The sequence below is a fragment of the Candidatus Neptunochlamydia vexilliferae genome, from assembly GCF_015356785.1.
Taxonomy (GTDB): domain Bacteria; phylum Chlamydiota; class Chlamydiia; order Chlamydiales; family Simkaniaceae; genus Neptunichlamydia; species Neptunichlamydia vexilliferae.
Window position 1 is genome coordinate 1 of sequence record NZ_JAAEJV010000006.1, and the last position, 57,671, is coordinate 57,671.

Genomic DNA, 57,671 nt, shown 5'->3' on the forward strand with positions numbered 1-57,671 from the left:
CTACGTCCTTTGCTTCATTGTCGGGTTCGCTACTTTATTCAGAACCCTAGATTCATCTCACTGTAGAGATGGTCTCTTCTCTTTGAGAGACAACTTGTTGTGACAGCTTCTTGTCACAATGCGAAAAGGTGAACAAGGCCTATCTTGACTATGCAGAAAGCCAAGCAAAGCGACGTAAGACAATGACGATGGGGGAGTGGGAAGAAAAGCTCGATGCTTTTCTTGCCTTCAACGAGAGAGATCTTCTCGATCATGCGGGGCAAATTTCAGCGCAAGTTGCAGAGAAACTTGCGCTTGAACACTACGAAGAGTTTGATCTGAAGCGCCGAGAGGAAGAAAAGAAAATCGCTGATGCCGAAGATACTACTTTGCTTGAAATGCTCGAGGCTCAGGCAAAACTGTCTGAAAAATCTAAATAGTTCATTTCAATGGAAGAGCCCATCTTTTTCCCCAGAAAGAGGCCGTTGGCATGACTGCTTTGGCCAGATGACATTGGGATTTTTTAGATAAAAATTTTTCCGGTTGGTGAGGCCAGCTCTAAAAGAGCTGGTTGAATCAGAGGAGAAATTTTTAGCAAAAAAGATCAATTCAGCTGGTTCAAATGAGTTATGCCAACGGCCTCTAAAGAACTTCTTCAACCTCCACAAGCTCAAAGAGCTTGCTCCGGTCTCCAGAAGCCTTTCTGAGAAAAAATCTTGGGCTCTTAACTGAAAGCAAGGGGCCTCGCCCCTCCGCAAACGCCGGCTTTTGCTAAGGAGCCTCGAGAGTGAGAATCTCACCCATTCAATAAAAAAGGTCGCACCTAGTGCGACCTTTTTGATGGAGGTGGAGAGATTTGAACTCTCGTCCTTAGCAAACGCCATATCAATGCCTACATGCTTAGTGCCTTAAATATAGTGCAAGTTTTGCTGTAAGGCACCCCACTGGGAACTTGCACACTTCCTTTAATCTCGAAACCCTGCCGCTGGAAATCAAGCAGCAAAGCTCACACCAAGATCTTTGACGATAGTTCTACGATCCCTGGTCCAATCCCAGACTATCGGCTGCACAGACGGGTTAGGTCTTAAGCAGCGGCTGCAGCAGCTTCAAATGACTCTGCTGTGTAACCAGCATGGTCAGCAATGTTGAAGTGCTGTGCTTTTTTTGTTTTGACAGTTATGTCGTCTCGGCTTTTTTAAGAGGCCAACCGAACCCTCTGCATGCCACTGGTACTTTGCTTCCAAGTCGAAGCCAATGCACCCCCAACTATTATTATAGCATCAATGGGAATTTTTCTGCAATGTGCTATAAGTGAGCGGGTTGTGTGTTAGTGATTTCAATATTAACAGGTTAGGGATTTTAAGGCAAGCTATTGCATAATAAGGGGAAGAGGGGTAGACTTGTGGGCAGTATGTTTGAGAATCGTAAGGAAAGTTTCCCTGAGCGGGAAGAGCGGATCCAGGCCCTCTGGGAGAAGGAAAAGGTCTTCCAGGCCTCGGTAGAGGGGCGGAAAGGCTCCCCCCTATTCGCTCAGTATGATGGCCCGCCGTTTGCGACGGGGCTGCCCCACTACGGCCATCTCTTGGCAGGGACCATTAAAGATGTCATCCCCCGTTATAAGACGATGAAGGGCTATTTTGTCCCTCGAAGGTTTGGCTGGGACTGTCATGGTCTCCCGGTTGAAAATGAGATCGAAAAGACCCGCGAACTATCGGGCGCGGCCGACATCGAGCAGTTTGGAATCGCAGAGTTTAATGAAGAGTGCCGTAGCATCGTGCAGCGCTACACCGAAGAATGGAAAAAGACCGTTAATCGGATGGGGCGTTGGGTCGACTTTGACAATACCTATTTGACGATGCAGCCGAGCTTTATGGAGTCGGTGTGGTGGGTCTTTGGGGAGCTCTGGGAGCAGGGACTCGTCTATGAAGGCTTTAAGGTGATGCCGTTTTCGGCGCAGCTGGGAACCCCTTTATCAAACTTTGAAGCGAACCTGAATTACCGCGATGTCGATGACCCCTCGATTGTGGTGGCCTTTCCCTTAGTGGATGAGCCAGAAGTTTCCCTTTTGGTCTGGACGACAACTCCTTGGACCCTCCCTTCGAACTTGGCTGTCATGGTGGGAGAAGATCTCGACTATGTGAAGGTGCGCCATGAAAGAAAGTGTTACATCCTTGGCAAAGGAAGGATGGAAACTTACTTTAAAGAGGGATGCGAAGTTTTAGAGACTTTTAAGGGGAAAACGCTTCTTGGAAAAAGGTATGTGCCCCTCTTTGACTATTTTATCGAAGGGGCAAGCCCGAATAGCTTTACCATTTTGGGCGAAGAATCGGTAGGAGAGGAAGAGGGAACGGGGATCGTTCACTCGGCTCCCGCCTTTGGTGAGGTGGACTTTTTTGCCTGCAAAAATGGGGACATTGAGCTGGTCTGCCCTGTCGATCAAAATGGACGGTTTACGGCTGAGGTTCCCGACTTTGAAGGGACCTATGTCAAAGATGCCGACAAGGATCTGATCCGTCGCATTAAAGAGAGAGGACGTCTCTTTCATCAGGGAACGATCCGCCACCGCTATCCCTTCTGCTGGCGCTCGGATACGCCGCTCATTTATAAGGCGGTGCGGACCTGGTTTGTAGCGGTTGAAAAGATCAAAGAGAAGCTCATTGCGAATAACAAAGAGATCCATTGGGTTCCGGGCCATTTAAAAGAGGGACGGTTTGGAAAGTGGCTGGAAAATGCCCGCGACTGGGCGATTAGCCGGAACCGGTACTGGGGAACGCCGATCCCCCTTTGGCGGAGTCAGGATGGAGACATTATTGTCATTAACAGTGTCGAAGAGCTTGAAAAGCGAACGGGAAAAAAGGTGACCGACCTCCACCGCCACTACATCGATACGTTGACCTTTGAGGAAAAAGGGAAGGTTTACACCCGGATTCCAGAGGTTTTTGACTGCTGGTTTGAATCGGGATCGATGCCTTATGCTCAAAATCATTACCCCTTCGAAAATGAAGCGGAGACACTGGACGCTTTCCCGGCTGACTTTATTGCGGAAGGGCTCGACCAGACGAGGGGATGGTTTTATACCCTGAACATTTTATCGACCGCTCTTTTCGACAAGCCTGCCTTTAAAAACGTCATTGTGAATGGGATTATTTTGGCCGAGGATGGGACCAAAATGTCGAAGAAGCTGAAAAACTATCCCGATCCAGAAATTGTGATCAATCAATATGGAGCCGATGCGATCCGCCTCTACCTCTTGCATAGTCCGGTGGTGCAGGCGGATGATTTGCGCTTTTCGGAAAAAGGGGTGGAGCTAGTCTTGCGCCAGTTTTTGATCCCTCTTTGGAACTCTTATGTCTTTTTAGCGACCTACGCGAATATCTACAGTTGGAAACCGGATGGAACGAAGCCAAAAGCCGATATTGATCGGTGGATTTTGTCTTGCTTGCAGAAGCTGATTCAAGATGTTGAGAAGGGGATGGATGGGTATGAGCTGAGCCGCGCGGTTGACCCTTTTGTCAGCTTTATCGATCAGCTCACTAACTGGTATATCCGTCGGTGCCGCTGCCGCTTTTGGGCTGATGAGGACAGTGAAGATCGACGTGCCGCCTTTCAAACGCTTTATACGGTGCTCCTTGAACTTTCGAAGGTGGCAGCGCCCTTTGTCCCTTTTATTAGCGAGGCGATTTACCAAGACTTAAGAGGGGAAAAAGATCCCATTTCGGTCCACCTGTGTGACTATCCAGAGGGGGGAGAGCGGGAGGAAACCCTCGAAGCGGAGATGGCGTCGGTGCAAACGGCGGTGAGCATGGGGCATGCCCTCCGGAAAGAGCACAAAGTCAAGGTGCGGCAACCCCTTGGGACGGCCCACCTTATTTCGGGAGATGAAGAGGTCTTAAAGCTTCTTAAGGGACAAGAAAACCTTATCTTAGAAGAGCTCAACGTCAAAGAGATCACCTACCATAGCGATGAAGGGGAGTTTGTCGAGGTGTCGATCAAGCCCAACTTCCGCACGCTCGGAAGACGGGCGGGGCCGCTTATGAAAAAGGTGCAGGCGGCGATCTTAGCCCTTCCTGTGAACGCTCTTGATAGTGGCTCTTATGATCTTCAAATCGATGGAGAGAGTTTCCCGATTACTGCGGAAGATGTCTTGGTTGAGCGGAAGGTTAAAGAGGGAACGGTTGCGGCAACCGAAGGGACGATCACCATTGCTCTTGATACGACCCTCAATGATGCTCTAAGAGAAGAGGGGCTCGCGCGGGAGATTGTCAATAAGGTGAACACCCAAAGGAGAAACCTCAAGTTCGAGGTGACCGACCGGGTGGTGATGACGATCGATACAACCCCTAAGGTGCGGGAGTGTTTCGAAGCTTACCGCGACTACATTATGGGGGAGGTTCTTGCTTCTGAGGTCAAGTTTGAGAAGACCGAAGGGGAGACCTGGGACCTAAATGGAGAGCGGGCGGTGATCGGTTTGGAGAGGAAGCCGGCGTAGCATTAGGTTCTATTGAGAAATTTATCGCCAGGTCTTCAGGGACCTTTTCAGAATTTTGAAATTTTTTGCCTCAAAAATAGCGCCTGACTATTTACATTCGGCAAAAAGATTTCAAACTTCAAGAAAACCTCCTCTGAATCCCTTGGCCCTAAATTTCTCAATAGAACCTAGTCCAGCACCTAAGAAACAGATTACCATCCCCACGATAAGAATCGTGAAAGGGGAGAAAAGGGAGCAGGCTAAGCCGCCTAGTAAGGGGGCAACCACTCCTCGCAAGCCTACCATTAAGATATTCACTCCAGAAAACTTTGAACTATCTTCACTTTGCGCAAAGAGGGTCCCTGAAAGGTTCCAGAGGAGGTGGCTTCCGGCTTGGGCGATGCCGTAGAAGAAGAAGGCGGCATTGACAAAGAGAAGGCTTAAAGGGGCAAAGAGGAGAGTGAGGGGAAAGAGGCTAAAGCCCAAGATCACGCGGGAAGTGAGCTGATGGATCGGAGTACTGTTTAGGGCCCGCCTCCAGAGAAAGGTGGAGCTGGTGACACCGATTCCCATCCAGATGTAGCGGGCGATAGCGAGGTTGTGGTGGGTCATTTGAAGGGAGTCGACGTAGTAGAGGTGGAGAGCGGGAGTGATGAACATGAGGGCAAAGCCGCCGATCATAAAGCCCCACTGAAAATGGGCGAAGTCGGGGCGGGAACGCATCAGGTGGATCGAGTCTTTTATCGGTTGGAGGATCCGTCCTTTGGTGATCGGAAGGACATTGGGGTCTTCCTTTAGGTTTTCAGGGAGGGGAATTCGCATTTGAATCAGGACACTTGAGAGGGAAAGGATGGCGGCGAGAGGAAAAAGGACTTGCCAGGCGCCGATGTGGGTGTCGAGAAGTTTTCCGACAAAAAGGCCGAGGCCGATACTTTCGATAAAGCCGAGGACATAGAGGCGGGAAAAGAGCTTTTCTCGCTTTTCTTTTTCTAGGTTGAGCTTGAGGATTTCCATTTTAGAGGGGATGGTGGCGCGGGCAAAGAGCTGGTAGATGGCGGCGCAAAACATGACAAAGTAGATGTTATGGATGAAAGGGAGACAGAGGAAGGGGAGGAAGCTGAGAACCCAAGCGCCCATAAAGTTAGAGATGAGTTTGCTCCGGTTGCGCAAGAGGTTCGAGCTCCAGTAGAAGGAAAAGACGGCCATCAAGGGGCGGATAGCGGCAAAAATGGAGATCTGAAGGGGGGTGGCGCCGAGGTCTTTGCGGAGGATGAAGAGGAGGAGGGTGTAAAAGGCGATGAAGGGTTCACTGACCACTTGCATCCAGATGAGAGCAAAGCGTGTGGCCCCAGCGCGCGTTTTTGAAAAAATAGCGGGAGTACTCATCGGATCTCTTGAGTGAGCTTGTACCGCCTGCGATGAATGAGATAGTAGCTTCCAAATCCAATCGCTGCAAGGATCCAAACGAAGGTGCGGGGAAGGTTAAAGAAGGGGTAATGGGCCTGCAAAGGAGGGCCGAGTCGGGGTCCTGGGGGCCAGAAAATAAAGTCAGGAGCCCCTCGGATATTGCTTTCGGGAACAAAGCCAAAGTCACGACTGTCGCCACTCATTGCATAGTTATCGCCAAGGGCCATATATTTTTTGGCTGGAAGGGTGATCCCTCTTTGTTTCATAAAGGGGACGTTGATTTTTCCCTCTTTGGTTAGCGGGGGGCCTGGATCTTCAAAAGGGAAATGGGGGCGATAGGTTGGGGCATTTTGTTGCCTAAGATACTCATCGTGGATGAAGCTCAAAAGGGTGGGATCCTCTTTTTTCATGAGGGGGGCGCCCATCGCATAAAGATCTCCATAGCGGTAGTAAACATACCGAGAGGGGAGGAGCGACTGTCCTTTCATCCGTGGGGCAAAAAAGTTGTGAAACTCAATCCCTAAATTATAGAAAAGCTGGGTCCTTTCTGGGGTGAATTGGTAGAGAGGGTGGTCTTTGGAAAGGGCTTTCCGAACCCCTCCAAAGTGAATTTGGTAGGCGGTTCCATAGTAAAATTCGTAGGTGCCATCGGGCACTCCTGTGAGCTTGGGCTCTTCCCCTTTGTAAGGAGAGCCGTAGCGAGAAGCTTTGCTATCTTTGACGATAAAGCGGGCGGTGTAGAGGTTGTCCATCAATGTTTTTAAGTGGGCTTTTGTCAAGGGAAGGAGCGAAGAGGTTGTTCCGACTCTCGGAGAGAGGTATCCTCGGCCTGTGCGCTGAATCTGCGGATATTTAACCGATGGATGATGAACAATTTCCATATAAAGGGGAGCATCTTCTAACTGTTTTATCGGAGTGTCGGTAAATCGAAGGACTTCTTGTTTGGTTAGGAGGCGGGCTATTCCATAGTCTTCAAAGCCCCAAAGCTGATAGTAATCTTCAAAGTCTCCTTTATAAGGGGGAAGGAGCTCGCCAGCTACTTTATTGGTTGGTGAAACAGAAAGCTTCGCGACCGCTTGGTTCATTTGTTTGAGGGTCACCTCTTTTGTACCCATGACCATCTTTCCATTGAGATGAATGTAGGGAACATGGTCGATTTGACTTAAAAATTCAGGGTTTAAATCTTTTGTGATGTCATTTCCATTGGCATCGATCCCATAGATCTGTCCTCCATAAAAGTAGAGGGTGTCGCCTGGTTTTCCCATGAGCCGCTTCACAAACTGTTTTTTCCCAGGGAAAAGATAGAAATAGAGGGTGTCGACATCGGCTATATCCACCCCAGCGCCGGTAAAGACCATTGTCCCACACCGAAGGGCTAAGTTTGGGTCAAACTCAAAGTGGCCACGCCGCAAGGGGACGTTAATCCCAAAGTTTGTTTTCGAAACGATGAGCCGATCTCCCTCTTGAAAGGTAGGGCGCATCGATCCTGTGGGGATCTCATAAAGTTCAAACCACATTGTTCGAATCGCAACCGCCACCAAAAGAGCAAAGACAAGTCCCACAATGAAGTCCCGCACCTTTTCAAAGGGGCTTTTCTTTAAATAAAGGGTGCAAAGCTCTTCAACTTTTTTGGCGTAAGAGGTAGCTCCCTCCCGATCTTTTTCAAGGAGTTTGTCCTGCAACCCATTTAAAACGGGGACGATTTCTTGTCGCGTTTCTTCTGGGAGTTTCTTCCGCTTGCGTCGATAGAGCTTTAAAGCGTGAAGGAAGAGATGTAATGATTTTTTGAGGCGGTATGGTTTCATGGAGGCAAGCATACCATTTTCAACAAAAGGTTTCAACCCATGTGGAAAACCTGTTCATAACTTTTGTGGCAGGAGAATCTCAGTTTCTTTTTAGAAGTAAAGCAAAATTTTTATAAAGATCTTTTGGGCGCTCAATAAATTCCTTGAAACAAAAGGTTTATGCGCTTCTTTACAGAAAGGAAAAGGTTTTGTTATCTGAGGTTGATGTTCCTTTGTTTTAGAAAAGGAGGGGTGTTCATAAAAAAAGATGAAAGGCTAGTAATATTAATCAAGAATGTTATATTTAAAACCTTATGGAACCAGAAGACGAAGCAGCCAAAACAAAGTTGCAAGTATTATTTTTTCAACTTGGGGAACTTTTAAAAGATCCTCCTGATATTATGAACCTCTCTGATTGGAGGGATAATGTAGAGTATGCGCTGACTGAAATTCATGAAATTTCAGATAGTGCTTATGAACGTCTTCACATGCTTGCCCATGAAGCGATCAATCGGGCGATCATTCATGTGAATCACATCGATAAAGATATGCCTCCTGATCAATTGGAAAGAAGCTCTGCGGAGTACTTCGAGCAGGTGGGCTTCATCACTTCTGAGATTAATGCTCTGAAGTCAATGTAATCCAGAGAGATCAATGGCTGTCAATAGTGACCACGCCATCTCCTGTGGTATTGACGACATCAGAAGAGGAGAGGCTCACCCCTGTATTACCAATGCCAGTTCCTTTAGCGGTTCCTTCGACATCGATATCTCCATCAATAGCGGTCACTTCAGCGAGGTGGCCGGAGATGGAGATTCCATTGTTGTAGTTTGTTCCCGTTCCTCCAAAGCCAATGAGATTAAGGGTGGCAGCTTCCGAGCCCGTTCCTTTGGAAACGATCTGGCTATTTTCAATCCGGACCCCTTGGTTAAAGGCGTCGGTTCCATTTCCGGTTCCGGTGAGGGTGACCGATCCATCAACAGCTTGGATGGTGGAGCTTAAGCCCGATACCGAGATACCGCAGTTTCCTTCTCTACCACCAGGGGAGCAGGCTCCTTCAATCGTAATAGGAGCATTGACAAGGGAATTAACTTTACCACCACTTTCGAAGCGGACTCCGTAGTTATAGTCGCCTTTTCCTTGGCCATTTCCGGTGATGGTGATAGCTCCTTCATTGGATTGCACGGTTCCTCCTGCGAGGATGACGCCATGGTTATTGGTGTCGCCATCGCCTGCTGTTCCGCTAATAGATAGGGTTCCCTGCCCAGTGGAGGTGACGAGAGCGCTAGACCCTAGGCGGACTCCAAAGTTGAGATCGCCCGTTCCTCCTCCTGTTCCAATGACTTGGACAGAGCCATCTTCGGTTTCGATATTGGGGGCAATACCACTGGTGATTTCAACACCAACGTTATTGGAGATTCCGAGCCCCCCAACGCCACTGATCAGGACGGAGCCAGTTGTTGTTTTGACCGTTCCCTGAAGGGAGAGCCCTTTGTTGTTTTTTCCACTGCTTGTTCCTCCTCCCTGTCCATCGAGGTTGATCATTCCAGCGTCGGTGATGATCTGCGCGCCACTTCCAGAGATTTGGATTCCGTTATTGAGATTATCTCCATTTCCTCCTGTTCCGGCAAGAGTGATCTCTCCTGATCCAGAGGTTTGGATGAGGCTTCCGCCAGTGATGACAGTGCCATAGGCCATGTCACTTCCATCGAGGGGACCATAACCTGTTAAAGAGATGTTACCATTTCCTGCATCGATTGTTGCACCATTGCAGTAAAAGGTTCCTTCGTTTTGTCCGCCAAAATCACCGACATCGACGGTGACCTCTCCACCATTGGTAAGGATTTGGGATCCAAAAGCGAGTTCAAAAATAGCGCTTCCAGGATCTCGGTTCACTGCTTGAGCTCCATTGTCATTAATGGTTGCTGAAAAGTCACCTGCAGTGAGGGTAATTACCGATTGGGGGTCTACAATGATAGAGCGTCCTGCCTGAAGTGTTAAGCAATTGCCTGAAGTCGTTCCAGTCACATTATCATCTATAATGATATCGTTATTCGCTTGAATCAAAACATTGGCGTTGTCTAAGGCCACTGAAAGATCGGGGCCTGAGATCATTGCTGTTCCTGTTGGATCACTTCCAAAAGTATTTCCAGTCGCGCTGTCGGGTCCTCCTGCACGGATATAAACGTTTTTTGGGTCGATGTGGAGAAGTCCTGCCTTTCCATGGGGGGCGGTAAGATCGATCGAGCCATCTTTATACTTAAAGTCTTTTGAGCTGCACAGCTTCAGTTTACCTCCATCGCCCGATAACTCTCCACCAGAGGAGCGTGCGGTTCCTAAAAAGATCATCGCCTCTTGTCCCAAGATGCTAATCGTTCCTCCGTCGCCTTTATCATTTGCAGAGGCATCCAAAACACCTTCTGGGTAGACATAGACCGTCTTCCCGGAAAGGGTCATGTGATTTCCTGGAACGGTCACTTTTCCTTGGTGAGAAATCGTCTCCGCATCGATCTCTACTAGAGAGGCTACGATCTCCCCTTCGATACCGATCGTGACTCCTCCTTCATGTTTCAGGTAAAGAGGGCCATTCGACTGTACTTTTCCTAGAATCTTTGCAAGATGGTTCCCTTTTATCGAAAGGTGGAGTCCTTGACTTTCATTAGATTGGAAAATGGTCACAACTTCATCTTCTCCAAGATCGAAGGTATCCCATTCAATATGGGCATTGTTTTCCACTTCGATCATGAGTTCTTGATCGTAAGAGGTAATAAAGGCTTCTCCTTCTACCACCTTGGGCGCCGTTGGCAAGGCAAAAAGAAAAATAGGTAAGAAACAGGCTATAAAAAAGCTTAAGATTGAACGCATCATGACCACCATGGTTTTAAATGAAATCTTAATAATTGTTTTCCATCTCTTGGAATTTTTTCAAGAAAAAAATTGCTGTTTCCCGAATTTTTTTGTATAGGCAAAGGGATGAAGTGGTTTTATGTGCTTACTTTAGTTCCTCTCTGCCTGCTTGGGCAGCCTAAAGGGCTCGACATCCGCTCAGGGCAGCTCACTTTTAAGGATGGGACGGTCACCCAAACCTCTGCTAAAGCGATCGCCCATTGGGATGATTTTTCGGTCGGTAAGGGAGAGACTCTTCGTTTTGTCCAACCCAGTAAAGATGCGGCCATTTTAAACCGCGTTGTTGGCAAAAGCATAAGCCAAATTCTCGGAAGTTTAAAAGCTAACGGGAACGTCATTCTTATCAACCCCAATGGCGTCTACATCTCAGGCGACATCCAAACAGCCGGCTTTATCGCATCGACCGCAGATATCTCTAATGAAAATTTCCTTAACGGCAAAGAGCTACAATTTGGTCCCACCGATGGAGAGATCACCAATGCCGGTCACATCTCTTGCCCAGGCGGCGATGTCTACCTCATTGCAAAAAAGGTTGATAACTCGGGAGAGATCGAAGGGCATCAGGTCGTTATCCGCCCCCATAACAACCCCAAAGTCCTCATCCGCGCCGACGATACCGACATTTCCTCTACTTACGAAAAGGCGATTTCCCATACCGGTACCATCCGCGCGTTTGCCACCAAAGAAGAGGGGGGCAAAATTTACCTCGTAGCTTTCGAAGGGACGACTGAGGTAGATGGCACCCTTATCGGTGATGAGGTCCATGTCCTAGGTCAAGAGGTCACACTCAAAGAAAACACCCACATCGATGCGTCAGGTCCCTCAGGAGGAACGGTCCTCATCGGTGGTGATTATCAAGGGGCAAACCCCGATATTTTCAACGCGCAAAATGTCTATGTTGCTAAGGGAGCAGAGGTCAAAGCCAACAGTACTGGCAGCGGTGATGGAGGAAAGGTCATTTACTGGTCTGATGGGATCACAACCGTTTGTAGCCACACAAGTGTTCGTGGTGGACCTGAAGGTGGAAATGGTGGTTTTGTGGAGGTTTCAAGCCGAGGAGAGCTTTACTATGGAGGAACCAATGACTCAAAAGCTCCTTGTGGAAAATGGGGAGAAATCCTATTTGATCCTTCCAATGTGAATGTTGCTGCAGGAGCAGATACCAACATAGGAGGAAGTCCTAATTGGACCCCTACTGGAGTATCTCCAGCCAATTTGACTCCCACAACGCTTCAGTCGTCGCTCAATAGCAATGGAGCTGTAACGTTGACCACAGCCAGCGGAGATACTGAAGCAGGAACCCTTACCTTTACAGATCCTGTGACCTGGGGAACGGGAGGGGCGGTTGAAAATGCCTCTTTCACTTGCACAGCAAATAGTACGATTACCTTCAATGCAGCTGTAACCAACAATGGAACAGGGACATTTACTTGTTCTGGAAGTCAGGTAGTTTTTAATGCAGATGTGACAAACAGCGGAGGCAATTTCAATGTTAATGCTGGGTCGAATATCACGGTAAATAGTGGGGTAACGATCCAAAACAGCGGAGCGGGAGGAATCACTTTTAAAGGGAGTCGAGGAAGCTCAGCAACAGAGATTCAGATTGATCGTGCAACGATTTCAACGGTTTTAGGAGCAATCAACCTTAATGGAACGGGGGTGACGACCGCTGATGGGGATGATGTGCGGATTACTGGGGCAACGGCTTCTGTGTCTTCTACTTCAGGAGCGATCAACATTAAGGGTCAAGGGGATAATGTAAGCAATACCGTTGGGCTAGAGGTTTCGGAGGGGGCTCGAATTACCTCAGAATCAGGAGACATTAGTTTTAATGGAAGAGGAGGATTCTCCTTAACATCAACGAATCAAGATGGGATCCTTTTAACAGGAACAGATACGATGGTTTCAACAACGGGAGGAGGAAGTATTACCCTTGTTGGAAATGGTCGTGGAGCTGCTTTTTCGCAAAATAACATGGGTGTTGTCATCGCAAGTGGCGCTCAAGTCACTGCAGCGACAACAGGGAAAATTAGTATCACGGGAACGGGAGGATCTGGAATCCGCGATGAAAAAGGGGTCTATCTTACAGGAGCAGATGTCCTTGTTCAAACAGATACCGGTGATATTAAGATTGTAGGGACAGGAAGGGCCAATGACACGAACTTTGGAGAAAGCAATAATGAAGGAATTATGCTCAATGGAGGAGTGATTATCCGGTCAGCGGGAGGAGCGATCAACTTAACAGGACGGGGTCCTAGTGCAAACTCAATTCGGTCTCCAGGAATTCGGATTAATAACAGCTCGGTTGCCAATAGTGGCGATGGAACGATTACAATGTATGGACAGGTTTCTCGCCAGCCTACATCGGATCAAGTCTCTATTATTTTGAGCTCAGCAACAATTACAGGTGTCAATGGAGCGATCAGCATTACTGGAGATATTCCTGTAGGAGGAGGCTTAAGAGCTGGTGGGGGGATTAGTTGTGCAGGTGGAACGATCAGCACGACAGGAACTGGAACAATTACTCTCATAGGGAGGACGGTGCCAGGGGCAAGAACTACTACTAGCGCTAGGGGAGGTCCTGGAATCGCAATAACAGGTAATGCTTTGATATCAAATACTTTATCAGGTGTAAATGCTCCTAAGATATTGCTAAATGGGCGGGGTTCTGTTGGGCGGTTAGCTATCGGTAACGGGATCTACATGGATTCGGGGACAATTTCTACAACCAGTGGAGAGATAGAACTGATTGGCTCTTGCCGGAATTTTAGTGGTTTTGTGACTGGAGTTTTTATTGCGAATGGAATTGGGCTTGAAGGGACAGCGGCAGTGTCTTCAACCACTGGGGCCATTTTATTTACAGGGACTGGATTAGATCCAGGAAGGTTGAATACCGCAACAACCAATGCAGGAATTACTATTGCTGGAGGGGCCTCCATCTCTTCAAATGGAGGGGTCACTTTTATGGGGACAGGGAGCACAGTTGACACAGCAAGTCGTGGCATTGCACTCACTGGAGGAACAATTTCAACAACCAGCGCCCCTATTAGCTTAACTGGAGTTGGGGGGACCCGTGGGAGTTCTCTAGGAATTTTCACAAGTGGATCTCCTACAGTTACCTCTGCTACTGGCGCTATTTCCATCACAGGGAGCCCCAATGCCACCGCTCCCCCTGGAACCGGTGCAAGAGGAATCTCGATGACTGGAGGGACAGTGAGCTTAACAGGGGCAGGATCGGTCACTATGACAGGAACAGGTTCTTCTGAAGGAGGAACAGGGTCTCACGGGATTTCAATGTCAGGGTCTTCAACAGAGGTCACAGCTTCGGATGGATCGATTTTAATAGATGGGGTAGGGGGAGGCTCTGTAGCAAGTAACTGTGATGGCATTGTGATTCAATCAGGGGCAAAGATACGGGGCACCTCTACAGCATCTGTGACTTTAGTCGGAATTGGAGGAGTCAATGGAAACACCTTTAATAACGATGGAATTGCAATTAGTGGGGCAAGTTCTGAAATCTCCATAGCCAGTGGCGCCCTTTCTTTAGCAGGAACAGGGGGAGGAACCACCACCGGCAATAAGGGGATCCGCATTGACAGTAATGGAAGTCTTATTGGGAAAAGTGGCGCTGTCAATGCTGTGGGAATAGGGGGCTCAGGGACAAGTGAAAACGATGGAATCTTTATCATCAACCCAATAAGCTCTATTACTGCAGTCGACTCCTCGTCCTTTAATGTCACAGGAAGAGGGATGGGTTCAGCAAGTCCAGGCCGGGGAATTTTTATTGGAGCAGGGGGGCTTGTAGAAACAACAGGCTCAGGCACCCTAACCCTTGATGGAATAGGGAACGGGATTGGTTCTGACAGCTATGGAGTTGAAATCGTTGGAGTAGGAACCCAAATCGAAAACTCAGGAACAGGAATCCTTACCCTCATCGGTCGAGAAAATGGAGCCACTAAAACAGGACTGCACTTTGGAGACTTTGCCAATGTGAACACCAACTCGACAGGAAGTGTGACCCTTCAAGCCTTAAGCGATCTTGTGGTCGGCTCGAGTGGGTCAACAACGGCTACCGGCACTGGAACCATCACCTTCGATGCTGCTGACAACCTCTTCATTTTAGGAGGAGCTTCCTTCGGTGTTGACGCGGGGCTCGGTCGCTTCATCGCAGGTGCCGACATCGACATCTCAGAAGGAGCAACCTTTATAGCAACCAGTGGAAACTTTACCTTCGTTGTTGATAATGACTTTCCCACTTCGCCCCTCTTTGGTCCAGGGACCTTTAACTTTACCAGCAGTACCATTACCACTCCTGGAGAAGTAAGGATTTACACTTCCGAACAGTCTCTAAATTCAGCTGCTGGAGAGACCATTAATGGGGAGGTCTTTAATCCCGGAGCAATAGGCGTTGATAGCGCTACCGAAAAGTTTGGTTTTTACTTCCCCGGAGGAACTTATGGTGGAGGAGCCTTCAACTTTTACTATAAAGTCCCATCCCCCGTAGACATCATTGCAGGAACAGTCGCTATTCAGCGAGAGATCATTGTCAATCTCAAACAACTGCCCGATCTTCTCCCCGTTTTAAAAGCGTCCCGTCTTCCCTACCAGTTCCCAAATTTCCACTTCTCCATCTGCACCGAAAATGGAGTGTGCAGCCCCAGCCTTTCTCCTTACGGGTCGTTTATCTTTGAAGACGACGTTTACTGGATCGGCATTTCGCAATAAACTTGTTTTTTTAGCCCAAAATTTGTAAGGTAAAATTTTTAATAACTATAAGATCATAGATACCAATGCGTCGATACCTTTTTTTAACCCTTTTACTCTTGTCTTTTTCCGCTTATGGAGAAGAAGAGGAAGAAGTTGCAGTGATTGAAGAAGCCCTTCCAAGGCTTCCTTCAGCTCCCGAACAAAAGCGTTCAGCTACCTTTATCCGTGAGCTTAAAGGGATTGTTCTTGTTGGGGATCCAGAGCATATTCTAGAGGGCGATCAGCTCAAAGAGGCACAAGGAATCGAGTTTTCTAATATCAAGGTTCCAGGAAATGCTAAAACTCTCCGAAGACGTTTATCAGCCTTCTTGGGTCATAAAGTCGATCAAGATACCTTGGGTGAGATCAAAGAGGTCATTACAAGCTACTATCAACAGGCCTCACATCCCCTTGTTTTAGTCGAGATTCCTCAGCAAGATATTTCGGAAAGTGTGATTCAAGTCCTTGTTTTAGGAAGCCGTTTAGGCGCTGTTAAAGTTGAAGGAAACACCTGGAGCTCTAGTCTCAGACTCAGAGAATATGTCGACCTCATTCCTAATCAGCAGATCAATGAATCCCGTCTGATGAAAGATGTCTACTTTATCAATCGGAATCCCTTTAGACGGGTTGATATTGTCTATGCTCCTGGGGAAGAGCCCCAGACAACCGATGTGATCCTATCGGTTCGCGAAAGACGGGCCTGGCGTTTTTATGCCGGCGCAGAAAACACAGGGGTTGAACCCACAGAGCGAGGACGGTGGTATGCCGGCTTTAACTGGGGAAATGCCTTCTGTCTTGGCCACATCCTATCCTACCAATTTACAAGCGCTTTCGATGTGAATCGTTTTCACGCCCATACTGGAGAGTATACCGCCCCCTTACCATGGAAACATGTCTTCACCGTCTATGGAGGTTACTCGAGGGTCAAGCCGAAAGATCTCAAACCACCGATTAAAAGCAACGAAGGGTGGAGCATGCAGGTGAGTGCACGCTATAACGTTCCCCTAAACATAACGCAGTATCTGGAACATGAGTTTACCGTTGGCGCCGACTTTAAACGGACCAACAACACCTTTGAATTTGAAGAAGACTTCCCCCTCCTCGGAAGACCCGTTAACTTGACCCAGCTTGTTGTCGGTTACGCCGGAAACTACAATAGAAGTAGCTACCGTCTCGACTTTGATGGTGATCTTTATTGGTCACCCGGTAACCTTTTTGCCGATCAGTCAGACGCTGCCTATGACTCACTTCGTCCCGATGCCAAAAACCATTGGGTTTACTTTCGCGGATCGTTTGTTTACTTGCAACGCCTTCCCAAGTCTTTCTCCTTATCCCTCCTTGCTAGAGGGCAAATCGCAAGCCAAAACCTCCTTCCTAGCGAGCAGTTTGGCCTTGGGGGATACAGCACCGTTCGCGGCTATGACCAGCGAGAGGTGAACAAGGATGGAGCTATCCTCCTGAGTGGAGAAGCAAGAAGTCCCGCCTTCCGCGTCCTTAAAAACATCAAGTCGCAGTGGAAAGTGGATGATGCAATGCAGTTCCTTATTTTCCTTGATTATGGATGGGGAAGTGATCACAACGCCCTTCCCGGTGAGCGGAAAACCGACTACCTCTTTGGGACAGGACCTGGTGTTCGCTACACCATTGAGCCCTACCTAACTGCCCGCCTTGACTGGGGAATTAAGCTCCACAAGAAGGCCGAATTTGGTGGAGGGAACACGATGGTCCACTTCAACGTCACCGCCAGCTACTAGAAATAGCAAGCGCTTTAAAATAAGTTGTATGCAGGTTTATTTTCTGTATGCTTGACGTAATCCGTAATGCGCGCTATAATAAAAGCATGATTTGGTCATTTAAGGACAAACATACCAAAGCTTTATATGAAGGCAAAACTGTAAAAAAGTAGAAGTCCTTTTCAAGGCAGGCCGAAAAAAGGCTACAAATTTTAGATATGGCAGTTTCTTTAGAAGATTTGAAAAATTTGCCGAGTAATCGGTTTGAGTCTTTAAAAGGAAAAAGAAAAGGGCAATATAGTGTTAGAGTGAATAGCCAGTGGAGAGTTTGCTTCAACTGGATAAATAAAGAGCCCTGTAATGTCGAGATTGTAGACTATCATTAGTTGAGGAGTTAAGTAATGGCTAATAAAATGAGACCTATACATCCTGGGGAAGTTTTAAAGGATGAGCTAGAAGTGCTTGATTTATCAGCAAGCGCTCTTGCCAGGGCTCTTGCAGTTCCTGCTAATCGAATTTCTTTTATATTAAATGGGAAAAGAGCTGTTACCGCTGATACTGCCCCAGGACACCTGCAAAGTCTAAGTCATATCCCTGCCAACCTGGTAAGTGTACGGAGAGGATTAACTAAGTAACCTATTGCCTGCATAGGCAAGCTTTTCTGATATTTTCTCTTCTTTCGATCAGCCTCAGGAGGAAACATGACCCTCATTGCATTCAGACTGAGGTTTCTCAGTGCACCAAGAATTCCACCCTTTTGGCGACTGTTACTGTACTGGTGGTCTTCAAGCCAACTCCGATCCTTGACGTGGTGCAGACCATTCTCCACCTCCCAGTGCTTTCTGGTCTTATCCAGAAATTTTTCTGGTGGCAATTCTGACTTGGGGCAGGAGGTAATTCCATAGTGATGCTCATGATTTATAAGAGCATCATTTAGATAAGTGCTTTTTCTTAAACAGCCTACCTGAAAAGCTGCGGGAAAACTGAGGTCTTTTCGAATGTAGTTGGCGGTGAAGTCATTGCAGATCCACAGCTCACGAATAATGGTTTTCCCTGATTTTTTTTTCGACTGTTTTTGCATCTGGAGCTCGCTTAGATTTTTCATCGTCAAAATGAAGCCGAAGAACTTCGTAAACATGCTCTTGATTCCCTTTGATCTGCACCAAATAGTGCTTGCCCATTCGAGCAATCTCTTTACAAAGATCTCTACCATTAAAAGCCGCATCGCCGGTAAGAAGACGTAGACCTGGGTATTTGTCAAAAAGACCTTCAAGCATGGTTTTCAGGGTGGTGGACTCACCCTTCTTCTTTGGAATTTCTGATTGCGCAAGAACCATTTGCACATCATGAGCAAACACGTTTACCATATAAATTGGATTGCCATTCTCATCACAAACATTTCTAAGAGCTTTTCCATCAACGCTTGCATCGATTTCTCTTTCAGACAATTTAGTACTTACCCACTCTTGGAAAATCTCTTCAAGCTCTGTTCTATCCAGTTTTTTTAGAACGCGACCTATTGTCGTTGCATCAGGTGGAGCATCTCTATTAAAGCCAAGCGGCTCCTTAATTACACTCCAGCACTGACTGGCAAATTCTACAATGTGTTCCAAGCAGACAAGTCGACAGCAGAAGCCCAAAATCACAAGTTTAAGAATTGAATGAAAGTCGTGACGAACACCACGCTTTTTTCTAGGATCCGAAATCCCATGGAGGGCTTTGAAGAGTGGTAGGGTAGTGGGATTAAATGTTTTGTTAGATGTTTGGGTGCTCATGCTGGCTCGCCTTGGTTATATTGGATACGAAACCAACCATTTATGCATATTTAAAAATTTAAGTCACGACTTTGCAGGGATCCTGATAATGAAGGTGGTAGTTTTATAGGTTTTTTAGAACCGTAATTATTTTATGGATAATTTTAATATAACAATAGCTAGTGTTCCTGATAGAGATGAACTCGTTTGTGAAATTTTATATAAAGGTTTTCAGTGGGCAGAGATTTCTCATGAAACAGAAGAAATGACGATACAGTTTTTTCCCTATCCAAAGCGGGATTACTGGGAGTTTAATTTAGATGAAGCTTTAGCTACTCTAGAGAAAGCTAAAAAACGAATGATTGGTCTAGGACCTAAGCATCCTACCCCAATAGACGCTAGGTGTGTAGACATTAGAAAGTATTTAGAGTTTTTTGAGAGAGGAGAAATTTTAGGAGTAATCTATAAAGGAGATAAAGTCTTCTTAACTCTAGAAAGCTCCTACATTAATCCAAAAGCTGTCGATAATAGGACTATTCTCTCAAAAAATTGCACTTTGCGAGGAAAGCTAGTACTTCAACGTGTAGAATCTTATTGTTTGGATAACAAGAAAACGCAACCTCCTAAAAAACAATTATTTGCAGGTGGAAAAATAGTTAAGCTGGAGCTGAAGCAAACTGTTGCTGAGATTGTATTTGAGTACAAAGAGCAGAGTATAAAAAAGCGGGTAGCAGTTAAAATTGAAGCGCAGAAAATTTATTGGGAAAACCTTCCCACACTAAGTTTAATCGAGGCTTTTAACTTTAAGGAGTAGCTGTTGTAGGAAGTGCATTGACACAACCAGTCTCCGTAGGGAAACCAGGAGAATATTGGCAAAAGGGGCGACTTCAATGAGAAAACCGAGGGAGCCTTGAAACGGGTATGCTTCTTGGGTTAGAAGTCTTATTCGAGTCTTAGGGTGTTGTTTGTATCCATATGGCCTTTTGTACAGTTACAGATATTATTCCAAATGCTGTCTATGTTGTTAGATTGCTGATTAAGTGTAGTTTCTTCACCTTTTAATTCAATAAAATCAAGATCCTTGCCATGTTTGGTAAGATTTTCTTGATAAATCTTAGCACTAATCTCAGGAGTTTCTTTTGTGAATGTTACTTCAAAATTCAATAAAATGATCCTCAGAGCTGTTTCTATTTTATTTTCCGGTAATGGGGCATTGTTTTCTTTTTGTATTAGAGTTAAAGGCGTTTTAGCTTTTGGGTTAAGATCAATCGATACGGTACTATTATGAATTTTTTTCCAGATACCTTCTAATTCGTCAGTTTGTAAAGAGCTTGTATCCATCTCTTTTCCATGTAGGTTGATTTTGGTGATGGGATCTCGATCTTTCCAAAACTTTTTGATAGAGATAGTAGCGTTAATTTTGTTATCAGCTTTATTAAATTTTACTGAATAATGGGTGCTAAGTGGCACTTGAAAAGTAATACTATTATCGGTTTTTTCAACCTTTGTAAGGTTATTGGTTACAGAATGAAGATTGCTTGCTGCTGTGGGCTTGAAGACATTTTTAACTCCTTATATTTTAAAGAAAAACACCTTTATTTTAACCATGATTTTTTTTGTCAACTATTTTTGCTGCTGTTACGTTATACCCACAACAAGTTCAAGAATTGAATTTTCGACAGCTTTCGCGTTGCCCAAAACCAATTCTTGAATTTGTTGTGGGTATAGTTACCCTGAAAGTATTGAGGCTTGGCAGGCTACCACATAGAATATAGAGGAAATTATTGGCCTTGTTCACCTTTAAAGGTAAAAAGTTCGCACATTTATCGGTGGTATCTTTCATCCAACTAAGAAGGGATTTGTTGTTCAGGAAAAAGTGTGTGAAAAGGTGAACAAGGCCAAATTATTCCTCTGCCTTGAGCACTTTCATGAAGGCTTCCTGGGGGATGGTTACCTTCCCAATTTCTTTCATCTTTTTCTTTCCCTTCTTTTGCTTTTCCCAGAGTTTTCTCTTTCGGGTAATATCGCCCCCATAACACTTGGCGGTCACATTTTTTGAGAGGGCGGAGAGGGTTTCGCGGGCAACGATTTTGCCTCCGATCGCTGCTTGGATGGGTACCTTAAATTGTTGGCGGGGGATCACCTCTTTAAGCTTTTTACAAATCGCCCGTCCCTTTGCTTCCGCCTTGGTCGTGTGGACAAGGCAAGAGAAGGCGTCGACTACTTCATCATTGACGCGGATCTCGAGCTTGATAATAGAGCCGATCTCATACTTATCAAACTCGTAGTCGAAGGAGGCATAGCCACGGGTGACCGACTTGAGCTTATCATTAAAGTCGGTGATGATTTCATTCATCGGGAAGCGAAAGGTCAGTAGGAGGCGACTGCCTCCCATCGACTCGGTTTTATCGAGGGTGCCCCGTTTTTCAGTTCCAAGAGCCATGATCGGACCGAGAAAATCGGAAGGGGTCATGATGTGAGCGACGACCCACGGCTCTTCCACATGTTCGATCGTTGCGGGGTCAGGGTAATGAGCCGGGTTATCGATATGTTTTTCCTCTCCCTTCGAAAGGGTCACCTTGTAGACAACGCTCGGCGCTGTTGTGATGATGTCGAGGTCAAACTCCCGCTGCAGTCGCTCAAAGGTAATCTCCAAATGGAGGAGGCCAAGGAAGCCACACCGGAAGCCAAAACCTAGAGCTAGGCTACTTTCTTGCTCGACATGAAGGGCTGAATCATTGAGCTGCAGTTTGACCAAGGCATCGCGGACATTTTCAAACTCAGAAGAGTCGATGGGGTAGATCCCTGCATAGACCACAGGCTTGATCACCTTAAAGCCGGGAAGGGGATCGGTCGCTCCCCCTCTAAACGAGGTAATCGTATCGCCGATTTTGATGTCGGAGGTTTTTTTGATATTGGCAACGACGTAGCCTACTTCTCCTGGGCGGAGAATATCGACCTTTTTCTCATCGGGAGAGAAGATCCCTACTTCCAGGACTTCAAAAGCCTTGTCGGTTGCCATCATTTTGATCTGTGTGCCCCGCTTTATTTCGCCACTGACCACGCGCGCGTAGATCATCACCCCGCGGTAAGGGTCATAGTGGGAGTCAAAGACAAGGGCCTTGAGCGTTTCATCTTCGGCCTCCTTTGGAGGGGGGACATCGACAAGGATCCGCTCTAAGATTTCTTCGATTCCTTGCCCCGTCTTTGCTGAGCAGAGGATGGCGTCTTCTGCTTCAAGACCGATCACCTCTTCGATCTGCTTTTTGGCCTCTTCGGGGTCGGCTGCCGGCAGGTCAATCTTATTTAAGATGGGGACAATTTCGAGGTCGCGCTCGACTGCTAGGTGGACGTTAGCGAGGGTTTGCGCTTGGACCCCTTGGGCGGCATCGACAATAAGAAGAGCTCCCTCGCAAGCTGAAAGCGATCTTGAAACCTCATAGGAAAAGTCAACGTGGCCGGGGGTGTCGATAAAGTTAAACTGGTAGGTGTTGCCATCTTTGGCTTGGTAATACATCGTGACCGGGTGGGCTTTGATCGTGATGCCCCGCTCCCGTTCGAGCTCCATATCGTCGAGGAGCTGCTCCTGCATCTCTCGGTCGGGGACGGTGCCGGTAACCTGGAGGAGGCGATCGGAAATGGTCGACTTTCCATGGTCGATGTGGGCAATGATTGAAAAATTGCGAATATACTTCGGATTATAATTAAAACCCAAATGATGTTCCATTACCATTTATCTGAATTCTCCCTTTTTACTGATAAACCGATCTTGATTCTCCCCTATAGCGCCTTTGGCTATGGGGTCGTCGCAAGCCTCGACTTCTCGAAAAAACTGAAAATACATCTAAATGCTCCTAGGTTCTGTTGAGAAATTTATTGCTAGATCATCACTTGGGTTTTGAATGCCATACCGTGAGTGTACCCTATTCGGGCTTAGAATCCAAGGGCTTTCCATTCAGAGATATTGCGCGATTTAGAGCTAAAGTTTACCCCGACATGTATGAGTTTTTTCCCACTCTGGGTATATTTTTCACCGTACTTTGTGTTTTTGATCTGCTCAAGGGCAGCGTCTGCTGACTGGTCCTTCTTGAACTCAAAAATATAGATGATCAAGGGCATCTCAACAACGAGGTCGATCCGGCCAATATTGGTCTTTTGTTCGGAGTAGGTTTTGATCCCCATCCCCTCTAGCAAGCTAAGAAAAACAGCATGGTAAAAACCCTCTCGAGCATTTTCAAATAGGGTGTAGGGGACACTTGCAAAGTAGTGATTGATGCGTTCAAAGAAGGCATCTAAGTCGATATTTTCGAGTTCTTGCTTGCACTCTGCAGCTGCTGTGATAACCTTTGAAGGCTTAATCTCTGCAAAGTCTGAGAGAAGAGAGTCAAAAAAGGCCTCCCTTACCTCTTGGTTGGGAAAATCGAGTTCGTAAAGAGAGGTTTGTGGGTCGTAGTTTCGAAGAGTCAAATAGCCTGTTTGCCACATTAGAGCTTGCAAGTCGATTTTCTGAATGTCATTGATATTTAAAAGTTCTGTCTCTTTGGCCTCTGATTGACTAAGGTCTAATGAAGAGAGCGGTCTTTCTTTGATTTGCTCGATTAAAAATGAGGGAGTGACTGTGCTGTACCAGTAGCTTTGGGTGTGGCCTGTCTTTAGGAACTTTAGCGTTGAGTGAGGGTTGTAGACAGGGGCTCCCTCTCTTGAAAAGCGGTATCCATTGTACCAGCGGCGCATTTCATTGATCAGTGATTCCTGACTTGATCCCTTTGCAAGGTGGTCAAGGTGGTCGGCAAAAGACTTCCTGATCTCCTCTTCGGTGTAACCCATGATTGTGCTAGATATTGGGTCGACCGTAATATCTTCGAGGTTGTTAAATCCAGAAAATAGTGAAACCTGGGAGAACTTGCTCACTCCTGTAACAAAGACAAATTTTAGGTGCTCATCGAGCCCTTTCAAAGTGCCAAAGAAGCTTTTTAGAATTTCGCGGTTCGCTTTAGCGATTTCTGGAGATGAAAGGCGGTCAATCAGAGGCTTGTCATACTCATCGATAAGAACGATAACCTTATTGTCTTTAGTGAGCTCTTCAACAAGGTTATCCAAACCTTCTTCCACAGAAGGAATATCAACATTTTTATTGTAAAGCTTGCTGGCTTTTTTGAGGGTTCTCTTGAGGCTTGCTTCCAACTGCTCTGGGGTGTGCGAAGGGATTTTTGTAAAATCAAAGTAGATGACAGGATGCTTTTCCCAGCTATAATCGCTTGAATAAATTGCGCAATCCTTAAAAAGCTCTTTATTTCCCAGGAAAATTTCCTTAAGGGTGTTTAGAAAAAGAGACTTTCCAAAGCGTCGTGGTCTTGCTAGGAAATAGTACGCCCCCCCACGAATCAGTTTGAGAGCGTGCTCTGTCTTATCGACGTAGACATACCCATTCGTAATGATCTTATCAATTGTCTGGATTCCAATAGGGAGCTTCTTCATAGCCTTAATTTTACACGATTCAGATATAAAAAAAAAGCCCTCCCAGATGGGGAGGGCTTTCGAAAAGATATAGAGTCTTCTCTAACCTTTGTTTTAGGTAGTAGCAGCGGGCTCTTCTGCCGTTTTGGCAGTAGGCTCGGCTTCTTCCACCTCTTTCGCCTCTTCGGGTGCTTTCTCTTCTTCTTTCTTTGAAGTGAGACTGAGGAACTGCTTGTTCAACGAGCGAGCAGCTGTAATCCACGCAAAGATGACTCCAAGAAGAATAACGGCAACATAGGGAGCCGCACCTGCAACAGTCGCTGCACCAACGAGAGGCAGAAGAATGTTGTAAATAAGGGCTCCACCTGACTTACCGAGACGTGCGCCAACGACGTCAATCGCTGCTTTACCTTTAACTTTCTCTTCCTGTCCGAGAGGGATATAAGCCATTTCCTTTGTTGGATCAAAGAAGGAGTACTTTGCTGATTTACTAGAGATATTCTGGATTGTTCCAAAAATCACTGCAAGCATAAGAGGGGTTGTTCCGATTGCTGCAACCATACCGCTCATTTTGCTGCCAAAAATGATGAACGTGAAGAATGCCACACCGGTTACAAGAATCATGATCGGAGTGATAAGGGCGGTTTTTCCCCATCCAAAACGTCGTACAACTGTTCCTCCTAGGAAGAAGGTGACGAGGATGGTAACGATACCGGTTTTCTCTGAGAATCCTCCCATGAAGGCTTGGTAAGCGTTATTGCTCGGGTATTGGTGATGGAGTTGGTCTTTCCAGGTCACTTCAACAAGGTTGATCGCGATACCATAGCCAATAACGAGAAGGGCTATACACCCCATGTATTTCGACCGAACAAGATACATAAAGCTCTCTTTGATAGAGAGTTTCGGCTTCTTCTTTTTTGCTGTCTTCTGTTCGCTAGGATCATAGAACCGTTTATCGGTAAGGACATATTTGTTAATCCACCAGTAGAGCCCGAGAACAAGGAGGCCTGCAATGACAACCATTGCCATGGTGTAGTTAAGAGTAACCTGCCACGGATCTGCAGCGGTAAGTCCTTCACGGATCTTTGCTGCCCACTGAATGAAGCGCCCTGAAAGGATCAGGGAGACATTGGCGAACATCGCAAAGATGGTGTAGAAACGTTTTGACTCAGAAACCTTACTGATATCGTTGGCAAATCCCCAGAAAAGCAGGGAGATTGCCATACTTCCCCACAGCTCCGACATCACGTAGAAGAGGGAGAAGGTCCAGTTACGAATTACATCAACCAATCCTTTCATTCCTGCAGGAAGGGTGGTTTGCAACATGTCACAAAAAGCGTGAGGGTGCAAAGCTTCTCTAAAAGGATAGAGAACGGTTCCAAAGAGGCCAAAGAAGACGATAAAGGGAATCACTGTTGAGTAAAACAGCTTGGTTTTGCTCAGTTTGTTACTCATCTTTGCGTAGATGAGCATGAACAAGATCGCACAAGGCATCACCGCCCATAGTTTGAGGAAGGGGATGACCTGTGAACCTTTCGCCGCTGTTACAACGAGGGTATCTTTGGTATCTCGTAGGATCGTGTAATTAAAAAGAATAAAAAAGAATAGAAGAACCATCGGAATGAGTTTTTTAAGCTCAAAGCGATGAACAGGCCAAAGGCGTGAGCGCCACTTGCCAAATTCTTGTGTAGTTGATGCCATATTGCGTTTCCTTTAAACATTTTTTTTGTAGTGTTCTCAATCAATCGTTGAGAACTCTTCGATTTTCAGGAAACCCATTATAGAGGATCTCCGTTATAAATCAAGAAAAAAAAACCACCATAGGGGGAGAGTGAAATGATTTTTGTGTTTTGACGGTTTGTGTTAGGTAAAAAATTTAATGTGAGCTGTCCGCGGCTTCGAGATGGATGTGCAAAATTGGTCCGAGCGAGTGGGTGGATCAGTGCTTCGCACGGCCCCCCGAGGAGGATCGATTTGGCTTGCCAGATTGAAGATCAAGGGGCAGCGGGGGCGCCAGCCCCGACGCATCTATAATATGGTTCCCTATAATAATTATATAAAAAGAAGCGCCCTAGAATAGGGCGCTTCTTAGTAAGTAGGACGTAAATAGAAGGAAATTAGTTTCCAACCATCCCTTCGGCTCCAGCGGCAATGAGAGCCTGCTGAGCATTGACAGCCTCCACATAACCATTCCAAAGCTCATGATCCACCGTTCCATGACGGACTGCTTGGATAAGCTCCCGCTTACACTGCGCTAAAGATTTCTTGGGGCTGAGAAGAGAGATCATCTCTTTGTCCCCTGACATCCGCGCCATGTTAAGAAGTCTTTCCATCTGAAGCTTAGAAAAAGCTAGACCCTCTTTCTTCTTGCGAGATCCCCGCGCAGCTCTTTGCTTCGGAGGAACAACAAGAGGTCGGTCCGCTTTAATAATAAACTTTTCAATCATCGACGTGAGTTCGCTGGGCTCTTTATACTTCATCTTTCTGAGAGTGAAATGATGGATGTACCCACCAGTATTTACTGGAATGTACTTACATAAATCATTCTCTTTCTTGCCTCTGACCTTTTTAATGGCTTTGGCTATTACACCTTCAAGCTCTTCAAGCTTTTTTGTGTTTGTTTTGGCAGGTTCTTCTTCAGTAAAACTCATGGTGGCTACCTTTTCTTTGGTTTTTTTAAATAAATTTAATTTAAATAATGGGAAAATTTGTTTTCACTATTTGCCTTTTAATCTCGATACATTTTTATAATATTGCTAATTTTTAATGCAATACTTATTTTCATTTTTTTCACAAATAGTTCTAACTCATAAGTGAAATAGTTTCGTATTTTATGCGAGTTTAGTAAAACAAGAACTTTAGCGCAACAATTAATTCTTGCATAGGAATTCCTTGAGCGCCTATTTTGAGATATTCGAGCACCTTGAAATAAGCGGGTTATGGGTCAAGAAACAGGCGATAAAAAAAATTTGAACAACGTAAAAAATTTTCTTGCTGTTTTAGCGGGAAAGGGGGGCGTCGGAAAATCAACGGTTGCGCACGGTCTTGCTCAAGCCTTTCACAGAAAGGGGTTTAGGGTTGGAGTTCTCGATGCCGATATTTATGGCCCTTCAAGCTCCTATCTCCTTCCACCCGATACGTTCCCCAAGGTAAAAGGGGAAAAGGTCCTCCCGGCGATTTCAGGGGGAATTAAGACCCTATCTGCAGCCCATTTCCCAAGGGGAAAGAGGGCCTCTGTGGTTCGCGCCCCGATTGCTACACAGATCGTTTCCCAGTTTATTGAAGAGGTGAAGTGGGGAGATCTTGACTTTCTCCTTGTCGACTTTCCGCCAGGAACAGGAGATATCCAAATTTCGCTTATGCAAAAAATTTTCTTTACAGGGGCGCTGGTTGTTACGACTCCTCAGGAGCTTGCCCTTCTCGATGTGAGGAAGTCGATGGAGATGTGCCTTCAAATGGGGGTGCAGATGGCGGGGATCGTTGAAAATATGAGTTACTTTTCTCCCCCTGGAAGTGAAGAAAAATACCCTCTATTTGGAGAGGGAGGAGGACAAAAACTTGCCGATGAGTTTGCGGTTCCCCTTTTAGCAGAGATTCCGATCCACCCCAATCCAGATATTTTTGATACTTTAGTAGGAAAGCTTTCTTTAGGTAAAAATGAGTGTGAAATAAAACAAGAAGACCGGTATCATTTCTCTATTAGGTGGGTCGATGGCAAGAAAAGTCTTTACCGGTTTAGTGATCTCCAAAGCCATTGCCCCTGTGTAAAGTGTAAGGAAAAAGCTCCGCTTACTCATGTAGAAGGGGAGAAGATCATTCCAGTTGGGAGCTATGGAGTTCAGGTGATTTTTTCGAAAGGGTGCTCCAAAGGGATTTATCCCTTTTCACTGTTAAGGAAATTAGGATGAGACAGCTTCTCTTAGTTTTAAGTTTGTGTTTTCTAGCCGCTTGTGGAAAGCCGGTGAATCAATCCTATATGGAAGAAAGTGGGAAGGTTAAAGTTTTATCGACCACCGCGATGATCGACGACTTAGTTGCGGCAGTCGGAGGGGAAGAGATCGACCACCTCAGTCTCATTGTGGGTGATCTCGATCCCCATAGTTACGAACTGGTGAAGGGGGATGATGAAAAACTCGCCCGCGCCGATCTTATTTTCTATAATGGGCTAGGGCTCGAACATGGGGCAAGCTTAAGTAAACACTTAGATTTCCACCCAGAAGCGCTTCCCCTTGGAGACATCCTTTATCGGCAAAACCCCGACTCTTTCATCGTGATTGAAGGACAGCTCGACCCCCATTTTTGGATGGATGTCGCCCTTTTTGCTCAAACGATCGATCCGATCGTGGCGGCTCTTTCTAAAAAAGCGCCTCAATATGCCTCCCTTTTTAAAGAGCGGGGAGAGGTTCTTAAAAAAGAGATGATGGAAAGGGACCAAAGCCTTTTAAGCAAGATGCAAGCGATTCCCGCTGAGAAGCGCTACCTGGTCACAAGCCATGATGCATTTTACTATTTTGCCAAAAGATACCTTGCAGCTCCTGAAGAAAAAGAGTGGAAGAACCGGTTTATTGCTCCCGAAGGACTTGCCCCCGACGGGCAGATGAGCATCCTTGATATTCAAGCGGTTAGTGAGTTTCTTTGTGCCCACCATATCGAAACCGTTTTTCCCGAATCGAATATCAACCAAGATGCCCTGAAAAAGATTGCCGCGATCTGCAAAGAAAAAGGGCTCGATGTGAAAATTGCACCTGCTCCTCTTTATGGAGATACGATGGGAGAAAAAGAAAGCTACCTAGAAATGATGAAGCATAACGGAGAAACCTTAAACCACTATTTGCCATGAATGTAATCGATATTCACCAACTCACTGTTAACTATGAGAAAACCTCCGCTCTTTGGGAGATTAACCTTTCCATCCCTGAGGGGAATCTCATCGGGGTCATCGGCCCTAATGGCGCCGGAAAAAGTACCTTGTTAAAAGCCCTTTTGGGCATTGTGCGCCCCCTTGCTGGAAGTGTCCACTTTTGGGGACAGCCTTTTAAAAAGATCAAAGAGCGGATCGCTTACGTTCCTCAAAAAGGGAGTGTCGACTGGGAATTTCCCATCACCGTTCTCGATGTTGTTTTGATGGGGCGGTATGGAAAACTTAAAGGGCTCAAGTGGTACCGAAAAGCCGATAAAGAGGCAGCTCTTACTATCTTACGCCGCCTCGACATGGCCTCTCTTGCTGATCGACAGATCAACGCCCTTTCAGGAGGACAGCAACAACGGCTGTTTATCGCACGCGCCCTTCTTCAAGGAGCCGATCTCCTCCTTCTCGATGAGCCCTTTGCTGGGGTTGATAAAGTGACCGAGCAGGTAATCATCAACCTGTTGCAAACGCTCCGCGATGAAGGAAAGACGATCCTTGTGGTCCACCACGATTTAAAAACCGCTTCCGCCTACTTCGACAAGGCCCTTCTTCTCAACACCTCGGTAGTGGCTTTCGGCGAGGTAGAGGAGGTCTTAACCGCTGAAAACTTAGCCCGCGTCTATGGTGATAAAGAAGAGCTCTTTAGTGAAGCAATCCGCCTGTCTAAGGAGAAAAAAGCAGGGCTATTAGCTTGATGAACCTGTTCGACCCCTTATACCGCGCCCCCTTTCTTGGTTCGATGCTCATGTGTTTAGCTGCCGCGCTGATGGGAGCGCTCATGTTTGTCAAGCGGCGGAGTTTACTTGGGGAAACCCTCTCCCACGCCGCCTATCCCGGGGTTGTTTTAAGTGTTGTTGTGGCTTCCCTTTTCCTAAAACCTTCCGATCCCCTTGCTATTTTTGTCGTTTTGGGAGGGGCGTTTCTCTTTGCCACTTTGGGTTTACAGGTCGTTGAAAAGCTTAAAGGGCGTTTTAAGATCGATCCCGACGCCGCCCTTTGTCTTGTTCTTTCGCTCTTTTTAGGTTTAGGGGTCCTCATTGCTAGTCGAGTCCAGTTTACTCACCCCGTTTGGTACCAACAGTCGCAGGTTTTTATCTATGGACAAGCAGCAACGATGACCGATGCTCATATCGCCATTTATGGGACCCTTTCTTTGATCACCCTTGCCTTTATCATTTACCGTTTCCGAGAGATCGAGCGCCTCCTTTTCGACCCTTCTTTTGTTTCGGGGCGCACCTCCAAAGCGATCTTTTTCCTCCTTATCCTATCGATTGTTGTTGGGATCCGAAGTGTCGGGGTCATTTTAATCGCTGGGATGCTTGTCGCTCCAGCTGCTGCGGCCCGCTCCTTTACAAACCGCCTTTCCCGCCTCCTCCTTTTATCGGGAGCGTTTGGTCTTTTGAGTGGGTTTGGGGGGAACTATCTTGCCTTAAAACTCAGTAGCCAAGGACTCCACTATCCAACCGGGCCGATGATCCTCCTCTTTGCCGCTTCGATCACCCTTTTATCGCTCCTTTTTGCTCCCCAAAAAGGGGCCCTTTCCCGACTCCTGCGGATCGCCCGCTTTCGGCGGCGGTGTCACTCGGAAAATGTGCTAAAAACCTTGTGGAAAGGAGGAGTGAGCACCCCTTTAAGTGCCAAAGAGGTTCTTAAGTGGAATGGAATCGGGAGGCTCCACCTGAAAAAGACTCTCTTTTCCCTTCAAAGGGAGGGGTGGGTCACCCAAGAAGGAAAAGGAAAGTTTCTCCTCACCTCCGATGGGGTGAAGCGGGCAGAGCGACTCGTTCGCCTCCACCGCCTTTGGGAGCTTTACCTCGTCTCTTGTTTAAAAGTGGATGAAGAGCGGGTCCATCATAGCGCCGAAGAAATGGAACACATTTTGACCCCAGAACTTGAAAATCGGCTAAGCGCCCTTTTGAACAACCCGAAAAAAGACCCCCACCAAAAACCGATTCCCCAGGGGGAAACCTTATGAACCCCTATTCAGGCACCTCTTTTTTTGGGTTTTTTGCTGTTTTAGGGCAGCGGATGAAGGAGGCTCTTTTAGGAAATTTAAGCGCTTTGGCCTCTGATGAAGTGCAGCTCCTCGTCTTAGTCTTTATCGCGCTGTCTTCCGCCCTTGTGGGAACCTTTTTAGTCCTTAAGAAAAAGACGATGGTTGCCAACTCTTTATCCCACACTATTTTGCTCGGGATTGTCGCTGCCTTTCTCATTGGAAAAAGTCAGGGGATCTACTCTTTCAACCTCACCACATTGATCATTGGCGCGTTGGTGACCGCCTTTTGCACCACCTTTAGCACCGAATTTTTACATAAAAAACTCCGTCTCCAAGAGGATGCGAGTATTGGCCTCATCTTCACCACTTTTTTTGCGTTGGGGGTGGTTTTAGTGACAACTCTTTCCCGCAATAATCACCTCGGTATCGAAGCGGTGATGGGAAATGTAGACGCTTTACATCCCGATGATGTCAAACAGGTCTTTTCCCTCTTCCTTTTTAATGGAGCCCTTGCCCTTCTTTTCTTTAGACGGCTAGAGGTGGCTATTTTTGATCGTCAGTTTGCTCGCAACCTCGGCATTTCCCTCCTCTTTTTAAACTACCTCCTCATGTTTCAAACAGCGCTAACCGCCATTGGCTCTTTCCGCGCTGTCGGGGCCTTTCTCTTCTTAGCCTTTTTGGTCGCCCCTGTTTTAACCGCCCGCTTTTTTACCCACCGTCTCAAACCCCTCCTATTTTTAGCCGGAGGGATTGGAGCTTTTGTCGCTTTGATTTCAGTCGCTCTTTCGAGACATTTCCTTTCGATCTATGCGATCCCTTTAGCAACATCGGGACTTGCTGCAACGCTTTTGGGTGTGACCTTTGCCTGTGGAGCTTTTTATAAATGGAGGAAAACCGCATGAAAAACATTGCCATTTTAGGAAGTACCGGATCGATCGGGACCAATACTTTAGAAGTCGCTGCCCACTTAGGGTATGAGGTGAGCGCTTTGGCTGCCCACTCCAACATCGATCTTTTAGAGGCCCAAGTCCAAAAATTTCATCCCAAGTGTGTCGCTGTTTTTGATCGAGAGCGGGGGGAGGAGCTCAAGCGTCGTTTGCCCGATACCCCAATTGTTTTTGGGATGGAAGGGCTCGTTGAAGCGGCCACCTTACCTGAGGTTGACTTTGTCGTTTCGGCAATCGTTGGAGCGGCGGGGATTGTTCCCACCCTTAGAGCGATTGAAACGGGGAAAACAATCGGCCTTGCCAATAAAGAGGTTCTGATCGCTGCTGGCGAGCTCATCATGGAGGCAGCCAAAAAGCAAAACGTTCAAATCCTTCCGATCGACAGCGAACATAGCGCCATTTTTCAGTGTTTACAGGGAGAGTCTCCTTCTGCTGTGGACCGCTTGATCTTAACCGCTTCGGGGGGCCCCTTTCGCAATTATTCCTACCAAGAACTCGAAGCGGTCAAACCCGAAAAAGCGCTCAACCACCCCAACTGGAAAATGGGAAAAAAGATCACGATCGACTCTTCGACCCTGATGAACAAAGGGCTCGAAGTGATCGAGGCAAAGTTTTTATTCAACACCCCTGTCGAGAAGATCGCTGTGGTTGTCCACCCCCAAAGTATCGTCCATAGCCTTGTGGAATATGTGGATGGATCGCTGATCGCCCAGATGGGCGTCCATGATATGAGGGTGCCGATCCAATACGCTTTGACCTATCCGGAGCGAAAAAAGGGGATCTCCCCTTGTTTTGATTTCCAGAAGTGGTCTAAACTAGAGTTTTTTAAACCTGACCTAAAAAAATTTCCTTGCTTGCGGCTTGCCTATGAGGCCGCTAAAGTGGGAGGAACCCTTCCTTGCTTTATGAATGGGGCAAACGAAGTCCTTGTTCACCACTTTTTAGAAGGAAAAATACGTTGGGTCGAGATTGGACAAAAATTAGAAACCTTAATGGAAGCGCACAAAGCTTATCCGCAGGAGAGTTTAGAGACCCTCCTCGAAGTGGACAAAGAGGCGCGAACATTAGCCATGACCTTATGAGGCCGCCGTGCATACCTTTTTATATATTCTTTTAGCCATCCTAGGACTCAACCTCCTCGTTTTTATCCACGAGCTGGGCCACTACATCGTTGCCCGGAGAAATGGAATGAAAGTAGAGGTTTTTAGCATTGGCTTTGGAAAACCCCTCTTTAGTTGGACCCGCAAAGGGGTGAAGTGGCAGGTATGCCCCCTCTTTTTTGGAGGGTATGTGCGGATTGCAGGGATGGAAAAAGAGGGAGATCTCGAGCCTTACGAAGTGCCCGATGGGTTTTACTCGAAAAAGCCGTGGGCCCGGATCAAAGTGGCCCTTGCCGGCCCCATTGTCAACCTCGTCTTTGCCCTGCTCCTTTTCACCGCCATCTGGGGACTCGGAGGGCGGCAAAAACCCTTTTCCCAGTTTACACAGCTCATCGGCTATATCGATCCCCACTCCGAGCTTTACCAAAGTGGGATTCGCCCAGGAGATGCGATCACCGAATACAATCACGAGACCTTTGAAGGATATAAAGATCTGATCTATGCCGCCCTTGTCAATGGTCATCCCACCACTGTTGAAGGGGAGAAAATCAACTACTTCACGCAGGAAAAAACCCCTTACGACTATACCGTCACCCCTTACGAAAACCCCTTCCAAAAAGGGATGAAAACCATCGGTGTTCTCGCTCCCGCAAGCTACCTCATCTACGAAGCACCGATCTACCAAAACCTCCCCCTGGCTACCAGTGGGATCGAGGCCCATGACCGGATCGTTTGGGTCAATGGAGAACTCATTTTTTCCAATGAGCAACTCTCCAAAGTGCTCAACAGTGGAAAGACCCTCCTTACCATTGAGCGAGAGGGGAAAATCCTCTTAGGAAAAGTGCCCCGCATCCCCCTTGACGACTTACGGATGGCTTCTGCAGAAGCCGATGAGATCGGTGACTGGAAATATGCCGCCGGGCTTAGGCAAAAAGGGGAGTCTTACCTCTTTATCCCTTACACCCTCTCTTCCGACCTCCATGTTGAGAAAGGGCTTTACTATATCAATGAAGACTCCCAGGTGGCCCGCGCCTCCTCCTCGATCAAAACCTCTTCCCTTGACCTCATGCTTAGACCTGGAGACCGGATCGTTGCTGTTGATGGTGTTCCCGTTTCCCACGCCGTCAACTTTTTGAAAGAGCTGCAAACCCCTCGCGCCCAAATCATCGTCAAAAGAGCTCCCCCTAAGGGAGGAGCCCTATGGAAAACAGAAGATGAAGCCTTTTTAGCCGATACCAACTGGGAAGGGCTTCTTCCTATCGCAAAAACCATCGGAAGTTCCCAGCCCCTGACCCAGAGCGGTAATTTCCACCTTCTCAAGCCCGTCACCCCCATCCGCCTCAAAGACTTTCCTCTATCTCCCAAAGAAAAAGAACAGCTCCAAGAAGCGATCCAAGCGCGCCAAGCGGACATCGAAAAAATTTCCGATGCCGAAGCAAGAGAGCAAGCCTACGCCGCCCTTAACGACTCCCAAAACCGTCTCATCCTCGGCATTTCCCTCACCGACCGCTTCGTCACCTACAACCCTAATCCCGTTGCCCTCTTTGGCAACGTCTTTGGAGAAATCGCCCGCAACCTCACCGCCCTCTTCACCGGTTCCCTCGGCCCCAAACAATTTGGAGGTCCCATCTTCATCGTTCAAGTGATGCAGCAAAGCTGGGGACTCGGCATTAAAGAGGCTCTCTTCTGGCTCGGTGCCATTAGCCTCAACCTCGGCGTCCTCAACCTCCTTCCCATCCCGGTCCTCGATGGGGGGCACATCTGCTTCTCCCTCATAGAAAAGATCCGAAAAAAACCGCTCAAAGCAAAGACGATGCAGCGGATGATCCTCCCGTTCGTGGCCCTTTTAATCTTCGTCTTCATATACCTGACGTATAACGACCTCACCCGCATCTTCGGTAGATTCTTTTAATTCGCTAAGCCAAATCGGACCCTCCTTTGGGAGGGCCCGATTTCCCAAGACCAAATCAAAAAACCGGTCTTGCGCAAAGGTGTGTGTTTGGGGGACTTGTTAATAAACTCGAAACTGAGGTTAATAGGATGTAAATCTTGATTTACATCCTATTTTTTATCGGAACTACTGCTGTGCTCGGTATCATCATTAGCAACAGTGGAAGTGGCCTTTTTTTCGGCAGCTTTTTGAGCAGTAAGAGCTGCAGCGGCTTTTTTCCGACTATAGTCACGGGCGGTTTGGCGTAATTCGAGCCACTGAGTTTCAATTAGCTCCAACTTTTCCACCTCAGCTTCAAGATTTTTAAGTTGTTCGGGAAGGAAATCTTTAAGAGTTTCGGCATCGGGTACTTGCTCCAGTAGCTCTTGTCTATACGGTGTAACTGCCCATAGGTCAGCATTAAAGTCTGAACCTTCTGAGAGCTTTTGTAAGTCCTTTAAGCATTCTACTTTCTCTCGAAGCTTCGCTAAGTCTTTAAGTGTATCGCATATAAGCTCGAAATCACCATAAGCTATAGTCTTCGTTACATTTTTCTTTTTTCTGAGCGCTGCATACTGCTCAATAATATTTCCCTTATGACGAGTTGTGATCTTTTTCTCTATATCTTTTAGCTCAAAAAGTTTTTTTCGCGCGTCATCTTGATCAGTTTTAAGCAATCCTGCTACGAACTTCTTGAAAGAGTCAGGCATGGTGTCATAAATGATCTGTAAAGTCTCAAGCTTGTCTTCCTTTGGGGCATCGTTCTTTAGAAAGTCTATGAAAAAAGAAAGGCGCTGGTTTTCTGTAGTATCGCGTCCTTTAGCTTGTTTACGCACATAGTCACGATAGACTTCGCTAGCTTTTGCTTTATTTGCTTTAGTACCGTTGTTGATTTCTTCTTGAGAGGTATCATCATCAACACGGACAGCATAAAGAAAGTGAGACTGTGTTGCGCCCTTTTCGAAAGTGTTTGAGTCTGAATTTACTACAGTGCGGTCATTACATGTATAGTAGCTATCTCCTTGCCTGGTGTTGCACCAATAGTGTCCTCCAGTTGTGCCTCCACTATGATAAGCATAGGAACGGAGTTCATACTTAAACCCTTTATTACCTTTAACGCAGCTACTGGGTAGGTAGAAAGTCTCTCCTATTCCCAAGGGTTCTGAGCATTTTAGTAGGTCATTGTTGTATCGTTTAATATTGATAAAAAAGTGTTTAGGGGGTGTTACAAATTTTATACGGTTGGTTTCTGGCTTAACTTTTCCTTGATAGTTATCTATTTCTGTTTCTGTCTTATCTCTTTCAGCCAATTTTTCTTCTGCAGTATATGCCTCAAAAAGGTCTTCTATTGCACAGCCTTTTTTCAGCTGTAATTGAAGACAAAACTCGGATGGGTGTGTTTTTTTAACAGATTTAATATCGTCAGAATCACTGTCATCTGAGTCAGAGGTGTTTACAGGGGAATATTTTCTGGTTGTCCTTGTTGTAATAGCGAGGGGGGAAGCTGATTTTGCTGTAAATGGATTCATCATCATTAAGAAAGCTTCGTGGGGGTCATTTTGTCCTGCTGCAATGTTTAAGTAGCAAGGCATGCTTCTTAAGTAGGAGGCTAGTTCCATGCTCTTGCCTAACAGCTGAGCGTTTCGATACATCTGGTAAGCTTGCTTGAGGGGACGTATTTGGGAATCTGGATTGATAATGAGTTCAACAAGTTCAGGGGCTAGAAAGATCATTTGGAGAAGCGCGTTAAAGAAACAGTCATTTCCGGTGTTTACAAGCCCAACAGGAGCGCGAGCATCGGTAGTGGGTGAACCCTCAGGAAGGGGAGCATTTTTAGGAAGAGCTTCGCAAAGGTTTTTTTCTAACTCAGAAGTGTCTACCTCCTGGTCGCGAGCCTGTTTCATTGCCAATATTTTAAGGAAAGCTTCTTTATAAGGACTAAGGTTTGTACCTTGAAGATTTTCAATCTCTGTGTCGATGTCTTGTGATAAGAAAGAAGCTTTATGGTTCTCTAGAGATTGAGAAGAAGTGGAACTAGAAGAGAAGAAGAATTGAATCCAGCTCACAAACCACTCCAGCCAGCTTTCAGAAGACTCATTCTTAGAGGAGGCATTGTGGAGGATGCGCGTGGTGGAAGAGTTTTCTTTTAATGGGTCGACCATAATTTTTCTTACCTAGGTTTGCTTTTGCTAGGAATTTGGCCATGAGTGTACCATAATGGTTTTTTTTAGGAGAGTAAAATGGTTAAATTTTTTCTTTTTATGGGGCCCACCGCTATGAAGATGTGGAGGTCATTTTGACCCAAATCATCCCAGTTGCTTATGCCGCCTTGGAAAAAGCTTATCGGGAGGGGATCTTGAGCGATGAGATATTGGATCGTCATGTCCTGAAAGTCCTTCGGACCAAAGAAAGGTTGGGGCTAGAGGTTGTCGTCAAGAAATGTTCAATAAAGAAGGGCTTACTATGAGGAAAGTTCAAGGCGTCCGATGCAGGAAGCCCAAATCGGGCTTTCGAAGAAGGACAACGATGAAATTCCCCATAGGAAGGGCTTAAGGATTGATCAGTTCTTGACGACAACCTCTAAATAAAAATCGCCTGACAGACATGCCAGGCGATTTAATGGAGCGATTGCATATTAAAGAAGCAATAGCTCTTGCTGATTACTTATCCTCTTCGTCGTCGAGGACTTCGACTTCAGCTTCTTCGATATCAGGCTTGGCCTCTCCCTGAGGGGGAGGGGTTCCTTGCTGCTGAGCACCAGGCTGAGCGCCACCCTGCTTTTGAACCTCTTCACCAATCTTTTGCATGTAGGTGTTGAGCTCATCAGCAGCGGCTGAAATCGCAGCGTCATCGGTCCCTTTAAGGACCTCTTTCACCTTGTCGACCCGGGTTTGGATCTCTTTAGTGAGGTGATCGGGAAGCTTATCCTTATAGTCAGCTAGGGCCTTTTCTGCTTGGAAGACGAGGCTGTCCGCTTTGTTTCGGTTTTCAACTTCTTCTTTTTTCTTCTTATCTTCTTCAGCATGGACCTCTGCATCTTTGACCATCCGATCGATCTCTTTTTCATCGAGACCTGACTGCGCCTTGATCTCGATTTTTTGCTCTTTTCCAGAGCCGAGATCTTTGGCAGATACGTGGAGGATTCCGTTGGCATCGATGTCGAAGGCAACCTCGATTTGTGGCGTTCCTCGTGGAGCGGGAGGAATTTCGGTCAGGTCAAACCGGCCGATTTCCTTGTTGTCTTTTGACATTTTTCGCTCTCCCTGAAGAACCACAATGGTCACCGCAGGCTGATTGTCAACAGCGGTTGAGAAGGTTTGCTTTTTCTGTGTTGGGATGGTGGTGTTCCTTTCGACGAGGGGAGTCATGATTCCTCCCATTGTTTCAATCCCAAGCGTTAGGGGAATGACATCGAGAAGGAGGACATCTTTCACATCTCCTGCAAGAACTCCGCCCTGAATCGCCGCTCCTGTTGCAACGACTTCATCCGGGTTGACCCCTTTATGAGGCTCTTTGCCGAAGATCTCTTTGACCTTTTCCTGAACAGCAGGCATCCGGCTCATCCCTCCAACGAGAAGAACGTCGTGGATTTCAGACTTGCTAATTCCTGAGTCTTTTAGGGCGTTTAAGCAAGGCTCAACACACCGCTCGATCAGACTCGATGCTAAGCTCTCAAACTTTGCGCGGGTGAGTGTCAATGCTAAGTGTTTGGGGCCACTTGCATCCATGGTGATGAAGGGCTGGTTGATCTCGGTTTGTTGGGTTCCGGAAAGCTCAATCTTTGCCTTTTCCGCAGCATCTTTAATCCGCTGCAGGGCCATCTTATCTTTTGAAAGATCGATGCCGCTTTCCTTTTTAAACTCTTCGAGCATCCAGTTGATGATGACGTTATCGAAATCATCTCCCCCAAGATGGGTGTCACCATTGGTCGCATGCACTTCGAAGACGCCGTCACCGATTTCCAGGATCGAGATATCGAAGGTTCCTCCTCCAAGGTCGAAGACAGCGATCTTTTTATCGCCTCCTTCCTTGTCGAGGCCATAAGCAAGAGCGGCTGCTGTTGGCTCAGGGATGATCCGCTTCACATCAAGACCAGCGATTTTTCCGGCATCTTTTGTCGATTGCCGCTGCGAGTCGTTAAAGTAGGCGGGAACGGTGATGACCGCTTCGGTCACCTCTTCACCGAGATACTCTTCTGCGGTTTCTTTCATCTTCTTAAGGACTTGAGCGCCCACTTCTTCAGGAGTAAGCGTCTGCCCGTCGACCTCAAAAACAGCATCGCCGTTGCTATTGGCAGCCACTGTGTAGGGGACTGTTTTGATTTCTGATTCGACCTCAGAAAACTTTCTCCCAATAAACCGTTTGGTCGAGTAGAGGGTTTTTTCTGGGTTGGTCACCGCCTGCCGCTTTGCAGGGACCCCTACTAAGCGCTCTCCATCTTTATAAGAGACGATTGAGGGGGTGGTCCGTGTTCCTTCTGCGTTGGCAATGACCTTTGCCGCTCCCCCTTCCATCACTGCGACGCAAGAGTTGGTGGTTCCAAGGTCAATTCCAATGACTTTTGTTTTTTTAGCCATAATTATTCTCCGTTGTTTTCTTCTTCTTGTTGATCTTCTTTTTCTTCCTCTTGCGCTGGCGCTTTCGCTACTTTGACACGCGCCGGACGGAGGACTCTATCGCCACATTTGTACCCTTTGACAAACTCTTGAATGATCATTCCATCTTCATGTTTCTCGGTCTCTTCGATCTCAAGGACCTCGTGGAGGTGGGGGTCAAACTGGTGTCCTTCTGACGTATAAGAGGTCACCTTATGTGCCGATAAAATATCTTTAAATTGGGTGAGGATCATCTCAAATCCTTTGGCCCAGTTTTGCGTTTCTTCCGAAGCTTGGTGGATAAAGCTCATCGCATTTTCAAAATTGTCTAAGGGAGAGAGGAATTCTCCGATGACATTTTCCACTGCAAAACGGGTCACATCATGCTTTTCCTTTTGCATCCGCTTCCGTGAATTTTCCATGTCGGCAAGGGAGCGGAGGTACTTTTCTTGTTCCTCTTTGATTTGCTTTTTGAGAAGCTCTGTTTCATCGATCACTTCTTCTTTATTTGTTGTTTCTTGCGGCTCTTCGTCCACGTGTTTATTCTCCTGTTTGATCTATAATTTTTAATGTTTCGGGTTGACGATAGGTGATTTTATACTTGTAGAGGTTGCGGGTCAAGGCTTCACTTAACACCTCTGAAAACTTGCGCAAGATCCCAAACAGCTTGGGATAGGGCATCCGAATCGGTCCTAAAATGGCAATGGCGCCTACCGCCTTTCCATGAATGAAATAGGGAGCAGCAATGATGCTACTTTGCGCAGCTGACGAGATGTCATCTCCAATCCACACCTTGAGTCCCTCTGATTTGACGCAGCTACTTAAAAGGCCCCGCATATACGAGCTGTTTTCAAAAATCGAAAGGCCACTTGCTAGGACCATTGCATCCCGAAACTCCGGGAAGCGGATCAATTTTGAAAACCCCGTCTTATAAATATCTTCGGCGCTAAAGTTCGAATAACCGACGATGTGACGCATCAAAATTTCGCTGTAGAAATTGGCGCCGATTTCCTCCTCTTCAGCATTTAGCTTCGGGCGATCCAATCCGCTTAATCGGAAGCGGAAATAGGATTCGAGCCGTTTTAGAGAAAAGCTACTCAGTTTTTTTGGCGTATGCAAAACCTCTGTTTTAATCAGTCCAAAGTCGGTCACAATGACAACCAAACATCGCTTTGGGTCGATCTTGACGATCTTGATATCTGTCACCAAATCCTGGTCGAAACGGGGAGAAGATAAAAAAACCGCTCCTTGCGTTAGGTCGCTCAAAAGTTCAGAGGCGCTTTGCAAGTAGCTAGCAATTTCGCGGGTATCTTGATCGAGCTCTTTCTTCATCACCTTGAACTCTTCTTCAGACACTTCCTTGCTTTCTAGATGGTGCTTGGCAAATAGTTTATAGGCGGCAGCGGTAGGGATCCGTCCTCCGGAGGAGTGTTGCTGCTTTAATAGCCCCTCTTCCTCCAGCTTGGCAAAATAATTCCGGATCGTGGCCGAGCTAATATGATCGAAGCCGCTCTCTTTGAGGGTGTTCGATCCTACCGCCTTTCCTGTGAGGAGGAAAAGCTCGACGAGCCCCAGGAGGACCTCTTGTTGTCTTTCAGATTTTTGCTTCTTCTTTGTTACCATCACCTACGAGTATAGCAAGAGGCGATCTCTTTGGCAAGGAAAAATTAGCACTCGATGGGCTTGAGTGCTTGGTTTGTTTGCAAATAATTTATGATGAACGGATTGAGTTCTTTGAAAAAAAACAAACTTCAAGAAAACCTCTTCCAAATCTCTAGACCCTAAACTTAGAGAGCAGAACCTATCATATAAAAATATTTTTCTTGACAAATTTATCTAAATTTTAATTAAATGTTTACTTAATTCTAGCAGGGAGTTAGCCATGTCTACAGGAACTAGTAGAAGTTACCAACATGATTCACAAAAAAAAGTATATGATTACCTAGAGGCTTGGCCTAAAGAAGTTGAGGAACCAGAGCGTCTAAAAGCTTATGAGGTAAGTGCCACTTGTAAATTTATCCTGTTTAAGAGGTCATCAAGAAACTTTGAAAGCTCTCCAATATCTGTTATTGAGGATGTTTTTATCTCAAAATTTTTTCCAATGGGTTACACTTGCCACCAAACGATTTAAATTCCTCATGCAGTAACTCAAGCTCGTCCTCCAATATTAATTTCATTAATTCTAATCGGAGGAAATAAGAGGCAAGACATCTATAATCGATGGATACCAGTATCGCTCTCTTCCTTTTTGATCAATTGTGCTAAAAAGAGCGTTAATCTCTTAATTTTAAGTGGGTTGTTTAAAAAAATCAAAAAAACAAGTAATTTTTAATTACTAAAAACTAAGGAGAAATCTCATCATGTCTTCTACAATTAGCGAAAAAAAAAGTGAAGACCCTAGAAGTTTTAACACTCTGCATAGAGCAAAAGAAGTTAAAAGCATTGTTGAAAAGTATGCGCCTGTTGTTTTTAGAATTTTTGAAGGGAATTCAGGCAAGGGTACCGGGTTTTTAATTGGCCCAAGACTGCTGATGACGAACTGGCATTTGATAAAAAGCGAAGAGCAGTCAAAAAAACGGTCTGTCCGAATTTTTCGCTTGGAAGAAGACAGGAAGGGATCTTATACCATCCTTACAACTCCCCCCATTGCATTTGATCCAGACACAGTTTTTTTTACTTCACCAAACCCTAGCAAATATGGGGTTTCTAAAGGGAAACTTGACTATACAATTATTGCTCTTAAGGAGTCTCCGCAGTACAATTCTTATTTGAATAAGGTTCAGAAGAGTGCTATTTCAATTTTTGACTATGCTACCCCAAAGCAGCATGATACAGCGGTAGTGTTAGGTCATCCAGGAATTAAGGACTCTATTACAGGAGCTCAAGGGGTCTTTGGTTATTCAGTCGATGCTGTTCATAAATTGAAGGTTTTTGCTGTTACTTATTTAAGTAGAACATCTGGTGGATCTTCAGGCAGCCCAGTATTCAACTTGAATGGAAAGCTTATTGGCTTACACTACGCTAAATCCTCCGAAGGTTCAGGGAGTAAAATGCATCCTTACGCCGGCGTTGCAACATTGATGTCAAGGATCATCGAAGACTTAAAATCTCAAGATGGATTTCAAAAGAAAATAAATTACTTTGCTCAGTCCCAAAAAACGGCCCCTCTTTGGAAGGCTCCTATAACGGGAAAAAGGCTTAGGCTTCCACCCGACTTTAGCGGAAGGAGGGCTGAGCTAAAAAGATTGACAGAGCTTTTAAAAGAAAAAAATAAGGTTGCAATTACGGGACCCTCAGGGATAGGAAAGTCCTCTATGTTAGCTAAATTTACCAGTGGAGAAAAATCCATTGCGTATGAAGGGGGAACAGATAATAGTATATTAGCTGGGATTAAAAATCTTTTGGAGCTATGTGGATACAAAAGTGATGGTAAGCATCGAACTAAAGCTTGTGACTACCTTAAAGAACATGGAAATAACTTAAAGGGGTACTTAATTGTATTTGATGGAGTGAACCATATAGAAGGGCTCGAGCTTATTTACCGGGCACTTCCCGCTAATGACTCTCGCTTTAAGGTGATTGTAACAACAACTCTTGCTTCTAAATATGTTCAAGAGGCTCATTTCGAAGAGATGTCGTTAAGCAGCCTAAAGCTTAATGAAGCAAAAGACTACCTACTGTCTGCAATTCCTTTTAATCAGAGAAAACAGGAAGCTGAACAAGCTATCTCCCTAGCTAAAGGGCTCAAAGCAATCCCAGGTTTATTGAAAGAGGTTGTGATATGGGTAAAAAAGCAAAAAAGTAGTTTTTCTGAATACCTAAGACTTCACCCAGATTATCAAAAACGTCCAAAAAGTGTTTTAGCTTCAATGCTTGTTGGGATCGAGTCGATAAAAGAAGATCATAGCTCGAGAAATATTTTAGCTTTCTTAGCTTTTTCTGCCGATGTGTCAATCCCAAGGAAGTTTGCTGTAGATCTTTTTAAGGCATTTGATCCACCTATACAAGAGGTTGATACCGTTAATAAAATTGGATCGATTGCTGACCAAGGCCTTATTACAATTCAATCAAATTATTATGAAATACATGCAATGAATAAACAGCTTATCTTGGAGGCACTTTCAAAAGAAGAGCAGCAAAATTATCTTAAAAATGCTTTAAATGCTTTTGAAAAGTCTTTTAATAAAAAAAATATATCCTACTTCTCACATATTCAAAAAATTATTACCCATCCTGATGTCCTAGGCTCAAAGGAATCACACAAGTCATTATTAAAAAAAATGGCAGACTATCATTTTGAAAATGAAAGCTATGAAGAGGCATTAAAGGTTGCTGATAAGCTCTTAGAGATTGATGGAAGGAGTTTTGATAGTCTTTCTTCTCTTGCTTACTCCCTAAAAGGGCTAGAAAGATATATGGAGTGTATAGCGGCTTATAAAGAGTTATTAAGAAATAAATCCTGTTCCGAATACTTTAAAGGGATGGCGTATTGGAGGTTAGCGGTTTGTCATGCTAAGCTAAAGTTAACAGAAGAAGCAGAGATTTGGTTTAGGCGCGGTATTGAGCAGATGACGATACATAGAGGAGTGAACTTAACGAACATTTATTTAGATCTTAGAGGTTTTTTCAAAGAATTAAAGGATAATGTTGCTGCACATAGGCTGATCCACGAGGCACTCCACTTCTTATTAAGCAAGAATCTTGGGGATTATGATGATTATGCTCGATTGATTGGTAGGATTGCTAAAGATAACCTCAAGGACAATCCTCAGAAATCCCTAGATAACTTAATGAGAGTCTTAAAGCTCAGTAAGCAACAGAAATTTAAAGACAGTTTCAATATTAAGTATTTGAGTGTGCAGAAACTATATGAGCTTTTAGGGGTTGTAAGCAGAAAATTAGGAAATAACGATCATGCTATTGTCTATTATAAACAGCTCCTGAAGGGAAAGCAGCAAAGGTACTCTGATACATCTGTATTGACTGCTTTTCCATCCAGTTACATAGGGGAAGCTCTTAGTAGAAAGGGGGATATTAAGCAGGCCTTTATGTACCATCTGTACGCTTTTTTGGTAAGAAAAAAAGCTCAACCACTAAAATTCCCAGGAAACCTCAACTACAGTGCAAAGCATGTTCAAAAATATTATAAAGATGGACACTTGTCAGAGGATTCTTACTGGAAAAAAAAGTTTGAAGCGGTTGCTTTTAAAGGGGCTTTTACTCAGCAAGATGAGCAAGCCCTAAAAGAAGTAATCCAGTCTATTAAAAACAAACCACCCCATAATCTTCCATCATTGGATCATATCCAAGATCTGTCTGTTGATGAGTATTTTTTTAACTGGCTAACATATGTAGAAAAAAACTTTCCAAAAGGGGAGGTGAGGCCTGCAGAGTTAAAGTGGCTTTTTAAAACAGGTCAATTTTCGAAAGACAGGGGGTACAATTTGATTAAGAAATGGTTTGATAATGGGCTCAAAACAAATGGAGAGGGGTTGACTGCGTATGATATTCAGTGTTTGGGTGATTGGAAGAGTTGTCCTTATCAGCAAAAGGCGAATTCGTTATTAAAAGCTTGGTTTGAAGTTACTGCTCCAAAAAAAGTCGATAAATTTCATGTATATGATTTTGAGAGATTATTTTCTGATGCACTTGATCAATGGGAAAAAAAGAGGGAGGTTTTATTCGATAAGTGGTTAAAAGGTGTAGTTCCTTCTCGTTTGAGTTCGATGGACATAAACGCTATTATTGCACTTGCTTTTTTCGTTGGGAGCAAAAAGCAGGAGAAATATAAAGATATTATAATTAGGTATATTGAGGGGTGGGTCAAAAACCATGGGGGCAGTCTAAGCAGTTGTGAGTTAGGGTTTTTATGTGAATCAGTTAAGTCGTCAAAAGATGGCAAACTTAGCCAGCTCCTACAAAAAATTACACCAGTTTGCCCAAGTAGTTGGAGTAAAAAAGGTTCCTTATTAACGGGTTCTTCAAACCATAACTCATCTTCTAGTAGTTCAAGTTCATCCTCCAATAGTAACTTCATTAATTCAAATCGGAAGAAATAAGAGGGAGAACATCTACGATCGATGGAGACCAGGAAAGCCCTTTTTTATAGACAAGGCGAGAGGCCAAGAAACTGGCAATAATCGCCTTTTTGTGGATCTCAGGAATATTGCCCACTACCCGATCACGGTACTTCTCGGCGATCAGCGGAGGACAGAAGTTGAGCAATGCCTGGACCAAAGGATCGTCGGGCTGGGATGAGAGAGCAACTCCTTCAAGGTAATCGAGGAGCTGGTAGGTATAGGCGTTGATTTTCTCAGAGGCCTTGTCGGAAAGGTCGGTGAGAAACTCTCCTGTATCGTCGCGTGATTTTAGGAGAAGCTGCCCCTCTTCATGGGCTTTATCCTCAATGATTTTTAAGATCTGTGGCATCAACTCGGTTTTATGTTTTAAAAACTCCTCTTCGCTCATGGTGAGCCCCGCTAAGATTTCGAGAGAGGAGCAAATCACCCCACCCTTATTGGCGGAGCTATCTTTGATAATGATCACACCCAGTTTTTCAAGCTCTATTCGGGCTTCTGGGGTGAGGTAGAGGTTCGCTCCTTCAACAATGGCGCGGGAGGTTGGCTTCCCCTTGCAGAGGAAGTCTTGATAGTTGTATTCGTTAAGCGTGCGGGGTCTTCCTCCTGCAGGGATGAAGATGTCGGTTTCGATTTGGTGGAGGTTGTGGCGGAAGAGGTGGTTCATGTCACTTCCCGACAGCCAATCTTCGCGGAGTTTGTTTCCCTCTTTGCGCCAGCAGAGGGTTTTTTGGGAGATCGCGGTTTCTTCTTTTTTCGTTTGAAGATCTAGGAGGAAGCCCCCATCGTTGAGCCGCTTGGGCGGGTAAGCCGCAAGGGGTTTTGTCTGGTGAAAGAGGTCGGTAAGGATAGAGAGATCAAGTCCTTTCGGGTCGAAGATCGTTCCGGAAACATCGGTAATGGCAAGGAGGCGAGCGGTCATCGGATATTTTGTGTAGAGGTTGAGGATCTGGTTTCCGGCAACATCCCCATCGGGACCCCCAGAGATTTTAACGGTAAAGGGATCTTTGTGGGGGTCGATCCCTAGATAGTGGAGAACCTCTTCCATATAGACGTTCACCCCAAGGGAGGTGACTCCATACTCTTTGTGGTTGATCCCTGCTGTTGGCTTACTGGAGATGAAGGCGATCCCTGGCTTGTAGCCGCAGAGTTTGCTGTAGCCGGCGATCCACTCGATCATCACATTGTGCATATTTTCATCGGGACCGAGGTAGATGTATTCAGGTTTTCCCCAGTAGTCTTTGACATCTTTTGCTTTGAGCGTTCCATCATCCATGCAGTTGACAATGGTGAGGAGGCTATGGATAAAAGCCCGCTGCGTTTGGTAAAGGTATTCGACCTTTTGCTCTTTTTTAAACTGGCGGATGATCTCTTCGATCTCTCCCTCTTCAAGATTGGCCCCTTTCAGCTCTTTTTTGTAGATTTGCGCTTCGGTTAAAAGTTGATCATAGGGCTCTAGAAAGATAATCCCTTTGGCCCCTCCCTCGGGAATATCTTTGTTCTTCTTTTGTTGGGTATAGGAGAGGTTGTAACACTCTAGGAAAACATTGTTTCTTTCGGCGATCATCTGCTCATACCGCTGCGGGAAGACGGTTCGAAGCCCCCCTCTAGAAAGGTCTTTAAAGCGGATATGGAACCCAATAAAGTGCATTCCTCGGGTAAAGAAGATTCCATGGGGAAGTTCTGGGAATTTTTCCCGCCGGTTGAAAGGGACATAGTTAAGATAGCGGGGGTCGAGGCGGAAGCAAAGGGCACTTTTATTATTCCGATAGAAGTTATTCTTCAAGGTGTATTCGACAAAATACATCGCCTGTTTCAAGATGTTTTTGCGGCGGGTATCGTAGAGCTCATTTCCTGTATCGAGATGGTCGATGAGCATGAGCGTTTTTTCCCGCTCTTTCATGTAGGCATCGAGGTTGCTGCTTTTCGGGTGAAACTTGAGCTCAAAAGCCTTACAGATCACTGTCGTCAGCTCCGGGTGGCGGCAAAGCCCCTCGATCACGTTGCTCAGCGTGTAGAGGTTGAGGTCGGCGTGAACGAGTGTTTGATGTACAAAGCTGGCCGCACTTCTTAAAAGGTTGCCGATGTTTCCCCTCAGTAGCCCCGGTTCGACAAAGACTTTTTCGATGTCGTCGCCCTCTTGAAAGTACTTTAGAGTTGCCAGTTCTTGCAGAAAATCTTGAGTATCGGTTTCTTCCCATGCAGCTTTCCCCTTGATTCCATGGAGCCCTAAGGACATGATTAAGATACTATTTTTGCTATAGGGCTCGACATAGGATGCCGTGACTCGTGTGATTTTTAGATTATGGCGGAAAATCATTTTCGCGAGACGGAATAAAAAGCGGTGTTTTGGTGTGTTGCGCCATGCTAAGACGATTTGCATCGAGGGGATATCCCCCTTTTGCTTTCCATACTTCCAATCTTCATGGTAGCGCACCTCATACTGGCAGTAGTCGCGGGTCCGCGCTCGAAAAAACATGTGAAGCGCCAGAATCAAGCGCTCTGTCGAAAGGGAGCGGATAAAAAGAGGATCCATCGCTGAGATCAGCTTTTCACATTCCTCTTGTGTCATCTCAGGTATGATTTCTTTGAGCCCCTCGAAAATTTCATGCCGCTTCTCTTTGGATAAGAGCTCCTTAACCTTCTCCGGCTTCGGTTTTTCATAAGAGGTGAAGTGGATATGAGCGATCACAAGACGTTTTTTCACCCCCGGAAAGGGGGGTGGTGCATCAGAGATAAAGGTGTGGTAGTTTTTGATGCCATAGAGGTTAAACGCTTTTAAGATCTTCATGTCGACATCGGGAGAGTCGAGCATGAGGACAAAGGCCTCACTCTTCAATTGAATTTGGCAATAGTGGTCGAGAAGGGGAAATCCCATCAGGTAATGGGCAATAAGCATATACTGGTCAGGCTCAATCTCTTCGAAAAAGCCATCGGGCATATGTTCTTGAAGCCAAACGTAATACTCTTCGAACTGTTTGCTTTCAAACTCGACTGCCTTTTGCTTAGACAGCTTATCCTTTTTATCCGGTCTTTTCATCTTAACTGCTTGATAATAAAATGCAAATGGGAAACACACTTCCCCCTCACCCCTACCATACAAGCTTGCTGATTTTTTGGAACTATTGAATGTATACCCAAACAAAATCAAGAATTGGTTTTTGCTCGAGCCAGCATCCCCATCTTTAACCCCCCTCTGCATCGCCCCTATCTTCCCCATAGGGGACTGCCTCGAAGGAGCTAAACCTGAGGCGCCGGCTTTGGCAAACTCCCAATTTTTGAAATTATTTGGGTATATACCCATTCGGAATGGATATAGTTTGCAGGTAATAGGATGTATAGTTTAAAGTTTTAGGGTAAGGGCAATTGTTATGGGAGTTTTGGAAAAATGCAGTCGAAGATCAAGTTAGCGGAGTGGGATGGTCTTTCCTACTATATGGCTGAAGAAAATGGAGCTGCTGACCATACTATTCTTGTAGAAGATGGTCTGGGGGGTGCAGCATGTTTTAATCTCGAAACAGGACATAGATTCTCTGGTACTTTGGCAACGGAAAAACTAGTAAAGGCTGGGAAAATTATCCAAGAGTTTCGGGAAGACTTTATCGATTACTGGGAAGAATTTAGGTCTGAAGCCTTTGATAAGAGGGCAGGATAACTCATGCCTAAGGCAGGTGAAATTTGTGGAATTGTATTCTTTATATTTAGGGAAATAGGGGCTCCCCACCACTTGCCGCATGTTTTAGTAAAATATGGTGAATATAAAGGGAATTTCGCGATTGAAACTGGAGAGCAGTTGAATGGGCGCTTATTTCCAGCGAGACAATCAAAAACCATTCAAAAGGTGCTTGTTCTCCATAAAGAGGAATTGTTAAAGTTCTGGCATAATCTCCAGCAAGACACTCCTGAGTCGACTGCACCAATTTTTTAGTTATAATCAGTTGAAAATTAAGAATGTTATGCTTTATGGATAGGTTTATGGAAGATCCAGATAAGTTTAATATTAAATCGTTTAAACTTCTTGGCGGATTTGTTATTGAAATCCGATACCAAGATGGAAAAGTCCAGACGATAGATTTTGGACAGATCAGACATGAAGGTTGGTGGAAGGAATTAGAAGACCCAGAATACTTTAAAAAGGTCAAAATCAATGAAATTGAGAACTTAGAGTGGCCTCATGGTCAGGACTTCAAGCCTGAGCACCTGTATTACTGGGAAAAATATCGTCAAGACTACATGTAGTCTATCTATTTTTGGTTGCCAAAAATCTCTTAAAAGGAGGAAAATTGATCCTTGCATACAATGGAGGTTGGCATGAATAAATTGATTACAAAGCTCTTACCTGTGGTTCTTTTTCCTAGCATTCTGTTAGCGGGGATTTTTGACTGGTTTTTTTCAGATGAGCAAATGGTTACCCAATTTGAGTGTCCCCATAGGTGTGGTGAATGGGGCTCTGAAGGGATGCAGAAAGTTGAATGGCAAGCGGTTCTTGCCCTTTGGGAGTTGGACCGCTTGAGCTATGCCTGCCAAAACATTCCGTTTTCTTATGCTCTACCGATCAGTTTGGATGATCCTTGGTATCGGGCTCTGTGTGATGGATGGATTAGACTGTCTGGAGGAAGCTTTACAACCTACTTTGGTGGAGATGATGAGGGGCCGGTCATGTATTGGGGCATCAAACATGGTGAAAACGAAAAGGGGAATTATGAAGGGGCAACCTTTTGGGTGGAGTATTATCCTTTTTCGACTGAAAAGAATGAATACGACTACGAAGATTTCGAAGTCCGATCCTTAAAAACCATCAAAAGGTTGAATACTTGTATTTTTTCAAGTTTGATTGATAACTGGAGGTTTTACTGGAATGAGAACCATGGAGTAGAACTTGATTCGTTAGATGGGGATATAAAAAAGTTAAAAAAGCAAATCAGTATAAAAGAAGATCCCCCTCTTACAAGTGAGCGGGGGAGGCAGGCTTTAGTAAACCTCAAAACAGGCCTTCAAAAAAAAGAATCGAAGTTCAATATGGTTGTTATGGAAGGTCAAAGAATTGACACCTTATTTGAACGTCATATGCCCCTAGTCGCAGCTAGACTCGATGCGATGATGGAAGCCTATTCTGACATCCAAGATCAATGCATTACTCAGCATAATGCTCCAATGGCTTATCTCAACCGGGCGCGATGCTTCTTCGACCAGGGCGATAATATGAGTTGTATCGCAGACATTAAGAAACTGCTTGAAATAACTCCTCCCGAACTTTTAAATGAAAAAATCGTTTTAGAAGCCCAACTTAGACAAGGGCGAGCGGAGTGTGAGTTAGATCTTTTTGATGATGCTATTGCAACACTTTCGACCTGCATTGCCAATCATCCCCGTCATAAAGAAGCCCATATCGAGCGTGCAATTGCTTACTTTGAAAAGGGAGACTTTCATGCGGCGCTTCAAGACTATGCCGAAGCAAGAATAGACCTTAGCTACATACCTGATGATTTTAAAGGTGACTTAGAGTTTTTTGGAGGGGTGGTTAAAGGGATTACCTTAGGAGCAACTGAAGCCCTTGTTGACTTTGGTCCTGCCCTACTTTCCAGCGCGCAAGGACTGAGTCATGGTCTTTGGGCATTTACAACAAACCCAAAAGAGGCCTCAACTGCGATGCTTTATGCATGCAAAAATGCCTTAGAGTTCATACAGACAAGTGGATGCTATGGTACGCTAAAAATTCTCTTCCCCGAAATGGGAGAGCTATTGGACAAAGGAAAGCTTCTTTCCTACACCCGTCAAGGAGAGCTCATTGGCCAGCTAATTGGACGTTATGGAGTAGACTTCCTCCTTTTTGCAGGGGCAGGTAAGGCGCTAAAAGCCTACCGAGGTCTAAGAAGAGCCAATGCGACCCTTTCGCTAGAAAAGATGACCCTCGCCATGCAAAAAGGGGGAGCTGTTACAACCCATTATGAAATGTGGTGGAAAAAAGCAGCTCCTATGCTCGAAGAGCTTAAAGCAACAAAGCCGGCGAACCTTGGAAGAAAGCTAAATAATCAGGTCTTTAAAGGGCAGGCTCTGTCAGAAACACAAGTGAGAAAGGTCCTTCATCACTTAGGTTATCGAACGCCTCCTCGACCGAAAAAAATCCCTCGAGATGTCGTTGCAAAGTTTTCGAAAAAGGGTGGAGGAATCCGGTATGTTAAACCTGGGACCACAGAAAACCAAGCAATTTATATCCGTGTTATGCCAGGAAATCCCAAGAGTCCTAACCTTGTCCAAAGAAAACCCTATGTTATTCAGAGGTATGGTAAAAAGGCTCTCTCTAGAGATGGACGTCTAGTAGAGATGGAATCGAATAAAAAGATTATTCATATTCCTTTAGAGGAATATGAATTTAAAGGGTGGTAGTTTTGGAGAACAAAAAATATAAAATAGGAGATTTTTCATCTTTAATTGGTACTATTAGAATCATCTCTGATAAGGATTACCAAGAGCGGATTTGGGTTAGACGTGAAGACCCAACAAGTTGTGATACATATGAAGCAACTACTATGGAGCTCTATGAGGTAGGTGATCCAATTGTAGAGGATCCTAGCGATGTCATCATGACCAAAGAGCAATATAGGATGCTTAAAAATCTTTGCCAGATGGTAGATGAGTATGACTCTTTATTAGATCAACCTGAAGATGATGAAGGAATCGTCAATGACCCAAGGTGGCATAAGATCATAGAGTATGCAAAGCCCCTTTTTGACAATCTAGTAAGAGCAGCTTACTGTCCCTCTGAAATTCCAAAGGATGCTCTATTTGTCCTTCCCCCTTTTTGTACAGGTCTCCGCTATCTGAACCCTCTCAATTCGCTAGAAGAAATGCGGATATTTGAGGGAAATCCTAATAGTCCAGCTAAAAGTAGACAAGAGCGTTATGTTCTCCATCTTGTCAATGGACAAGCTGTAGGTTTCAATGGAAATACCACCACTATTACCGATGTGATGTGCCGCCAACCTCTTGAGGACTTTTCTTTGAGCCACTGGATGACAAAAAAAAGCGATTTAGAAGTATTTAAAGCTTCCTTACTGAATATCTGCTGGCTATTTTCAGACAGTGCAACGCAGCGCAAGGTATGGTTGGAGTTTGGAGTTTCTGACTTTATAGAGTCTATGGTTATTTTTGGTGAGCAGGTCGATAAACTAGAGGAATTTTCTGTAGAAGCAGGGCCGTTTTATAAAAGCTTAGGAGAGCTTTCTAAAAGGATGAAAAGTTACTACGAGGGGCGTTCTGTTCAAATCTATACATGGACAACCCCAGAAAATCATGAAGAGATTTTAAAAGATCCTAAATGGCACGAGATCCAGAAATATGCCAAGAAGGTTTATGATGAATTGCAGAAATAATTGTTTTTAGCATGCTTGCGGATAAGAAAATTTCTGATTTTCAATGGATTATGAAAAAAATATGGTACATCTCCAGTAAGGAGTATCAGGAACACATCTGGGTGAGGCATGAGGATTCAGAAATCTGTGATTCATATGATGATACAACAGAAGGATTTTATGAATGTGAAGGGATTCTTGAAGATCCTAGTGATATTATTATTTCGGATAGCCAATATCAAATGCTTAAAAAGCTTTATGATATGGTTTATGCTTATGATACTTCCGAAGCTCGTCCGGAAAGTGATAAGGATATAGTGAGTGATCCTAAATGGCACGAGATCCAAAAATATGCCAAGAAGGTGTACGATGAATTGCAGAAATAATTGTTTTTAGTATGCTTAAGCATAAGTTTAATATTAAATCATTTGAATCATTTGAACTTCTTGGGGAATTTATTATCGAAATCCGGTACCAAGATGGAAAAATCCAGATGATAGATTTTGGGCAGATCAGACATGAAGGTTGGTGGCATGAAGGTTGGTGGAAGGAACTGGAAGACCCTGAATACTTTAAAAAGGTCAAAATCAATGAAATTGAGAATTTAGAGTGGCCTCATGGTCAGGACTTCAAGCCTGAGCACCTGTATTACTGGGAAAAATATCGTCAAGATTACATGTAGTCTATCTATTCTTAAGAAGCCTTAGGCTATTCAGCCCAACAAGAACGGTTCCTCCCTCGTGCAAGATGACAGCGAGCCAGAGGGGAATCAGCCCCAGCAAGGCTGGGGTGGTTGCGAGGCAGATGACGCCGAGCGCCAAGGTGAGGTTTTCTTGGACGATCCGGAGGGTTTTCTTCGCTTTTCGATGGAGCCAAAGGGCCAGGGTAAGGTCATCTTGAAGAAGGACGATATCGGAGGCGTCGACAGCGGTCGCACTCCCAATTTTTCCCATCGAGATCCCGACGCTTGCTCGGGTAAGTGCCGGGGCATCATTAATCCCATCACCCACCATGGCGAGGTGTTTTTCAGCTGAGAGTTTAGAGATCGTTTCAAGCTTATGCTCGGGGCGGAGGTCGGCATAGACCTGGGCGATCCCCAGCTCTTTAGCCACTTTATGGGCACTTTCTTCATGGTCGCCGGTGAGCATCGCCACCTCTAGCCCCTCTTCTCTTAACGCTTCGAGGGTCTCTTTGGCTTGTGGGCGGAGGGCATCGGAAAAAGAAAAGCGAAACAAAGCCTCTCCCACCTTTAAGAAGGTAACCATCTCCTTTTTATCAAGAGGTTTCTCGGGGGAGATGAAGGCCTCATTGCCGATCTTCACCGTTTCCCCTTTTTCGGTCACCGCTTGAAGGCCAAACCCCGGCACCGACTGAAAGTTGGAGAGTGTTGCGGGGGCAACCTTTTTCTTGTCGGCAAACTGGCAAATTGCCTGCGCCATGGGGTGGGTGACATGTCTTTCAAGGGCGCTTGCAAGGGCGAGCGCCTCTTCGGTCAAAATTGGAGTTGCTCCTAGGGGCTCCACTCCGGTGCAGGTGAGCTCTCCTGTTGTGAGGGTTCCCGTTTTGTCAAAGGCAACAATGCGGCAGGCAGCAAAGGCATCGAGGGTGACTCCACCCTTGAGGAGAACCCCTTTACGGGCGCAGGCGCTAATGGCGCTGAGGTAAGCGGTCGGAGTTGCAATGATAAGAGCGCAAGGAGAGGCCGCAATTAAAAAGGTCAGGGCGCGGTAAACCGATCCTTCGACTCCCAAAAAGGGGACCGAGAGAATGAGGGGAAGGGTTAAGGCAAAAAAGAAGAAAAGGGCAATAATCGTCAAGGCGTACCGCTTGCCAAACTTATCTAAAAACCGTTGGAGTTTTGGCTTCATCCCTTGCGCTTCATTGATGAGCTTAATGATTTTTGAAAGGGTGGACTCAGCACTTGTCTTGGTCACTTCAATCGTCAACGTTCCATCGAGGTTTCGACTTCCAGCTTGGACCTCATCCCCCTTTTTCTTGGAGACGGGGGCACTCTCTCCCGTGAGGTGGACGAGGTTGACAAATGAACTTCCGTCGATCACATTCCCATCGAGGGGGACAACCTCACCTGCTCGGACAAGGAGATGGTCTCCCACGTTAATCTCTCGGACCGACCGTTCGACCAGCGCCCCAGCGGCGCCGATGACCATCCCTGTTGTTGGCGAAAGGTGGTTGAGGCTAATGAGCGCTCCCTTCGCCTTTTTCGAGACCGACTCTTCCATCGCCCCCGAAAAGGCAAAGAGGACAAGGAGGAGCCCTCCCTCCATTTGGCTTCCAATCATAAAAGAAAGAAAGGCAGCAAGGGTCATCAAAACATCGATGTTGATCTCTAAGTTTTTAATATCTTCAATCGTCCCCAAAAGGGCCGGGGTTCCCGCTAAAAAGTAGACGAAAAGTAAACAGAGATTAGAAAGATCGATGCGGTAAAAAGAAGCGATAAAAGCGCTCAAGAGGAAAAAGGCGGAGAGAAGAGAACTTTTTAAGCTCAGGTTATGGGCCCAGCAGCGGGAATTTTTTTTAAGAAAAGGGCTGATACTCTCTTCTTGCCCCGAAGTGAAAAATTCATCAAAGATGTAAGGCATGAGCGGTCCAACGGGCTAAGAAATGGATGGTCCCAATCGCTAAAATACCAACGGCTAAGTTCCAGACTACCGACTTGATGAGTTCATTTCCTTCCAGTTTGCTTGCAACCAAGGTGGCAACCGCAAAGATAAGACCAGAGAAAATAGCGGCTGTGACAAACCCTCCAAAGAAAAAGCCCACTCCGATTGTTAAAGCAGCGATAAGGACTCCCACACCTGCCCCAACAGCTTGCTTAAGAGGGTGCTCATAAGACTCCAGGGTCAGGCCGAGCTCTTCTTCGAGCATGACCCGCAAAAGACGGTTGTCATCGGCCATCAGCACCTCGATCACTTGGTCGAGGAGTTTGCCGGTCAGCCCTTTCTGCTGATACATCGCGGTCAGCTCTTCTTTTTCTTGAGCCCGGTGGTGTTCAATCTCCCACCGCTCTTGCTCGATCAGGCGGTGGAGGCGCTCAAGACGGGCCCATCCCAAAAGGGCGCTCCGTCCAACGCGCCAGAAAAGCCATCCGCACGAGAAAAAACCGAGAACCCAAACCGCTCTTGAAGGGGAAAACCCAAAAGCACTTAGTAAAATTCCGATGCCAAGGAGGATAATGGCCGTTTCCTTAATACTATCTGCAGCGGCAGTGATGTAGCCGGGAGTTTCAGCGCCATGGACCTCCGAGGTCGCCCGCGCCCCCTTTTCCCGTGCCGCCTTTAGATGTTCGATAGCATCTTTTCCCTCAAAATGGTTATGGCTTTTCTCGTTCATGTTTTTTACTTTACCTCATTGGGTTTAAAAACCCAAGAGCCTATCTATATCGAGCGCTTTCTCTTATTTTTTAGAGAAATATACCTATTTATACCCATTTATACCTGGATTCAGGTATAAATGAGTATAAACGAGTATAAATTGTAAAAATGAGGTGATTTATGGACCCTTTGAAAAATCCATTTTCTCCAGGAGCAGGGACCCCTCCTCCAGAGCTAGTAGGTAGAGATCCTGTGTTAGAACAAGGGCGAATCCTTCTTGGTCGAATAAAGGGAGGACGCCCAGAGAAAAGCTTACTGCTGACAGGACTTCATGGTGTGGGTAAAACAGTTCTTTTAAATCAGATCGAACACGCTGCTAAAAATAATGGGTTTCGAACTGTTTTCATTGAGGCTCATGAAGACAAAGGGTTAGGCCCTTTAATTGTTCCTTATCTTCGGTCTCTTTTGTTTGATATCGATCGAATAGCAGGAGTGGGGAATAAAGCAAAAAGGGCCCTTTCTGTTCTTAGGAGTTTTGTGGCAGGCTTAAAGCTGACTTATGGTGAAGTCTCAGTTCGATTAGATATCGATCCTGAGAAAGGATGTGCTGATAGCGGTGACCTAGAAATTGATTTACCTGAGCTATTTATTGCTATTGGTGAAGCTGCTGCTGATCGCTGTTGTCCAATTGCGATTTTTATTGATGAATTGCAATACCTTAATAAAAAAGAGTTAGGGGCTTTGATTATGGCGATGCATAAATTGCAGCAACGCCAGCTCCCTGTTGTGTTATTAGGAGCGGGACTTCCTATCCTTCCTGGTTTAGCAGGAGACTCTAAATCCTACGCAGAGAGATTATTTAGTTTTCCCAATATTGGAGCTTTAACAAAAGAGGATGCGATAAGAGCCCTTCAAGATCCAGCCAAACAAGAAGGGATTTGTTTTGATGCTTCAGCGCTAGAAGAGGTTTATTCCCTTACAAAGGGATATCCTTATTTTCTCCAGGAGTGGGGGTACGTCACTTGGAATACGGCAGTAAGCAGTCCGATTACTGTAGAAGCAGTTAGGAAAGCAACAAAGGCGGCGATTCAGCGGCTTGATGAAAATTTTTTCCGTGTTCGCTTTAACCGGCTTGTTCCCAGTGAAAAAGAATTTCTTAGAGCAATGGCTGAATTAGGGTCGGGAATTTGTCGAACCT

41 protein-coding genes, 1 other RNA gene and 2 pseudogenes (1 of these 44 running past the window's edge) are annotated in these 57,671 nt (G+C 45.6%); 26 read left to right on the forward strand and 18 right to left on the reverse strand.

The window, feature by feature from the left end; translation table 11 throughout:
• Positions 1-110: 110 nt before the first annotated feature.
• Positions 111-419: a RhuM family protein gene (gene rhuM / locus NEPTK9_RS02190; RefSeq protein ID WP_194847198.1), complete on the forward strand. Its 309-nt coding sequence runs from the start codon at positions 111-113 to the stop codon at positions 417-419.
• Between the two features lie 398 nt (positions 420-817).
• On the opposite strand, the gene ssrA is transcribed toward rhuM, so the two are convergent.
• Positions 818-1,243: a transfer-messenger RNA gene (ssrA, locus tag NEPTK9_RS02195) on the reverse strand.
• A 147-nt stretch (positions 1,244-1,390) separates the two neighbouring features.
• Here ssrA and ileS point away from each other — a divergent pair.
• A complete protein-coding gene (gene ileS, locus NEPTK9_RS02200) occupies positions 1,391-4,468 on the forward strand; it encodes an isoleucine--tRNA ligase (protein WP_194847241.1) in 3,078 nt (1,025 codons plus the stop codon).
• A gap of 111 nt (positions 4,469-4,579) precedes the next feature.
• On the opposite strand, the gene NEPTK9_RS02205 is transcribed toward ileS, so the two are convergent.
• Positions 4,580-5,833, reverse strand: a complete 1,254-nt coding sequence (locus NEPTK9_RS02205; protein ID WP_194847199.1) for an MFS transporter — start codon at positions 5,831-5,833, stop codon at positions 4,580-4,582.
• Positions 5,830-7,659 (reverse strand): signal peptidase I, encoded by a 1,830-nt coding sequence (gene lepB, locus NEPTK9_RS02210; RefSeq protein WP_194847200.1) that lies wholly within the window; start codon positions 7,657-7,659, stop codon positions 5,830-5,832. Before lepB ends, NEPTK9_RS02205 begins: the two co-directional genes overlap by 4 nt.
• A gap of 293 nt (positions 7,660-7,952) precedes the next feature.
• Here lepB and NEPTK9_RS02215 point away from each other — a divergent pair, with 293 nt between their 5' ends.
• Positions 7,953-8,279 (forward strand): hypothetical protein, encoded by a 327-nt coding sequence (locus NEPTK9_RS02215; protein WP_194847201.1) that lies wholly within the window; start codon positions 7,953-7,955, stop codon positions 8,277-8,279.
• Between the two features lie 10 nt (positions 8,280-8,289).
• Here NEPTK9_RS02215 and NEPTK9_RS02220 read toward each other — a convergent pair whose 3' ends face one another.
• On the reverse strand, positions 8,290-10,506 hold the full coding sequence (locus tag NEPTK9_RS02220) for a beta strand repeat-containing protein (protein WP_194847202.1): 2,217 nt from the start codon (positions 10,504-10,506) through the stop codon (positions 8,290-8,292).
• A 105-nt stretch (positions 10,507-10,611) separates the two neighbouring features.
• On the opposite strand from NEPTK9_RS02220, the gene NEPTK9_RS02225 reads away from it, so the two are divergent.
• From NEPTK9_RS02225 to NEPTK9_RS02240, 4 genes and pseudogenes are all read left to right on the forward strand, one after another.
• Positions 10,612-15,270: a two-partner secretion domain-containing protein gene (locus tag NEPTK9_RS02225; RefSeq protein ID WP_194847203.1), complete on the forward strand. Its 4,659-nt coding sequence runs from the start codon at positions 10,612-10,614 to the stop codon at positions 15,268-15,270.
• Between the two features lie 65 nt (positions 15,271-15,335).
• Positions 15,336-17,045: a ShlB/FhaC/HecB family hemolysin secretion/activation protein gene (locus tag NEPTK9_RS02230; RefSeq protein ID WP_194847204.1), complete on the forward strand. Its 1,710-nt coding sequence runs from the start codon at positions 15,336-15,338 to the stop codon at positions 17,043-17,045.
• Between the two features lie 47 nt (positions 17,046-17,092).
• Positions 17,093-17,410 (forward strand): annotated as a pseudogene (locus tag NEPTK9_RS09960) (type II toxin-antitoxin system RelE/ParE family toxin).
• Positions 17,411-17,425: 15 nt separating this feature from the next.
• Positions 17,426-17,587: pseudogene (locus NEPTK9_RS02240) on the forward strand (HigA family addiction module antitoxin); the annotation flags it as partial.
• 23 nt (positions 17,588-17,610) lie between these two features.
• On the opposite strand, the gene NEPTK9_RS09965 reads toward NEPTK9_RS02240, so the two are convergent.
• The gene (locus tag NEPTK9_RS09965; protein WP_420887663.1) at positions 17,611-18,162 is read right to left on the reverse strand and encodes a transposase; all 552 of its coding nucleotides are present in this window, start codon (positions 18,160-18,162) and stop codon (positions 17,611-17,613) included.
• Positions 18,059-18,799 carry an ISAs1 family transposase gene (locus NEPTK9_RS09815; protein WP_194847207.1) on the reverse strand — a complete coding sequence of 247 codons (741 nt, stop codon included), beginning with the start codon at positions 18,797-18,799 and terminating at the stop codon, positions 18,059-18,061. Before NEPTK9_RS09815 ends, NEPTK9_RS09965 begins: the two co-directional genes overlap by 104 nt.
• A 133-nt stretch (positions 18,800-18,932) precedes the next feature.
• Here NEPTK9_RS09815 and NEPTK9_RS09610 point away from each other — a divergent pair, with 133 nt between their 5' ends.
• On the forward strand, positions 18,933-19,592 hold the full coding sequence (locus NEPTK9_RS09610; protein WP_228546983.1) for a hypothetical protein: 660 nt from the start codon (positions 18,933-18,935) through the stop codon (positions 19,590-19,592).
• A gap of 128 nt (positions 19,593-19,720) precedes the next feature.
• Here the strand turns inward: NEPTK9_RS09610 and NEPTK9_RS02260 are convergent, their stop codons facing one another.
• From NEPTK9_RS02260 to NEPTK9_RS02280, 5 genes are all read right to left on the reverse strand, one after another.
• Complete coding sequence (locus tag NEPTK9_RS02260; RefSeq protein WP_194847208.1) at positions 19,721-20,119, reverse strand: hypothetical protein; 399 nt, start codon at positions 20,117-20,119, stop codon at positions 19,721-19,723.
• A 562-nt stretch (positions 20,120-20,681) separates the two neighbouring features.
• Positions 20,682-22,505, reverse strand: coding sequence for a translation elongation factor 4 (gene lepA / locus NEPTK9_RS02265; protein WP_194847209.1), 1,824 nt, complete (start codon positions 22,503-22,505; stop codon positions 20,682-20,684).
• 206 nt (positions 22,506-22,711) lie between these two features.
• Complete coding sequence (locus NEPTK9_RS02270; RefSeq protein WP_194847210.1) at positions 22,712-24,256, reverse strand: ATP-binding protein; 1,545 nt, start codon at positions 24,254-24,256, stop codon at positions 22,712-22,714.
• Positions 24,257-24,349: 93 nt separating this feature from the next.
• Positions 24,350-25,936 carry an NTP/NDP exchange transporter gene (locus NEPTK9_RS02275; RefSeq protein ID WP_194847211.1) on the reverse strand — a complete coding sequence of 529 codons (1,587 nt, stop codon included), beginning with the start codon at positions 25,934-25,936 and terminating at the stop codon, positions 24,350-24,352.
• A gap of 416 nt (positions 25,937-26,352) precedes the next feature.
• Entirely contained in the window at positions 26,353-26,886 is a 534-nt protein-coding gene (locus tag NEPTK9_RS02280) for a hypothetical protein (protein WP_194847212.1), read from the reverse strand.
• A gap of 288 nt (positions 26,887-27,174) precedes the next feature.
• Between NEPTK9_RS02280 and NEPTK9_RS02285 the strand changes: the two genes are divergently transcribed.
• Genes NEPTK9_RS02285 through NEPTK9_RS02315 form a run of 7 tightly spaced genes read left to right on the forward strand, consistent with a single transcriptional unit; the run spans position 27,175 to position 35,099 of the window.
• Complete coding sequence (locus tag NEPTK9_RS02285) at positions 27,175-28,143, forward strand: P-loop NTPase (protein WP_194847213.1); 969 nt, start codon at positions 27,175-27,177, stop codon at positions 28,141-28,143.
• Positions 28,140-29,075 (forward strand): metal ABC transporter solute-binding protein, Zn/Mn family, encoded by a 936-nt coding sequence (locus NEPTK9_RS02290; RefSeq protein ID WP_194847214.1) that lies wholly within the window; start codon positions 28,140-28,142, stop codon positions 29,073-29,075. Before NEPTK9_RS02285 ends, NEPTK9_RS02290 begins: the two co-directional genes overlap by 4 nt.
• The gene (locus NEPTK9_RS02295) at positions 29,072-29,839 is read left to right on the forward strand and encodes a metal ABC transporter ATP-binding protein (RefSeq protein WP_194847215.1); all 768 of its coding nucleotides are present in this window, start codon (positions 29,072-29,074) and stop codon (positions 29,837-29,839) included. Before NEPTK9_RS02290 ends, NEPTK9_RS02295 begins: the two co-directional genes overlap by 4 nt.
• Positions 29,839-31,119, forward strand: coding sequence for a metal ABC transporter permease (locus NEPTK9_RS02300; protein ID WP_194847216.1), 1,281 nt, complete (start codon positions 29,839-29,841; stop codon positions 31,117-31,119). Before NEPTK9_RS02295 ends, NEPTK9_RS02300 begins: the two co-directional genes overlap by 1 nt.
• On the forward strand, positions 31,116-32,042 hold the full coding sequence (locus NEPTK9_RS02305; protein WP_194847217.1) for a metal ABC transporter permease: 927 nt from the start codon (positions 31,116-31,118) through the stop codon (positions 32,040-32,042). Before NEPTK9_RS02300 ends, NEPTK9_RS02305 begins: the two co-directional genes overlap by 4 nt.
• Positions 32,039-33,169, forward strand: a complete 1,131-nt coding sequence (locus tag NEPTK9_RS02310; RefSeq protein WP_194847218.1) for a 1-deoxy-D-xylulose-5-phosphate reductoisomerase — start codon at positions 32,039-32,041, stop codon at positions 33,167-33,169. Before NEPTK9_RS02305 ends, NEPTK9_RS02310 begins: the two co-directional genes overlap by 4 nt.
• Positions 33,170-33,176: 7 nt before the next feature.
• Positions 33,177-35,099, forward strand: a complete 1,923-nt coding sequence (locus NEPTK9_RS02315) for a site-2 protease family protein (RefSeq protein ID WP_194847219.1) — start codon at positions 33,177-33,179, stop codon at positions 35,097-35,099.
• Between the two features lie 149 nt (positions 35,100-35,248).
• On the opposite strand, the gene NEPTK9_RS02320 is transcribed toward NEPTK9_RS02315, so the two are convergent.
• The gene (locus NEPTK9_RS02320) at positions 35,249-37,279 is read right to left on the reverse strand and encodes a ubiquitin carboxyl-terminal hydrolase (protein ID WP_194847220.1); all 2,031 of its coding nucleotides are present in this window, start codon (positions 37,277-37,279) and stop codon (positions 35,249-35,251) included.
• Positions 37,280-37,413: 134 nt separating this feature from the next.
• Between NEPTK9_RS02320 and NEPTK9_RS02325 the strand changes: the two genes are divergently transcribed.
• Entirely contained in the window at positions 37,414-37,584 is a 171-nt protein-coding gene (locus NEPTK9_RS02325; RefSeq protein ID WP_194847221.1) for a hypothetical protein, read from the forward strand.
• 193 nt (positions 37,585-37,777) lie between these two features.
• On the opposite strand, the gene dnaK is transcribed toward NEPTK9_RS02325, so the two are convergent.
• The 3 genes from dnaK to hrcA are packed head-to-tail and all read right to left on the reverse strand — an operon-like array spanning position 37,778 to position 41,335.
• Entirely contained in the window at positions 37,778-39,694 is a 1,917-nt protein-coding gene (gene dnaK / locus NEPTK9_RS02330) for a molecular chaperone DnaK (protein ID WP_194847222.1), read from the reverse strand.
• 2 nt (positions 39,695-39,696) lie between these two features.
• A complete protein-coding gene (locus tag NEPTK9_RS02335) occupies positions 39,697-40,248 on the reverse strand; it encodes a nucleotide exchange factor GrpE (RefSeq protein WP_320412043.1) in 552 nt (183 codons plus the stop codon).
• Between the two features lie 4 nt (positions 40,249-40,252).
• Positions 40,253-41,335 carry a heat-inducible transcriptional repressor HrcA gene (gene hrcA, locus NEPTK9_RS02340; protein WP_194847223.1) on the reverse strand — a complete coding sequence of 361 codons (1,083 nt, stop codon included), beginning with the start codon at positions 41,333-41,335 and terminating at the stop codon, positions 40,253-40,255.
• Between the two features lie 259 nt (positions 41,336-41,594).
• On the opposite strand from hrcA, the gene NEPTK9_RS02345 reads away from it, so the two are divergent.
• Both NEPTK9_RS02345 and NEPTK9_RS02350 read left to right on the forward strand, forming a co-directional pair.
• A complete protein-coding gene (locus NEPTK9_RS02345; RefSeq protein WP_194847224.1) occupies positions 41,595-41,843 on the forward strand; it encodes a hypothetical protein in 249 nt (82 codons plus the stop codon).
• A gap of 229 nt (positions 41,844-42,072) precedes the next feature.
• Positions 42,073-45,771 carry a trypsin-like peptidase domain-containing protein gene (locus NEPTK9_RS02350; RefSeq protein ID WP_194847225.1) on the forward strand — a complete coding sequence of 1,233 codons (3,699 nt, stop codon included), beginning with the start codon at positions 42,073-42,075 and terminating at the stop codon, positions 45,769-45,771.
• Here NEPTK9_RS02350 and NEPTK9_RS02355 read toward each other — a convergent pair.
• The gene (locus NEPTK9_RS02355) at positions 45,749-48,829 is read right to left on the reverse strand and encodes an NAD-glutamate dehydrogenase domain-containing protein (RefSeq protein ID WP_194847226.1); all 3,081 of its coding nucleotides are present in this window, start codon (positions 48,827-48,829) and stop codon (positions 45,749-45,751) included. The two genes, NEPTK9_RS02350 and NEPTK9_RS02355, sit on opposite strands and share 23 nt — an antisense overlap.
• Before the next feature lie 348 nt (positions 48,830-49,177).
• Here NEPTK9_RS02355 and NEPTK9_RS02360 point away from each other — a divergent pair, with 348 nt between their 5' ends.
• The 7 genes from NEPTK9_RS02360 (at position 49,178) to NEPTK9_RS02390 (ending at position 53,823) form a co-directional block, all read left to right on the forward strand.
• On the forward strand, positions 49,178-49,444 hold the full coding sequence (locus NEPTK9_RS02360) for a hypothetical protein (protein WP_194847227.1): 267 nt from the start codon (positions 49,178-49,180) through the stop codon (positions 49,442-49,444).
• Positions 49,445-49,447: 3 nt separating this feature from the next.
• The gene (locus NEPTK9_RS02365) at positions 49,448-49,717 is read left to right on the forward strand and encodes a DUF4160 domain-containing protein (protein WP_194847228.1); all 270 of its coding nucleotides are present in this window, start codon (positions 49,448-49,450) and stop codon (positions 49,715-49,717) included.
• A gap of 47 nt (positions 49,718-49,764) precedes the next feature.
• A complete protein-coding gene (locus tag NEPTK9_RS02370) occupies positions 49,765-50,028 on the forward strand; it encodes a DUF2442 domain-containing protein (RefSeq protein WP_194847229.1) in 264 nt (87 codons plus the stop codon).
• Positions 50,029-50,100: 72 nt separating this feature from the next.
• The gene (locus tag NEPTK9_RS02375) at positions 50,101-52,176 is read left to right on the forward strand and encodes a tetratricopeptide repeat protein (RefSeq protein WP_194847230.1); all 2,076 of its coding nucleotides are present in this window, start codon (positions 50,101-50,103) and stop codon (positions 52,174-52,176) included.
• Positions 52,177-52,178: 2 nt separating this feature from the next.
• Positions 52,179-53,162: a hypothetical protein gene (locus NEPTK9_RS02380; protein ID WP_194847231.1), complete on the forward strand. Its 984-nt coding sequence runs from the start codon at positions 52,179-52,181 to the stop codon at positions 53,160-53,162.
• A 50-nt stretch (positions 53,163-53,212) separates the two neighbouring features.
• On the forward strand, positions 53,213-53,527 hold the full coding sequence (locus tag NEPTK9_RS02385; RefSeq protein WP_194847232.1) for a hypothetical protein: 315 nt from the start codon (positions 53,213-53,215) through the stop codon (positions 53,525-53,527).
• Positions 53,528-53,538: 11 nt separating this feature from the next.
• Positions 53,539-53,823 carry a DUF2442 domain-containing protein gene (locus NEPTK9_RS02390; RefSeq protein WP_194847233.1) on the forward strand — a complete coding sequence of 95 codons (285 nt, stop codon included), beginning with the start codon at positions 53,539-53,541 and terminating at the stop codon, positions 53,821-53,823.
• A 1-nt stretch (position 53,824) separates the two neighbouring features.
• On the opposite strand, the gene NEPTK9_RS02395 is transcribed toward NEPTK9_RS02390, so the two are convergent.
• Positions 53,825-55,741, reverse strand: a complete 1,917-nt coding sequence (locus NEPTK9_RS02395; protein ID WP_194847234.1) for a heavy metal translocating P-type ATPase — start codon at positions 55,739-55,741, stop codon at positions 53,825-53,827.
• Entirely contained in the window at positions 55,725-56,492 is a 768-nt protein-coding gene (locus tag NEPTK9_RS02400) for a VIT1/CCC1 transporter family protein (protein ID WP_194847235.1), read from the reverse strand. Before NEPTK9_RS02400 ends, NEPTK9_RS02395 begins: the two co-directional genes overlap by 17 nt.
• Before the next feature lie 161 nt (positions 56,493-56,653).
• Between NEPTK9_RS02400 and NEPTK9_RS02405 the strand changes: the two genes are divergently transcribed.
• Positions 56,654-57,671: the 5' portion of an AAA family ATPase gene (locus NEPTK9_RS02405; protein ID WP_194847236.1), read on the forward strand. It continues 185 nt past the right edge of the window; 1,018 of the gene's 1,203 nt are visible here — the first part of the coding sequence; its start codon is at positions 56,654-56,656; its stop codon lies off the right edge, out of view.

Bases quoted from the DNA above. Each gene is read 5' to 3' on its own strand.
- NEPTK9_RS02395 (WP_194847234.1), bottom strand. From the start codon at position 55,741: ATGCCTTACATCTTTGATGAATTTTTCACTTCGGGGCAAGAAGAGAGT.
- lepB (WP_194847200.1), bottom strand. From the start codon at position 7,659: ATGAAACCATACCGCCTCAAAAAATCATTACATCTCTTCCTTCACGCT.
- ileS (WP_194847241.1), top strand. From the start codon at position 1,391: ATGTTTGAGAATCGTAAGGAAAGTTTCCCTGAGCGGGAAGAGCGGATC.
- NEPTK9_RS02390 (WP_194847233.1), top strand. From the start codon at position 53,539: ATGCTTAAGCATAAGTTTAATATTAAATCATTTGAATCATTTGAACTT.
- NEPTK9_RS09815 (WP_194847207.1), bottom strand. From the start codon at position 18,799: ATGAGCACCCAAACATCTAACAAAACATTTAATCCCACTACCCTACCA.
- NEPTK9_RS02310 (WP_194847218.1), top strand. From the start codon at position 32,039: ATGAAAAACATTGCCATTTTAGGAAGTACCGGATCGATCGGGACCAAT.
- NEPTK9_RS02205 (WP_194847199.1), bottom strand. From the start codon at position 5,833: ATGAGTACTCCCGCTATTTTTTCAAAAACGCGCGCTGGGGCCACACGC.
- NEPTK9_RS02370 (WP_194847229.1), top strand. From the start codon at position 49,765: ATGGAAGATCCAGATAAGTTTAATATTAAATCGTTTAAACTTCTTGGC.
- NEPTK9_RS02275 (WP_194847211.1), bottom strand. From the start codon at position 25,936: ATGGCATCAACTACACAAGAATTTGGCAAGTGGCGCTCACGCCTTTGG.
- NEPTK9_RS02260 (WP_194847208.1), bottom strand. From the start codon at position 20,119: ATGGATACAAGCTCTTTACAAACTGACGAATTAGAAGGTATCTGGAAA.
- NEPTK9_RS02300 (WP_194847216.1), top strand. From the start codon at position 29,839: ATGAACCTGTTCGACCCCTTATACCGCGCCCCCTTTCTTGGTTCGATG.
- NEPTK9_RS02360 (WP_194847227.1), top strand. From the start codon at position 49,178: ATGCAGTCGAAGATCAAGTTAGCGGAGTGGGATGGTCTTTCCTACTAT.
- NEPTK9_RS02345 (WP_194847224.1), top strand. From the start codon at position 41,595: ATGTCTACAGGAACTAGTAGAAGTTACCAACATGATTCACAAAAAAAA.
- NEPTK9_RS02270 (WP_194847210.1), bottom strand. From the start codon at position 24,256: ATGAAGAAGCTCCCTATTGGAATCCAGACAATTGATAAGATCATTACG.
- NEPTK9_RS02220 (WP_194847202.1), bottom strand. From the start codon at position 10,506: ATGATGCGTTCAATCTTAAGCTTTTTTATAGCCTGTTTCTTACCTATT.
- NEPTK9_RS02385 (WP_194847232.1), top strand. From the start codon at position 53,213: ATGAAAAAAATATGGTACATCTCCAGTAAGGAGTATCAGGAACACATC.
- NEPTK9_RS02305 (WP_194847217.1), top strand. From the start codon at position 31,116: ATGAACCCCTATTCAGGCACCTCTTTTTTTGGGTTTTTTGCTGTTTTA.
- NEPTK9_RS02365 (WP_194847228.1), top strand. From the start codon at position 49,448: ATGCCTAAGGCAGGTGAAATTTGTGGAATTGTATTCTTTATATTTAGG.
- NEPTK9_RS02230 (WP_194847204.1), top strand. From the start codon at position 15,336: ATGCGTCGATACCTTTTTTTAACCCTTTTACTCTTGTCTTTTTCCGCT.
- NEPTK9_RS02355 (WP_194847226.1), bottom strand. From the start codon at position 48,829: ATGAAAAGACCGGATAAAAAGGATAAGCTGTCTAAGCAAAAGGCAGTC.
- NEPTK9_RS09610 (WP_228546983.1), top strand. From the start codon at position 18,933: ATGGATAATTTTAATATAACAATAGCTAGTGTTCCTGATAGAGATGAA.
- NEPTK9_RS02290 (WP_194847214.1), top strand. From the start codon at position 28,140: ATGAGACAGCTTCTCTTAGTTTTAAGTTTGTGTTTTCTAGCCGCTTGT.
- hrcA (WP_194847223.1), bottom strand. From the start codon at position 41,335: ATGGTAACAAAGAAGAAGCAAAAATCTGAAAGACAACAAGAGGTCCTC.
- NEPTK9_RS02400 (WP_194847235.1), bottom strand. From the start codon at position 56,492: ATGAACGAGAAAAGCCATAACCATTTTGAGGGAAAAGATGCTATCGAA.
- dnaK (WP_194847222.1), bottom strand. From the start codon at position 39,694: ATGGCTAAAAAAACAAAAGTCATTGGAATTGACCTTGGAACCACCAAC.
- NEPTK9_RS02375 (WP_194847230.1), top strand. From the start codon at position 50,101: ATGAATAAATTGATTACAAAGCTCTTACCTGTGGTTCTTTTTCCTAGC.
- NEPTK9_RS02280 (WP_194847212.1), bottom strand. From the start codon at position 26,886: ATGAGTTTTACTGAAGAAGAACCTGCCAAAACAAACACAAAAAAGCTT.
- NEPTK9_RS02320 (WP_194847220.1), bottom strand. From the start codon at position 37,279: ATGGTCGACCCATTAAAAGAAAACTCTTCCACCACGCGCATCCTCCAC.
- NEPTK9_RS02350 (WP_194847225.1), top strand. From the start codon at position 42,073: ATGTCTTCTACAATTAGCGAAAAAAAAAGTGAAGACCCTAGAAGTTTT.
- NEPTK9_RS02285 (WP_194847213.1), top strand. From the start codon at position 27,175: ATGGGTCAAGAAACAGGCGATAAAAAAAATTTGAACAACGTAAAAAAT.
- NEPTK9_RS09965 (WP_420887663.1), bottom strand. From the start codon at position 18,162: ATGTTTACGAAGTTCTTCGGCTTCATTTTGACGATGAAAAATCTAAGC.
- NEPTK9_RS02225 (WP_194847203.1), top strand. From the start codon at position 10,612: ATGAAGTGGTTTTATGTGCTTACTTTAGTTCCTCTCTGCCTGCTTGGG.
- NEPTK9_RS02215 (WP_194847201.1), top strand. From the start codon at position 7,953: ATGGAACCAGAAGACGAAGCAGCCAAAACAAAGTTGCAAGTATTATTT.
- lepA (WP_194847209.1), bottom strand. From the start codon at position 22,505: ATGGAACATCATTTGGGTTTTAATTATAATCCGAAGTATATTCGCAAT.
- NEPTK9_RS02295 (WP_194847215.1), top strand. From the start codon at position 29,072: ATGAATGTAATCGATATTCACCAACTCACTGTTAACTATGAGAAAACC.